Annotated in this window: 55 protein-coding genes (2 of these 55 only partly in view); 20 read left to right on the top strand and 35 right to left on the bottom strand. The window is 30.5% G+C overall.

Going from position 1 to position 57,671, the window contains the following annotated elements; genetic code table 11:
• The 10 genes in view from ABHQ57_RS09290 to ABHQ57_RS09245 are tightly spaced (at most 58 nt apart) and all read left to right on the top strand, a layout consistent with a single transcriptional unit that may run on beyond the window.
• On the top strand, positions 1 to 825 hold the 3' portion of the coding sequence (locus ABHQ57_RS09290; protein ID WP_167713856.1) for an acyl-CoA reductase. Its footprint begins 237 nt before the window's first position; only the last 825 of its 1,062 coding nucleotides appear in the window; its start codon lies beyond the left edge, outside the window; the stop codon is at positions 823 to 825.
• Positions 826 to 877: 52 nt separating this feature from the next.
• On the top strand, positions 878 to 1,942 hold the full coding sequence (gene serC, locus ABHQ57_RS09285) for a 3-phosphoserine/phosphohydroxythreonine transaminase (protein ID WP_389863422.1): 1,065 nt from the start codon (positions 878 to 880) through the stop codon (positions 1,940 to 1,942).
• 43 nt (positions 1,943 to 1,985) lie between these two features.
• On the top strand, positions 1,986 to 2,939 hold the full coding sequence (locus tag ABHQ57_RS09280) for a D-2-hydroxyacid dehydrogenase (protein WP_389863419.1): 954 nt from the start codon (positions 1,986 to 1,988) through the stop codon (positions 2,937 to 2,939).
• Between the two features lie 3 nt (positions 2,940 to 2,942).
• Complete coding sequence (locus ABHQ57_RS09275; protein ID WP_047788861.1) at positions 2,943 to 4,181, top strand: DUF1015 domain-containing protein; 1,239 nt, start codon at positions 2,943 to 2,945, stop codon at positions 4,179 to 4,181.
• A gap of 24 nt (positions 4,182 to 4,205) precedes the next feature.
• On the top strand, positions 4,206 to 4,874 hold the full coding sequence (locus tag ABHQ57_RS09270) for a YggS family pyridoxal phosphate-dependent enzyme (RefSeq protein ID WP_073184101.1): 669 nt from the start codon (positions 4,206 to 4,208) through the stop codon (positions 4,872 to 4,874).
• 33 nt (positions 4,875 to 4,907) lie between these two features.
• Positions 4,908 to 6,005 (top strand): exonuclease domain-containing protein, encoded by a 1,098-nt coding sequence (locus tag ABHQ57_RS09265; protein ID WP_167713858.1) that lies wholly within the window; start codon positions 4,908 to 4,910, stop codon positions 6,003 to 6,005.
• Between the two features lie 31 nt (positions 6,006 to 6,036).
• Entirely contained in the window at positions 6,037 to 6,852 is an 816-nt protein-coding gene (locus ABHQ57_RS09260) for an ion transporter (protein WP_082118625.1), read from the top strand.
• Positions 6,853 to 7,761 carry a tRNA (adenosine(37)-N6)-dimethylallyltransferase MiaA gene (gene miaA, locus ABHQ57_RS09255; protein ID WP_167713859.1) on the top strand — a complete coding sequence of 303 codons (909 nt, stop codon included), beginning with the start codon at positions 6,853 to 6,855 and terminating at the stop codon, positions 7,759 to 7,761.
• 58 nt (positions 7,762 to 7,819) lie between these two features.
• Positions 7,820 to 8,323: an OmpH family outer membrane protein gene (locus ABHQ57_RS09250; protein ID WP_047788866.1), complete on the top strand. Its 504-nt coding sequence runs from the start codon at positions 7,820 to 7,822 to the stop codon at positions 8,321 to 8,323.
• 7 nt (positions 8,324 to 8,330) lie between these two features.
• The gene (locus tag ABHQ57_RS09245) at positions 8,331 to 9,152 is read left to right on the top strand and encodes a DUF1853 family protein (RefSeq protein WP_167713860.1); all 822 of its coding nucleotides are present in this window, start codon (positions 8,331 to 8,333) and stop codon (positions 9,150 to 9,152) included.
• Positions 9,153 to 9,635: 483 nt separating this feature from the next.
• Here the strand turns inward: ABHQ57_RS09245 and typA are convergent, their stop codons facing one another.
• The 3 genes from typA to ABHQ57_RS09230 form a co-directional block, all read right to left on the bottom strand.
• Positions 9,636 to 11,408, bottom strand: coding sequence for a translational GTPase TypA (typA, locus tag ABHQ57_RS09240; RefSeq protein ID WP_389863413.1), 1,773 nt, complete (start codon positions 11,406 to 11,408; stop codon positions 9,636 to 9,638).
• A gap of 200 nt (positions 11,409 to 11,608) precedes the next feature.
• A complete protein-coding gene (locus ABHQ57_RS09235) occupies positions 11,609 to 11,917 on the bottom strand; it encodes an LETM1 domain-containing protein (protein ID WP_047788869.1) in 309 nt (102 codons plus the stop codon).
• Positions 11,917 to 13,083, bottom strand: a complete 1,167-nt coding sequence (locus ABHQ57_RS09230; RefSeq protein ID WP_047788870.1) for a proline dehydrogenase family protein — start codon at positions 13,081 to 13,083, stop codon at positions 11,917 to 11,919. Before ABHQ57_RS09230 ends, ABHQ57_RS09235 begins: the two co-directional genes overlap by 1 nt.
• A 102-nt stretch (positions 13,084 to 13,185) precedes the next feature.
• Between ABHQ57_RS09230 and aroB the strand changes: the two genes are divergently transcribed.
• Complete coding sequence (gene aroB / locus ABHQ57_RS09225; RefSeq protein WP_389863410.1) at positions 13,186 to 14,244, top strand: 3-dehydroquinate synthase; 1,059 nt, start codon at positions 13,186 to 13,188, stop codon at positions 14,242 to 14,244.
• Between the two features lie 27 nt (positions 14,245 to 14,271).
• Here aroB and ABHQ57_RS09220 read toward each other — a convergent pair whose 3' ends face one another.
• The 4 genes from ABHQ57_RS09220 to ABHQ57_RS09205 all read right to left on the bottom strand — a co-directional run bounded on the left by ABHQ57_RS09220 (position 14,272) and on the right by ABHQ57_RS09205 (position 16,838).
• Positions 14,272 to 15,159, bottom strand: coding sequence for a mechanosensitive ion channel family protein (locus tag ABHQ57_RS09220; RefSeq protein WP_047788872.1), 888 nt, complete (start codon positions 15,157 to 15,159; stop codon positions 14,272 to 14,274).
• 52 nt (positions 15,160 to 15,211) lie between these two features.
• Positions 15,212 to 15,715 carry a Dps family protein gene (locus ABHQ57_RS09215; RefSeq protein WP_047788873.1) on the bottom strand — a complete coding sequence of 168 codons (504 nt, stop codon included), beginning with the start codon at positions 15,713 to 15,715 and terminating at the stop codon, positions 15,212 to 15,214.
• 157 nt (positions 15,716 to 15,872) lie between these two features.
• The gene (locus tag ABHQ57_RS09210) at positions 15,873 to 16,421 is read right to left on the bottom strand and encodes a hypothetical protein (protein ID WP_125064368.1); all 549 of its coding nucleotides are present in this window, start codon (positions 16,419 to 16,421) and stop codon (positions 15,873 to 15,875) included.
• Positions 16,422 to 16,676: 255 nt separating this feature from the next.
• Positions 16,677 to 16,838, bottom strand: coding sequence for a DUF1328 family protein (locus tag ABHQ57_RS09205; protein ID WP_047788875.1), 162 nt, complete (start codon positions 16,836 to 16,838; stop codon positions 16,677 to 16,679).
• Positions 16,839 to 17,312: 474 nt separating this feature from the next.
• On the opposite strand from ABHQ57_RS09205, the gene ABHQ57_RS09200 reads away from it, so the two are divergent.
• The gene (locus tag ABHQ57_RS09200) at positions 17,313 to 17,957 is read left to right on the top strand and encodes an SOS response-associated peptidase family protein (protein WP_047788876.1); all 645 of its coding nucleotides are present in this window, start codon (positions 17,313 to 17,315) and stop codon (positions 17,955 to 17,957) included.
• A gap of 2 nt (positions 17,958 to 17,959) precedes the next feature.
• Here the strand turns inward: ABHQ57_RS09200 and ABHQ57_RS09195 are convergent, their stop codons facing one another.
• Positions 17,960 to 18,766 (bottom strand): patatin-like phospholipase family protein, encoded by an 807-nt coding sequence (locus ABHQ57_RS09195; RefSeq protein ID WP_167713863.1) that lies wholly within the window; start codon positions 18,764 to 18,766, stop codon positions 17,960 to 17,962.
• A gap of 684 nt (positions 18,767 to 19,450) precedes the next feature.
• Between ABHQ57_RS09195 and ABHQ57_RS09190 the strand changes: the two genes are divergently transcribed.
• Positions 19,451 to 19,903 (top strand): PA2169 family four-helix-bundle protein, encoded by a 453-nt coding sequence (locus ABHQ57_RS09190; protein WP_047788877.1) that lies wholly within the window; start codon positions 19,451 to 19,453, stop codon positions 19,901 to 19,903.
• 46 nt (positions 19,904 to 19,949) lie between these two features.
• On the opposite strand, the gene bshA is transcribed toward ABHQ57_RS09190, so the two are convergent.
• The 6 genes from bshA to dnaB all read right to left on the bottom strand — a co-directional run bounded on the left by bshA (position 19,950) and on the right by dnaB (position 27,559).
• Positions 19,950 to 21,080, bottom strand: a complete 1,131-nt coding sequence (bshA, locus tag ABHQ57_RS09185) for an N-acetyl-alpha-D-glucosaminyl L-malate synthase BshA (RefSeq protein WP_167713864.1) — start codon at positions 21,078 to 21,080, stop codon at positions 19,950 to 19,952.
• Between the two features lie 139 nt (positions 21,081 to 21,219).
• Complete coding sequence (locus tag ABHQ57_RS09180; protein WP_047788879.1) at positions 21,220 to 22,065, bottom strand: transketolase; 846 nt, start codon at positions 22,063 to 22,065, stop codon at positions 21,220 to 21,222.
• 283 nt (positions 22,066 to 22,348) lie between these two features.
• Complete coding sequence (locus ABHQ57_RS09175) at positions 22,349 to 23,260, bottom strand: hypothetical protein (RefSeq protein WP_167713865.1); 912 nt, start codon at positions 23,258 to 23,260, stop codon at positions 22,349 to 22,351.
• Positions 23,261 to 23,347: 87 nt separating this feature from the next.
• Positions 23,348 to 24,391 (bottom strand): hypothetical protein, encoded by a 1,044-nt coding sequence (locus ABHQ57_RS09170; RefSeq protein WP_073184125.1) that lies wholly within the window; start codon positions 24,389 to 24,391, stop codon positions 23,348 to 23,350.
• 321 nt (positions 24,392 to 24,712) lie between these two features.
• Positions 24,713 to 25,897 (bottom strand): hypothetical protein, encoded by a 1,185-nt coding sequence (locus tag ABHQ57_RS09165; protein ID WP_047788881.1) that lies wholly within the window; start codon positions 25,895 to 25,897, stop codon positions 24,713 to 24,715.
• A gap of 147 nt (positions 25,898 to 26,044) precedes the next feature.
• Entirely contained in the window at positions 26,045 to 27,559 is a 1,515-nt protein-coding gene (gene dnaB / locus ABHQ57_RS09160) for a replicative DNA helicase (protein ID WP_047788883.1), read from the bottom strand.
• 127 nt (positions 27,560 to 27,686) lie between these two features.
• Here dnaB and ABHQ57_RS09155 point away from each other — a divergent pair, with 127 nt between their 5' ends.
• The 3 genes from ABHQ57_RS09155 to lysA all read left to right on the top strand — a co-directional run bounded on the left by ABHQ57_RS09155 (position 27,687) and on the right by lysA (position 31,556).
• Entirely contained in the window at positions 27,687 to 28,760 is a 1,074-nt protein-coding gene (locus tag ABHQ57_RS09155) for a DUF3810 domain-containing protein (protein ID WP_389863400.1), read from the top strand.
• Between the two features lie 70 nt (positions 28,761 to 28,830).
• A complete protein-coding gene (gene pepT / locus ABHQ57_RS09150) occupies positions 28,831 to 30,069 on the top strand; it encodes a peptidase T (protein WP_389863398.1) in 1,239 nt (412 codons plus the stop codon).
• 281 nt (positions 30,070 to 30,350) lie between these two features.
• A complete protein-coding gene (lysA, locus tag ABHQ57_RS09145; protein ID WP_159616200.1) occupies positions 30,351 to 31,556 on the top strand; it encodes a diaminopimelate decarboxylase in 1,206 nt (401 codons plus the stop codon).
• 244 nt (positions 31,557 to 31,800) lie between these two features.
• Here the strand turns inward: lysA and ABHQ57_RS09140 are convergent, their stop codons facing one another.
• From ABHQ57_RS09140 to ABHQ57_RS09045, 20 genes are all read right to left on the bottom strand, one after another.
• On the bottom strand, positions 31,801 to 34,998 hold the full coding sequence (locus ABHQ57_RS09140) for a carboxypeptidase regulatory-like domain-containing protein (RefSeq protein WP_196781627.1): 3,198 nt from the start codon (positions 34,996 to 34,998) through the stop codon (positions 31,801 to 31,803).
• Positions 34,999 to 35,104: 106 nt separating this feature from the next.
• The gene (gene rplI, locus ABHQ57_RS09135; protein WP_047788887.1) at positions 35,105 to 35,551 is read right to left on the bottom strand and encodes a 50S ribosomal protein L9; all 447 of its coding nucleotides are present in this window, start codon (positions 35,549 to 35,551) and stop codon (positions 35,105 to 35,107) included.
• Positions 35,552 to 35,566: 15 nt separating this feature from the next.
• The gene (rpsR, locus tag ABHQ57_RS09130) at positions 35,567 to 35,863 is read right to left on the bottom strand and encodes a 30S ribosomal protein S18 (RefSeq protein ID WP_028892048.1); all 297 of its coding nucleotides are present in this window, start codon (positions 35,861 to 35,863) and stop codon (positions 35,567 to 35,569) included.
• Between the two features lie 3 nt (positions 35,864 to 35,866).
• Entirely contained in the window at positions 35,867 to 36,208 is a 342-nt protein-coding gene (gene rpsF, locus ABHQ57_RS09125) for a 30S ribosomal protein S6 (protein WP_047788888.1), read from the bottom strand.
• 511 nt (positions 36,209 to 36,719) lie between these two features.
• Entirely contained in the window at positions 36,720 to 38,186 is a 1,467-nt protein-coding gene (locus ABHQ57_RS09120; protein WP_159491183.1) for a hypothetical protein, read from the bottom strand.
• Between the two features lie 103 nt (positions 38,187 to 38,289).
• Positions 38,290 to 39,213, bottom strand: coding sequence for an EamA family transporter (locus tag ABHQ57_RS09115; protein WP_047788890.1), 924 nt, complete (start codon positions 39,211 to 39,213; stop codon positions 38,290 to 38,292).
• 117 nt (positions 39,214 to 39,330) lie between these two features.
• Positions 39,331 to 40,005: a type 1 glutamine amidotransferase domain-containing protein gene (locus tag ABHQ57_RS09110; RefSeq protein WP_167713866.1), complete on the bottom strand. Its 675-nt coding sequence runs from the start codon at positions 40,003 to 40,005 to the stop codon at positions 39,331 to 39,333.
• Between the two features lie 77 nt (positions 40,006 to 40,082).
• Positions 40,083 to 40,652 carry a Crp/Fnr family transcriptional regulator gene (locus tag ABHQ57_RS09105; RefSeq protein WP_047788892.1) on the bottom strand — a complete coding sequence of 190 codons (570 nt, stop codon included), beginning with the start codon at positions 40,650 to 40,652 and terminating at the stop codon, positions 40,083 to 40,085.
• Between the two features lie 9 nt (positions 40,653 to 40,661).
• Complete coding sequence (locus ABHQ57_RS09100) at positions 40,662 to 41,816, bottom strand: SAM-dependent methyltransferase (RefSeq protein WP_047788893.1); 1,155 nt, start codon at positions 41,814 to 41,816, stop codon at positions 40,662 to 40,664.
• A gap of 260 nt (positions 41,817 to 42,076) precedes the next feature.
• On the bottom strand, positions 42,077 to 42,661 hold the full coding sequence (hisIE, locus tag ABHQ57_RS09095) for a bifunctional phosphoribosyl-AMP cyclohydrolase/phosphoribosyl-ATP diphosphatase HisIE (protein ID WP_167713867.1): 585 nt from the start codon (positions 42,659 to 42,661) through the stop codon (positions 42,077 to 42,079).
• On the bottom strand, positions 42,658 to 43,410 hold the full coding sequence (gene hisF / locus ABHQ57_RS09090; RefSeq protein ID WP_167713868.1) for an imidazole glycerol phosphate synthase subunit HisF: 753 nt from the start codon (positions 43,408 to 43,410) through the stop codon (positions 42,658 to 42,660). The genes hisIE and hisF overlap by 4 nt, the downstream gene beginning before the upstream one ends.
• 2 nt (positions 43,411 to 43,412) lie before the next feature.
• Positions 43,413 to 44,129 (bottom strand): 1-(5-phosphoribosyl)-5-[(5-phosphoribosylamino)methylideneamino]imidazole-4-carboxamide isomerase, encoded by a 717-nt coding sequence (gene hisA / locus ABHQ57_RS09085; RefSeq protein ID WP_167713869.1) that lies wholly within the window; start codon positions 44,127 to 44,129, stop codon positions 43,413 to 43,415.
• Positions 44,130 to 44,141: 12 nt separating this feature from the next.
• Positions 44,142 to 44,723, bottom strand: coding sequence for an imidazole glycerol phosphate synthase subunit HisH (gene hisH / locus ABHQ57_RS09080; RefSeq protein ID WP_167713870.1), 582 nt, complete (start codon positions 44,721 to 44,723; stop codon positions 44,142 to 44,144).
• Between the two features lie 84 nt (positions 44,724 to 44,807).
• Positions 44,808 to 45,941 (bottom strand): bifunctional histidinol-phosphatase/imidazoleglycerol-phosphate dehydratase HisB, encoded by a 1,134-nt coding sequence (hisB, locus tag ABHQ57_RS09075; RefSeq protein ID WP_167713871.1) that lies wholly within the window; start codon positions 45,939 to 45,941, stop codon positions 44,808 to 44,810.
• A gap of 14 nt (positions 45,942 to 45,955) precedes the next feature.
• On the bottom strand, positions 45,956 to 47,020 hold the full coding sequence (hisC, locus tag ABHQ57_RS09070) for a histidinol-phosphate transaminase (protein WP_047788899.1): 1,065 nt from the start codon (positions 47,018 to 47,020) through the stop codon (positions 45,956 to 45,958).
• A 65-nt stretch (positions 47,021 to 47,085) separates the two neighbouring features.
• Positions 47,086 to 48,372 (bottom strand): histidinol dehydrogenase, encoded by a 1,287-nt coding sequence (gene hisD / locus ABHQ57_RS09065; RefSeq protein ID WP_167713872.1) that lies wholly within the window; start codon positions 48,370 to 48,372, stop codon positions 47,086 to 47,088.
• Positions 48,373 to 48,422: 50 nt separating this feature from the next.
• Positions 48,423 to 49,280 carry an ATP phosphoribosyltransferase gene (gene hisG, locus ABHQ57_RS09060; protein WP_159491203.1) on the bottom strand — a complete coding sequence of 286 codons (858 nt, stop codon included), beginning with the start codon at positions 49,278 to 49,280 and terminating at the stop codon, positions 48,423 to 48,425.
• A gap of 381 nt (positions 49,281 to 49,661) precedes the next feature.
• On the bottom strand, positions 49,662 to 50,723 hold the full coding sequence (locus tag ABHQ57_RS09055; RefSeq protein ID WP_196781628.1) for a hypothetical protein: 1,062 nt from the start codon (positions 50,721 to 50,723) through the stop codon (positions 49,662 to 49,664).
• 66 nt (positions 50,724 to 50,789) lie between these two features.
• Positions 50,790 to 51,569 (bottom strand): hypothetical protein, encoded by a 780-nt coding sequence (locus ABHQ57_RS09050; RefSeq protein ID WP_167713873.1) that lies wholly within the window; start codon positions 51,567 to 51,569, stop codon positions 50,790 to 50,792.
• Positions 51,556 to 52,116: an RNA polymerase sigma factor gene (locus tag ABHQ57_RS09045; protein WP_173360876.1), complete on the bottom strand. Its 561-nt coding sequence runs from the start codon at positions 52,114 to 52,116 to the stop codon at positions 51,556 to 51,558. Before ABHQ57_RS09045 ends, ABHQ57_RS09050 begins: the two co-directional genes overlap by 14 nt.
• Before the next feature lie 507 nt (positions 52,117 to 52,623).
• Here ABHQ57_RS09045 and ABHQ57_RS09040 point away from each other — a divergent pair.
• The 4 genes from ABHQ57_RS09040 to ABHQ57_RS09025 all read left to right on the top strand — a co-directional run bounded on the left by ABHQ57_RS09040 (position 52,624) and on the right by ABHQ57_RS09025 (position 57,229).
• Positions 52,624 to 54,840 carry a bifunctional (p)ppGpp synthetase/guanosine-3',5'-bis(diphosphate) 3'-pyrophosphohydrolase gene (locus tag ABHQ57_RS09040; protein WP_047788905.1) on the top strand — a complete coding sequence of 739 codons (2,217 nt, stop codon included), beginning with the start codon at positions 52,624 to 52,626 and terminating at the stop codon, positions 54,838 to 54,840.
• A gap of 75 nt (positions 54,841 to 54,915) precedes the next feature.
• Positions 54,916 to 55,365: a Fur family transcriptional regulator gene (locus tag ABHQ57_RS09035; RefSeq protein ID WP_047788906.1), complete on the top strand. Its 450-nt coding sequence runs from the start codon at positions 54,916 to 54,918 to the stop codon at positions 55,363 to 55,365.
• Positions 55,366 to 55,390: 25 nt separating this feature from the next.
• Positions 55,391 to 56,662, top strand: a complete 1,272-nt coding sequence (locus ABHQ57_RS09030; RefSeq protein WP_167713875.1) for an adenylosuccinate synthase — start codon at positions 55,391 to 55,393, stop codon at positions 56,660 to 56,662.
• A gap of 33 nt (positions 56,663 to 56,695) precedes the next feature.
• A complete protein-coding gene (locus ABHQ57_RS09025) occupies positions 56,696 to 57,229 on the top strand; it encodes a DUF1572 family protein (protein ID WP_231128415.1) in 534 nt (177 codons plus the stop codon).
• A gap of 57 nt (positions 57,230 to 57,286) precedes the next feature.
• Here the strand turns inward: ABHQ57_RS09025 and ABHQ57_RS09020 are convergent, their stop codons facing one another.
• Positions 57,287 to 57,671, bottom strand: partial view of an SCO family protein gene (locus tag ABHQ57_RS09020; RefSeq protein WP_167713876.1) — the 3' portion only. 335 nt of this gene lie beyond the right edge of the window; only the last 385 of its 720 coding nucleotides appear in the window; the start codon falls outside the window, past its right edge; its stop codon occupies positions 57,287 to 57,289.

Here is a 57,671-nt window from a genome sequence, read left to right as displayed (position 1 = left end):
TGGATTGCTAACGAAAACTTAGGTAACAACGAACCTAAATTAGTCGCTGTTATCATGGCTGGAAACATTCCGCTAGTAGGCTTTCATGACTTTTTATCAGTTCTAATTTCTGGGCACTCGGTATTAGTTAAACAATCTTCTAACGATAAACATTTATTGCCTTTTTTAGCAAAATATTTAGAATATATTGATCCTGAATTAAAAAGAAAAATCACGTTTACTGAAGAAAAACTAACAGGGTTTGATGCGGTAATAGCTACTGGTAGTAATAATACAGCACGTTATTTTGAATATTACTTTAAAGATAAACCTAGCATTATAAGAAAAAACAGAAACTCTGTTGCGGTTTTAACAGGAAATGAATCGGAAGAACAACTGCAAAATTTAAGCGAAGATGTTTTTCGTTATTTCGGATTAGGTTGTCGTTCTGTTTCAAAAGTATTTGTTCCTAAAGACTATAATTTCGACGCTTTTTTCAATGGAATGTATCAACAACATGAAATCATTAACAATGTTAAATACGCTAATAATTACGATTACAATAAGGCAGTGTATTTAATGAGTGAGTTTGATATTTTAGAAAATGGTTTTTTAATGATTAAAGAAGATGAAAGCTACGCCTCACCTATCGCTTCTGTTTTTTATGAATATTATAACAATACTGATGATTTAAAGATTAAACTGTGGGAAGACAGAGAGCAAATTCAATGTGTTGTAGCTAATAATTTTATTGAAAATGAAATAGCATTCGGACAGACACAACACCCAAAGTTATGGGACTATGCTGACGGTGTAAACACACTAGAATTTTTAGCTAAAATTTAAAAGAGTCTCTATATAAATTTGCACCTTTGTGTAGCAAAACACAACAACACAAATGAAAAAACATAACTTTAGTGCAGGGCCTTGTATTTTACCTGAAGAAGTGCTAAAAAAAGCATCAGAAGCTGTTATTGAATTTAATAGTGATAATCTTTCTTTAATCGAAATTTCACACAGAAGTCAACCTTTTGTAGATGTAATTGAAAAAGCGAGAAGCTTAGCATTAGAATTATTAGGTCTTGAAAATAAAGGCTACAAAGCATTATTTTTACAAGGTGGAGCCAGTATGCAGTTTTTAATGGTTGCATATAACTTACTAAATAAAAAAGCAGCTTACCTAAATACAGGGACTTGGAGTGATAAAGCAATTAAAGAAGCTAAATTATTTGGCGAATTAGTAGAAGTAGCTTCCTCAAAAGATAAGAACTTCAGTTATATTCCCAAAACATATGAAATTCCTACAGATGTAGACTATTTTCATTGCACAAGTAATAATACCATTTATGGAACACAAATGAAGAGTTTTCCTAAGACTTCTGTTCCAATGATATGTGATATGAGTTCTGATATTTTTTCTCGTCAAATGGATTTTTCAAAGTTTGATTTAATTTATGCAGGAGCTCAAAAAAATATGGGACCAGCTGGTACTACCCTTGTTGTAATAAAAGAAGACATTTTAGGGAAAGTAGAACGTCAAATTCCTTCAATGTTAAATTATCAAATAATTATTGATAAAGAAAGTATGTTTAATACACCTCCTGTATTTGCAGTATATACTTCCATGTTAACTTTGGAATGGTTAAAAGATTTAGGAGGAATTGAATTCATTGAAAAAGTGAATGAGAAAAAATCAACACTGCTATATAATGAAATAGATAGAAATCCTTTATTTAAAGGAGTCGCTGCCATAGAAGATCGTAGCCATATGAATGCAACTTTTAACCTAGTTGATCAAAATTTACAAGCTAAGTTTGATAAAATGTGGCAAGAAGCCAACATCAATGGATTAAGTGGTCATAGAAGTGTTGGAGGTTATCGTGCAAGTATGTACAACGCTTTGCCTTTATACAGTGTACAGGCTTTAGTAGATGTAATGCAAGAATTAGAAAGAATAAGTTAGACACAACGTCATTTTTTACAATGACATTTTAATATAAAGAACGATGAAGATATTAGTGACCGATGGAATTTCCACTAGCGGAATACAAGCTTTAGAAGACAAAGGCTTTGAAGTTATAAATACGAAAGTTGCACAAGAGCAATTAGAAAATTACATAAACGATCATGCTATTGATGCTATTACAGTAAGTAATACTACACAAGTGCGACAAGAGTTAATTGATGCTTGCCCAAGCATTAAACTTATTGCTTGTTTAGGAACCGAAATGGACAACATTGATGTTGATTATGCTATTGATAATGGAGTTCATATTGTGAATAGCGAAGATGCTTCTGCCACTTCAATTGCAGAACTAGTATTTGCGCATTTATTTGGAATGGTTCGTTTTTTACACCAGTCGAACCGTGAAATGCCTTTAGAAGGAGACATGCGTTTTAATGCTTTAAAAAAGCAATACTCGCAAGGAACTGAGTTAAGAGGTAAAACATTAGGTATTATTGGGTTTGATACTGTAGGACAAGAAGTGGCTAAAACTGCACTAGCTTTAGGTATGGAAGTGATAGCAACTGATGTAGAAATAGATAATGCAACTATCACAATTCCTTTTTTCGATGGTCAATCATTAGACTTCTTTATTGAAACGGAAAGTATAGATAAACTATTATCAAAATCAGACTTTATTACACTACATCTTCCTGCTCAAGAGGGATATGTTATAGAAACATCTTTGTTTGACAAGATGAAAAATGGTGTAGGAATTATAAACACTTCTCATGGAGGTATTCTAAATGAAGTTGATTTAGTTAATGCTATTGATAGTGGAAAGGTTAAATATGCAGGATTAGACGTTTTTGAAAGCCAACCAAGACCTGAAATTCAACTATTAATGAACCCTGAAATATCGATGACCCCTCATATCGGTGCTTCAACAGTTGAGGCACAAGATAGAGCTGGTATTGAACTTGCAAATAAAATCATCGAATTACTAAGCGAATAATCTATGGCAATTGTAAAACCTTTTAAAGCTGTTAGAGCCACCAGAGATAAAGTTGCTTTAGTATCTTCTAAATCGTATGAAATTTATACTCCTGCGGAAATTGGAGCTAAACTCGATTTTAATCCATACACTTTTTTGCATGTAATTAATCCTGGGTATAAATACCATAAACAAGATGTAACTGGAGAACAACGCTTTAAATTGGTACACAATCGTTACTTAGAATTCAAAGAAAATGAAGTCTTTAAGCAAGATGAAACTCCTGCTTATTACATATATCAAAAAATAACTCCAAATGATAATTTCTGTGGAATAATCGCAGCAACCTCTGTAGAAGATTATCATAATGAAGTAATAAAAAAGCACGAAGACACTTTAAAAGAACGTGAGTTACTATTTGAAAACTACTTAAAAAATACAGGTTTTAATGCAGAACCAGTACTACTCACCTACCCTGACAATGATGTAATTAATGTTATTATAAAAAAATATCAGGAAGAAAGAGCCGAATACGAGTTTTCTACATCTGATAGGGATTTACATTTTTTATGGGTAATAAACGAAGAGAAAGATGTAGAGCAAATAGCCAAAGCTTTTAAAGAAGTTAACACCCTATATATTGCTGATGGACATCATCGTTCAACATCTTCATGTTTATTGGCACAAAATTTAGCAGAAAATAATCCAAAACATACGGGTAAAGAAGACTATAATTTTTTCATGAGTTACCTATTACCTGAGAGCCAGGTTAAAATTTATGAATTCAATAGATTTATAAGAGATTTAAACGGGTTAACTCCAGAGGAGCTTTTAATAGAATTAGATACTCATTTTAGAATTGAGAATCGTGGACAGGAATTATATAAACCTAAAGAAAAACACCATTTTAGCATGTATTTAAATGGTGAATTTTATGCTTTGTATTTACGTAAATCAGCTTATGAATTTACTGACTGTTTAAGTGAATTAGATGCTTATATTTTATATACAACCGTATTAGAACCTATTTTAGGAATTGAGGATATTAGAAACGCTTCTAAAATTGTATATTCTCAAGACAAATCTGACGGGTTAGAATTAAAAACAAAGGTTGACAGTGGTGAGTTTAAAGTTTCTTTTGGAATGCTACCTACCAATATTCAAGAACTAAAAACTATTGTTGATGCTGGCTTAATGATGCCACCGAAAACAACCTACATAGAACCTAAGTTAAGAAGTGCTTTAACTATTTACGAGTTTTAGTATAAAGTCTGATAAACAATTATTATGATTACAGGAATTAAAGAAAATCTTCAAAAAATAAAATCAACACTACCAGAAAATGTAACGTTAGTTGCTGTTTCTAAAACCAAACCTATTGCAGATTTACAAGAAGCTTACGATGCTGGTCAGCGAATATTTGGTGAGAATAAAATACAAGAAATGGTAGCTAAGTATGATGAATTGCCTAAGGACATAAAATGGCATATGATTGGTCATTTACAACGTAATAAGGTAAAGTATATGGCTCATTTTGTTGATTTAATTCATGGTGTAGATAGTTTTAAAACACTGAAAGAAATAAACAAACAGGCTAAAAAACATAATAGAGTTATTAATTGTTTGTTACAAGCACGAATTGCTAAAGAAGATACTAAATTTGGGTTACCTTTTGAAGATATTGAAGCTATTTTAGCGTCAGATGAGTTAAAAGAGCTTGAAAATATAAAAATTGTTGGTTTAATGGGAATGGCTACGTTTACAGATAACCAAAAACAATTACAAGAAGAATTTTCTTCATTAGCTAATTTCTTTAATGGAAATAAAGAAAACTATCCTAATTTACAAACATTATCTATGGGAATGAGTGGAGATTATGAATTAGCCATAAAAAATGGTAGTACAATGGTACGAATAGGAAGCTCAATTTTTGGAGTTAGAAATTATATTGCTTAGATTTACATAAACTAGCTTAAAAAAGGGAGAGATTTGTACGCTATTTTAGACATTGAAACTACTGGAGGGAAATATAACGAAGAAGGGATTACAGAAATTGCCATCTATAAATATGATGGACATCAAATTGTAGATCAATTCATTAGTTTAGTTAATCCAGAAAGGGAAATTCAGGAATTTGTTGTAAAACTTACTGGTATTAATAATAAAATGCTACGAAATGCGCCCAAGTTTTATGAAATAGCAAAAAGAATTATTGAAATAACTCAAGATTGTTTTATTGTGGCTCATAATGCTAATTTTGATTATCGTATTCTTCGTACCGAATTTGACAGGTTAGGTTATAAATACAAACGAAATACACTATGTACAGTTAGTTTAAGCAAAAAACTAATTCCAGAGTCACCATCTCATAGTCTAGGAAAACTCTGTAAGTTTTTAGGAATTCCTATGTCTGATCGTCACAGAGCAACAGGTGACGCATTAGCTACGGTACAATTATTTAAACTATTAATAGATAAAGATGTTGAGAAAGGTATTATTCAACAATCTATAAAGTATTTTGACAACAGACATGAAAAGTTTCGTATTCAAAGAATATTAGATAGTTTACCTGAAAAAGAAGGTCTTTTTTATGTTCATAACCACGAAGGAACAATCATTTTTGTAGGGAGAGGTAAAAATATAAAGCAAGAAACTAATAAACTCTTTTTAAAAGAAACTAGAAAAGCATTAAAAGTAATAAAAAGAGTTAGTAAAGTTTCTTATGAAGAAACTGGGAATATGCTTTTTACCCGTTTAAAATATCATTTAGAACTTGAAAAGCTAAAACCTAAGTACAATATCATTAGAAAAAGAAAAATTACAGATAAAAACTTTAATCACGATAATATGCTTATTGTTGATAAAGGCAGAATTCCTGAAGAACACGCCGTAATTTTAATCGAAAAAAACGAAGTTATAGGATATACATATACCAATCTTGCTTTTCAGGAAAACCAGTTATCTATTCTAAAATCAATGCTTACTCCTATTGAATACAAAGAGTTAGCAAAAACCATCATTAAAAACTACTTACTAAAAAATAAAGTCTCTAAAATAGTACGATTACAAGTTGAAAATAATTTATAATATGCTATAAAGCATTCAAAAACCTAATCTTTTGGATAGTAAAAAACTTAATTGGAGAGAAAAATTACATGAAGTAATCTACGAAGCAGATACTCCTGCAGGACGATTATTTGACATCATCTTGTTATTTGCAATCTTAGCAAGTATTGTACTGGTTATGCTTGAAAGTATTGAAAGTTTTGATAACAAACATCATAATTTCCTATATATTTCAGAATGGATTATTACTATTTTTTTTTCCATTGAGTATATCCTAAGAATTATTTCAATAAACAAGCCAACAAAATACATTTTTAGCTTTTATGGTATTATAGATTTACTTTCTACTATTCCTATGTACCTAACGTTCTTTTTTGTAGGTACACATAGTAGTTTAATAGCTTTGAGAGCATTACGCCTATTAAGAGTTTTTAGGATTTTAAAAGTCTCTAGGTATATTGGAGAGTCAAATCAATTAATAAAAGCTTTAAATGCTAGTAAAGCTAAAATTGGAGTCTTTCTTTATTTTGTGTTGATTATCTGTATCATTTTAGGTTCCGTAATGTATTTTATTGAAGGGGCTGAAAACGGCTTTACAAGTATTCCTAGAAGCATTTATTGGTCAATAGTAACACTTACAACCGTTGGTTATGGAGATATTGCTCCGCAAACCGCTTTAGGACAATTTATTGCAAGTATTACAGTAATTATTGGTTATGCTATTATTGCGATACCTACAGGAATTGTAAGTTCCGAAATGACTAAAAAAAAGGTACACCTAAACACTCAATCTTGCCCAAATTGCTCCTATGAAGGACATAAAGATGATGCAGAATTTTGTTATCATTGCGGAACAAAACTGAACTAAATGTCTCAAAAAAACACATTAATTACGATTGTTGGTGCAACTGCTATTGGTAAAACAGCACTAAGCATTAAACTAGCTCAGCACTTTAATTGTGAAATTATTTCGTGTGACTCTCGTCAGTTTTATAAGGAAATGACTATAGGAACAGCGGTTCCTGACCCCGAAGAACTGGATGCTGCTTCACATCATTTTATTCAAAACAGAAGTGTTTTTGAAAATTATTCAGTAGGACAGTTTGAAAAAGATGCATTAAAAACTCTAAACGAACTATTTACTAAAAACCCTATTCAAATAATGGTAGGCGGAAGTGGTTTGTATGTAGATGCTGTTTTAAAAGGATTAGATTATTTTCCTGATGTAGACTCACAAATAAGAATAGATTTAACTACTGAGTTAGAAAACAAAGGTATAGAACATCTTCAAAAAAGATTAAAAAAACTTGATATTGAAGCTTACAATACGATTGCTATTGACAATCCACATCGATTAATCCGTTCTTTAGAGATTTGTATAGGAACTGGAGAAACATACAGTTCTTTTAAAAATAAACCTAAAGCACCTCGTAATTTTCAATCTATAAAAATTGGATTGACAGCCGATAGAGAAATTATGTATGATCGTATTAATCGTCGTGTAGCTATTATGATTGAAAAAGGTTTGATAGAAGAAGCTAAAAAACTACATCCTTATAAAAACCTAAACGCATTGCAAACAGTAGGGTACAGAGAGTTATTCGAATATTTTGAAGGTAACTTTACTAAAGAATTTGCTATTGAGGAAATTAAGAAGAACTCAAGAAGGTTTGCCAAACGACAAGGAACATGGTTTCGTAAAGATTCAAACATTTTATGGTTTGATTTCCAAGAAGATCTTCAAAATATCATAAAAACTATTGAAAATAAACTTTAACGCTTTTTAAGAGCACTAAAAAAATCACTTTTTTATATTTGTCAAAAAACAGAAATACATGAAACTAAAAATCACTTTTATACTAACTTTATTTTTTATAGGATTTTCAAATGCGCAAACCAAAGTAGGAACGGTAGATAGCGAATTAGTCATTAGTAAAATGCCTCAAATGAAAGGGGTCTTACAACGAGTAGAAAATTATGGTAAAAAACTAGATTCTAGTTTTCAAATAAAAGCTACAGAATATAAGACAAAAGTTGATTCTTTTAAAGCAGAAGAAAAACTAATGACCGATGATGATAAGAAAACTAGAATTCAAGAATTAAGAACTCTTGAACAAGAAATGGGTAAATTTCGTCAGAATGGATCAGCTATGATGCAAGTGCAAAGAGAGCAAAGTTTAAGACCACTATATAAAAAACTAAGCGAAGTAATAGCTGAAGTAGCAAAAGCTAATGGTTATACACAAATTTTAACTACTACTGGAAACGAATTTGGTTATATCGATGAACGTTTTGATATCACTAAATTGGTATTAGATAAACTAGGAATTAAAGAGTAAATCTTTTATGTCCCTAAAACAAAAAGACTTACAATTACAATACGAAGGATTTTTAAAAACACCTTTTCTATGGCATGGAAAAGGTGTTTTTAATTTAGAACAATTTTCCATATTAAAAATTAAAACAATCTCGTTTAATGAAGAAATCAAACAAAAACTACGTTTGGGTAAATTGGTTGAACGTTTTGTTTCATTTGAATTAAATCAAAATAGTTCTGTATCAATCCTTGCTGAGAACATTCAAATTCAAAATAAAAAAATTACTGTAGGAGAGTTAGATTGTTTATTGTTAAAGGATAAAGAATCAATTCATTTAGAAATTATATATAAGTTCTACTTATATGATGTTTCTGTTGGAAACTCTGAAATTGAACATTGGATTGGCCCAAATCGACGCGATTCTCTTATTCAAAAGCTAACAAAACTTCAAGAAAAACAATTACCACTACTCTATTCTAATCATACTAAAACTTATTTAGATAAATTAAAGTTGGTTATAGATGAAATAATACAACAAGTATATTTTAAAGCACAATTGTTTGTTCCTCTAAAGGATTTCGGAAAAAAAATCAAACAGCTAAATAATGAGTGTATCTATGGTTTTTATATTTACCCGAAAGAATTACCACAATTCTCAGATTGTAAATTCTATATTCCTAATAAACATAACTGGTTAGTAAATCCACATTCAAATATTGACTGGTTAACTTTTGAAACCTTTCAAGATAAACTTCAACAATTTTTAAATGAAGAAAATGCTCCTCTTTGTTGGCTAAAGAAACCAAACGGCGAACTTTTTAAGTTTTTTATAGTTTGGTGGAATAATTAGTGTATTTTAAATTATTCGTAAAAAATTTAAGTTCTCTTTTTTCTTCTATTCTCTTTACGTACTTAGGGTAAACAAGGCATAGTCTTTAAATATCTCACATCAATTAACTTGTTATGAATCACACAAGTTTTCTTCCCCTTTTAATTCTATTTTTTCTTTACTCTATACCTTTTTGTAGATAAATTTATACGCCGCGCTACTTCCCCAATTTTTTAATTTTAAACAATATATAAATACAATGTTTAAAACCTTTAATTAAAAGAGATTATGCTACTTCTTTTATAGCGTTTATGTATTTTTCCTATATCCTCAAAACACCTTGAAACTCCATCCTTAACAAACCCCTTATCATAATTATCATTAAGGTGCATTTTTTTTATATAAATAACTATCTTAAAGTTTATAACCAATTAATCGGTATTTCATATAATCAAAAACCACCTGTAATTCAGGTGGTTTTTGGTTTTATCTAAGCGTGTAATATTACTTTACAAAGTTAATTTTACGCATACGTAAACTTTCTGGGGTAACTTCTAAATACTCATCTGGTCTAATATACTCCATACATTCTTCTAATGAGAAATCAATTTTTGGAGCAATTTTCACGCCGTCATCTGAACCTGAAGCACGTACGTTAGTTAACTTCTTTCCTTTAATTAAGTTAACTGCCATATCATCTGCCTTGGCATTTTCACCTACCACCTGACCTTTGTAAATCTCTTGGTTTGGATCAATAAAGAAACGTCCTCTATCTTGTAAACGGTCAATTGCATAAGCAGTTGCTTTTCCTGTTTCAGAAGAAACAATAGCACCTTTTAACTCTTCTGCAAACTCTCCTTTATAAGGTCCATATTCGCTGAATCGGTGGTTTATAATTGCTTGACCAGCTGTTGCTGTTAATATTTTATTACGTAAACCAATTAATCCTCTTGATGGAATGGTAAATTCTAAATGTTGTAAATCTCCTTTTGGCTCCATTACTAATAAGTCTCCTTTACGTAAAGAAACTAAGTTAATTGCTTTAGAAGCTACATCTTCAGGAACATCAATTGATAATGTTTCGTATGGTTCACACTTAACTCCGTCAATCTCTTTTAAAATTACTTGAGGACGACCTACTTGTAATTCGTATCCTTCACGACGCATCGTTTCAATTAATACTGATAAGTGTAATACTCCACGTCCGAAAACGTTAAACTTATCCTCTGTATCTGTTTCATCAACACGTAACGCTAAGTTTTTCTCCATCTCTTTAAATAAGCGATCACGTAAGTGACGAGACGTTACAAACTTACCTTCTTTACCAAAGAATGGAGAGTTATTAATAGTAAATAACATACTCATAGTAGGTTGATCTACTTCAATTCTTGGTAAAGCTTCTGGATTATCTACATCAGCAATAGTATCTCCAATTTCAAAATCATCTAAACCTGTTACTGCACAAATATCTCCACTACGAACTTTTTCTGCTTCAGCCTTACCCATTCCTTCAAAAACGTGTAATTCTTTAATACGGACTTTTTTCGTACTTCCATCTGCTTTACAAAGTATGTAGTCTTTGTTCTTTTCTAAATCTCCACGGTAAACACGTCCAATAGCTATTCTTCCTTTAAATGAAGAATAATCTAACGATGTAATTTGCATTTGAGGAGATCCTTCACGATATGGTGCTTCTGGAATTGTTTCTAAAACAGCATCTAACAAAGGAACGATATCTTCAGTTGGTTTTTGCCAATCTGTACTCATCCAACCATTTTTAGCTGAACCGTAAATAGTTGTAAAATCTAATTGATCTTCATTTGCTTCTAAAGCAAACATTAAATCAAATACTTTTTCGTGTACTAAGTCTGGTGTACAGTTTTCTTTATCTACTTTGTTTACTACTACAATAGGAGTTAACCCTAATTCAATAGCTTTTCCTAATACGAAACGTGTTTGAGGCATTGGTCCTTCAAAAGCATCAACCAATAATAAAACTCCATCTGCCATTTTTAGTACACGTTCTACTTCTCCACCAAAATCGGCGTGACCAGGAGTATCAATTACATTAATCTTCACCCCTTTGTAGTTTACGGATACATTTTTAGATAAAATGGTAATACCACGTTCACGTTCTAAGTCGTTATTATCTAATAATAAATCAGTACGCTCTTTACGTTCATCTAAAATTTTGGCTTGATCTATAATTTTGTCTACCAAGGTTGTCTTACCGTGGTCAACGTGTGCTATAATAGCAATGTTTCTTATTGATTGCATTCGTGCTTATTTTGAAGCTGCAAAAGTAGTGTTTTATTGTTTACGATTAACGAAATTTTATTTATGAATTCGTAATATTTTATTTAAAGCTTTACAAAAAGTACTTTTTTATAACAATATACTACTATTTCTACTTTCATTTAAAGGAATTTTGTAGCTTTAATTAATGCCTAAAAAGGGAGTAATAGATAATTTTTGTGCTATTTTAACTTTCTATTTTCTAGCTCTTCATCATCTTCTCTAAAAGCACTAGGTAAAATATCAGGAATTAATTTTATAAGTAAAGGCAAAAGTAATGCTCCTCCTGGTAGCATAAACACTGTAAAGGCAGGAATTGCTTTACAAATATCAAGTGTTTGTTCTTTTACTTTTGCCTTTTCTTCGTCTGTTAATGAAGTTGTTAGTGATTTTCTAACAAGAAATATAAGCTCTCTGCTTTCTTGAAGCTCTTTTGCTAATCTTTTTTTATTTTTATAGATAGCTTCTTTTATTTCATCAACTGTATTCATTAAAGCTTTCTACGTGCTTTTTCAGTTTTAAGTAAATTCAATTCTCTTGAAGTTTGCCCTGCTACTGAAGTGTTTTCTTCTGCTCTTCGAATTAGGTATGGCATCACATCACGAACAGGTCCGAATGGAACATACTTCGCTACATTATATCCTTCTTTGGCTAAATTGAAACTAATATGATCACTCATACCATATAATTGACCAAACCACATGCGTTTATCATCTTTAGCAATATTATGTTCTTTAGCTAAATCCATTAATAAATATGAACTTTCTTCATTGTGAGTTCCTGCAAAAATTGCCATATTTTTATGGTCCATCATATACCGAACTGCTTCATTATAATTGTCATCCGTTGCTTGTTTGTCAACACAGATAGGAGACTCGTAACCATTTTCTTTAGCTCTTTCACGCTCTTTTTCCATATAAGCTCCACGAACAACTTTCATTCCAATATGATATCCCTTTTGGTGAGCTCTTTGGTGTAGCTTTCGTAGATATTCCATACGATCATGACGATACATTTGAAGCGTATTAAAAACAATGGCTTTTTCTTTATTGTAAATTTCCATTAACTCCTCAATTAAATCATCTGCAGCATCTTGCATCCAGCTTTCTTCTGCATCAATTAGTAATGGAACATCTTTTTCTTTTGCAGCCTTACACACGGTATGAAAACGCTCTACAACTCTATCCCACTCTACTTTTTCTTCTGAAGTAAACTCTTTTCCTTCAGTTAATTTTTGATATAAAGCGAAACGTCCGAAACCTGTAGGTTTAAAAACTGCATAAGGAATAGATTGCTTTTCTTCAGCAAAATTGATTGTTTTCAACGTCATTTTTAAAGCATCATCAAACTGGGCTTCATCTTCCTTCCCTTCTACTGAATAATCTAAAACACTGTGTACATTACCTTGTTCGTACATTTTTTCGATATTAGGTAAGCAATCATCTTCACTTACTCCTCCACAAAAATGATCAAAAACTGTTGAACGGATTAATCCTTCAACTGGTAAGTGTGCTTTTAAAGCAAAGTTTGTTACCGCTGTACCTATTCGAACCATCGGTTGGCTCTGAATCATTTTAAACAAAAAATATGCACGTTCTAACTCTGAGTCAGATTTTAATTTAAAAGCAGTTTCTGTATTATCAAAAAGTCTCATTATCGAGGTAATATTATTTCTTTATTTATTGAGACAAATATAATTGAGTAGACTGATATATTTTAATTTTTTCTATTTAATTTCGCCTTATATTTTTTTGTTATTATGACCACAATTAATGCAGCAACATACCCTATTCATTTTGAAGAAAAAGGCTATAATGAATTAACCTATTTAGTTTCTGAAAGAAACTATTCTTCAGTTTTTATTTTAGTGGATGACAACACTTTAGATTGTTGCTATCCTCGATTTATTCAGTTATTTGCTACAGATAAACCTATTGAAGTCATTCAAATTGATGCTGGTGAAGTTCATAAAAACATAGAAACTTGTATGGGAGTTTGGAATGTAATGACTGAATTAGGAGCTGATAGAAAAAGCTTATTAATTACCTTAGGTGGTGGTGTGATTACTGATTTAGGTGGTTTTGTTGCATCTACATTTAAACGTGGAATTGATTTTGTGAATATTCCTACAACCTTATTAAGCATGGTAGATGCTTCTGTTGGCGGAAAAACAGGTGTTGATTTAGGTGTATTAAAAAACCAGATTGGTGTATTTGCTAATCCAGAGTTAATTATTATTGATCCTGAATACTTACACACCGTAACTCCCAGAGAAATTCGTTCTGGTACTGCGGAAATTATTAAGTATGGAATGACCCACGACATCAAGTTATTTAATGAAATTAAAGATAACGATAAACTTAATATTGTTGATTTGATTCATCGTTCTATAGAAATTAAGAATGAAGTTGTTTTAGAAGACCCTAAAGAACAAGGTGTTCGTAAGGTTTTAAACTGGGGACATACTATTGGGCATGGTGTAGAGTCTTATTTTTTAGAGAACCCGAAAAAGGAAGCTCTAACACATGGTGAAGCTATTGCCATTGGAATGGTTTGTGAAGCTTACTTATCATCAAAAGTATTAGATTTTCCTGAAGATAAAGTCTCTGAAATAAAAGATGCTATTATTAAAATTTATGGTAAAGTAGCATTGGTAGAAGAAGACTTTCAGCCTATTCTTGAATTGATGAAACATGATAAAAAGAATATAGGAGGAGAAATTAACTTTGTGCTTCTTAACGATTATGAAGATTTTAAAATAAACAGTAAAGCTTCTGATGATTTAATTAGGGAGAGTCTTAGTTATTATAATTCATAAAAAAAAGCAACCCCGTGGGTTGTTTTTTTATTTTGTTACTGTAATTGGAATACTGTCTTGTGAACCGTATAGTTTTATCTCTGTAATATCTGCAGGCATGTTTAGCCCGTTTTTTATTATCACGTTTTTTACGTTTTTAATTACATCGCTTTTAACTTCGAGTGCGCCTCGTTTGTATTCTTTAGTTTTGGTCCAAAAAATAACTTTTAAGTTTACAGTACTTACTCCTAAACCGTCTACCGTAACAAAACATTGATGTTCATCTGTATCAATAACTCCTAAAGTATTAACTACCGCATTTATGATTACTTTTTTTGCTGTATCTATGTCATCATCATAATCAATCCCAACCACAAAGTCTGAACGGTAAAAACCATCTTCAGTATAGTTATATACAGCTTTCTTTACAATGTCACTATTGGGAATGTATACATCTCTTCCATCGAATGTTTTTAATTTGGTAAATCTAAATTCCATCATTTTTACTTTACCAAAAATATCTCCAATCATTACTGTATCATTAACATCGAAAGGGCGATTAAAGGATAGTATTACTCCTGAGATAAAATTCTCTCCCACATCTTTAAAAGCAAATCCAAAAATTATAGCTGAGGCTCCAGCTGCAGTTAATAATCCAGCAGCAATGCCTCCTAAACCTGCTATCTTTAAAGCAAGCATGATTACCAAAATACTAAAACTAATTTTTATTGTTTTGGCTAAAAAATTAGTCATTAAAGGATCATTTGTTTTCTTAGAAATTGTTTTTCTAAAAAAATTTGATATAAGATTAGCAATAATAATACCTACAGCCACTATAAGAATAGCTATAATTATTTTTGGAATTTGGTTTATAAACTCATTCCAGTATAATTGAACAGATTCTTTTAATTTGGCTATGGTGCTGCTAAAATTCATGTAGGAGAAAGTAGTTTTTGTTTTTAGTTATTAGATAAATTCAACAATAATTTTATGACAATACAATATCCTCATTTAATTGCTCTACGGTACTTTTGCTCCAAGCGTTCAACATCCAACTTGTTTTTTCTAAAGAAGCAATATATCCTCCCATTAAATCTATCGTTCCCTCATCTTCTGCTTCTTCCGCTTTTTTTATCACATTTGCCATTTGCTTTAATAATGTTTTATGATCATCTAATAAAATATAAATCATATCACTATCTGTTTGAAAAGGACTTTCTTCTGATATATTTGCTATTTTTAAATACTTACTATATCTACTAATTGGATGATACTGTAAAGTTAAAATACGTTCTGCGATCTCATCTATTTTAACTCTAGCATCACTATACATTTCTTCAAATTTTTCATGTAGTTCAAAAAAGTTTTTCCCCACAATATTCCAATGAAAATTTCTTAACTTTTGATAGTATATGTGATATTCAGCCAATAATTGGTTTAATTCTTTTGCTACTGGTAATACTTTTTCTGTTTGTATGTTTAAATAATTCATTTTACTGTGTGTGTTTTTTGTTAATAATTAATTATGTTACAAAACTACTTAAGAACTTAAGCTTAAGTTTGCTTATTTAATACGAATCTTTGCTCATTTCATTTTAACCTTTTAGTGATAAAAAAAGGATGAAATTATCACTTATTAGTTTTATAAATTACATTTTAAAGGTTTCAAAAATGGCTTGTTCCAAGTTATTAGATTCTTGATTTTTATATTCAATAATAAAATCACCATATTTATTAAAATAACCTACGCCATTAAAATCCTTACCTTCTACTACATAAAAGTTATTATTAATAGATTTTATAGCTCTTGCTGATGTTATATCTTCATTATTAAGCTTATATGTGATTAGTAAATTATTTTGATCAATTAAAAAGTCATACTTATTACCTTTATACTTAAAATATTTTACTTTTGCTTTTGAGTCATAAAAAATATCAGAATCATTATCTACCATAATGGTTTTATCTACTGTGATTGGAGACTCTACTACATCTTGATTAAGTTTATTCTTTTGATTGGGATTAAACTTAGTTTGTTTTTCTTTTTTTGTTACTACTTTTACTTTTGTATCATAAATTAAACCTTTTTCATTAATCTTTTTTGCTTTTTTTACTTCAGTCGTTTTTATTACTTCCGTTTGCGCGTTTAAAGAGGTAATACTTCCTGTAAGTAATAATCCCATTATTATTTTTTTCATTTTAATCTATTTTAAAATTACAAGTAACTTTATTTGAGATGTGTACTTTTTAACACCTGAAATATATTTTATATATTCCTATACATTTTCGCTATGAAACAACGATTTGTAATGTCTGTTACAAAATTAACGCAGGTTTATTTATGTGTTTTGCTCATTTAATTTTGTTTTTTGCTCACTTAATAAATAAAACTTATTCATAAATAAAAAAAAGCGTGAAAACTCACGCTTTTTAATACTCTATTCTTTATTTTTTTAAACTTTTCTTTTACCTGTAAATAAGGATATAATAAATAAAATTATAAAAATAAAGAATGCTATTTTAGCAAACCCTGCAGCTGCTCCTGCTATTCCTCCAAATCCTAAAATACCGGCTATGATTGCTATTATTATAAAAGTGACTGTCCAACGTAACATATTATTAAAATTTTAAATTAGTGTTTATAAAGTACATCTTTTGTACAGTTACAAAATTAACTAGATAGCTTGTTTTACATTTACTCATTTAGTTTTGTTCTTAACTCATATAAAAAATATACTCATTAAATTTAACAGACTTCAAACTAACTTTATTAGTTAACAAACTAAAATATAATCTCTTGTTAATTGTTACGCTTAACTTAATATGAAATGAGTCAATATCTATTTCTAAAGAACAAAGATTAACTCTTTTAACAATATAGTTTTGCAACAAACAAAATATAAATAATTAATAAGTATGAAAAAAAGTAATGAAGATTTTAAAATAATTAAAGAGAATCCTGACTCTAAGCATAAAAATTATATTTTTCAAAACAATAAAATAACTAGAATAGCCTTTTATATTATACTTTCTTGTTTATTAATAGGTATTACTCTCATTTTTATTTTTAATAATCAACAGTAGGCTTTATGATTTATAAGCTATCAAACATAGCAAGTATAGAACGTATTGAAACCTTTACAAAACTCCCTTTTAAGTATCCTTATTTACATAAACCTAAAAGAAAAATTAATGGTTTAAAAGAACAAACAGTTTGTATAATTAATATGGAAAATCCTAATCAAATTATGCAAGCCATTTGGGGGCTACTTCCTCAAAATTATGGAGATAATTGGAATAAGTTTCAACATATAAAACAAACACTACATATAAATAAGGAAGATATTAAAAATAATATACTTTTTAAAGAAGCTCTTTATTTACGAAGGTGTTTATTTATCGTAACTGGTTTTTATATTCATAAAGTTATTAATGGAGTTGTAGAGAATTATTTAGTAGAAAAAGACAATCAAGAACCCTTTTATTTAGCGGGTTTATATAACATTACCAACGATGGCTTTTATACATGTTCAGTTATTAACACCAAACTAATTGGAAAACTTAATGACTTTAATAATCTTTATCAGGTAATGCCCATACAAATTCCTGAAATTTTTAAAAATATGTGGTTAAATAAAAAATCAGAAATTATAGATATAAATTACCTTATGAGTACACCTTACATTACAAATTTAAAGGTACAGAGAATAGCTTCTAAAAAAGAAAATGTTTGAAATTAATTTATTCTTTCTTCTAGTTTTTTATCTATGTACTTTTTTGCTGTTTCATATATTGAATCTACTTCTTTAGTGCTAAAACCGCTAAACTCACCTAAAGGAAAACAAATAGTAGCATAAGTTTCAAAAAACTTATATTCTTCAGATGATAGCATTAAAAGTTTAGATGTATGTGCTAAAACTTTCAAAGTGGTATTTAGTTCCTCACTTGTTTTTTCAGAAGGATATACTACATAACTTCCCACTATTGGATATTCTGACTGTTTAAAGGGAGTTGTAGGAAAGTTATCTATAATTCCACCATCAGAATAAAGTGCATCTCCAATTTTTACAGGATTGAATAAACCTGGTAATGCACATGATGCTAAAACAGGTTTTAGTAAACTTCCTTCATTAAAGTACTCTGTAGTTCCTTTATTTAAATTAGTTGTAGAAACTATTAAAGGTATTTCTAGATCTTCAAAGGTTGGTTTTATTTTATCGTCAATTAATCTTGCATAATTGGATGAATTAAAAATTCCTGGTTTAGCAATTGTTATCCAAGAAAACTGAAATATTTCAGTATTTTTAAAAAAGTTTAATATTTCTTTTGGTTTCATTCCAGAAGCATACATTACTCCTACCAATGAACCAGCGCTACAAGCTGAAATTGAATTAATTTTAATATTTAACTCTTCTAACTTTTCTAATAAAGCAATATGAGCTACACCTTTTTCGGCTCCTCCACTTAATACTAAATTTATAGGCACTTTTGTGTCCAGGTTTTTTATTTTTTCAAAAGAACATTTATATTTTTCTTTAATCATTTTTTTAGCTCTTTTTTAGTTTTACTTATCTATTTTTTTAAAATTTTATTTTGGATAATTTTAATTTTTTCTACAAAACTGCTATCAATACTTAAAACTTATTTTTTACTTCTTTTCATCGAGTTAATCATAATATCTATAATCTTTTTGTTCTTGCTAAACTATTTCTAATATGTTTAAGACGCTATACCAATAACACATTCTTTTAATGATATAAAATTACATTTTTTTGCTTAATGTATTCTATCTTTTCTACAAACATTTGATTTTAACAAGAGTTTTGTATATGAGCAAAAAAAGAAAAGATATGAGCTAAACAGCATTTCAAGTAAATATTAATTTTGTAATGTAATTAATTAGTCATAAAAATATTAAGCGTTTTTATTTACACATTTATGACTTAAAATATTATGAATAGAATAATGATAAACACTGTTTATTCTTACTGATATCATATTAATAAGCTAGGATTTTTATAAAAAATCTTAACACTTTAGATTACATATTATTTAACATTTTTGAGTTTAACTCTCAAAATAATAACAATACTTATGTAAGCTTAGGAATTAGTACCATTATTTTAATTGGTTCTTTTTCTCAAAAAAGAGGGCGGTGTTCTAACTTGATGGTATTTGGGTAAACATCAATAAAAAATTACTCATTAATTTAAAAAACTTAAAATATATGTATAGTTACACAGAAGAAGTATCAAATAAGTTAAACGGATTATTAGAAAAAAATTATGATGCTGCAAAAGGGTATAAAACAGCTGCAGAAAATGTAAATAGTGAAACATTAACAAATCTTTTTGTTCGTAAAGCCAATGAACGTGAAATGTTTGGTAAACAGTTAAAATCAGAAATAAAATCTTTTGGTCAATCTCCTGAAAAAGGAGGTAGTTTAACGGGAACAGCACACAGGGCTTGGATGAATACCAAAGCTTTTTTCTCAAATGAAAGTGAAGAAGCTATATTAGAAGAGGCTTTAAGAGGTGAAAAAGCTTCACTTGAAGAATATAATGAAGTAATTAACTCTGAAGAACATTTACCAAACTCTACAACTAATTTATTAAAATCTCAAAGAGACATTATATTAAATGATGCTATATTAGTAAAAGAACTAGAAAAAATTAAATAGTGATAGTTTTTAATTAAAAAAAGGAGAGTTGATAACTCTCCTTTTTTTATGCTTCTACTGAACATTTTTTATAAAGTCTCTCATAAGCTGGGAGAATATTATTTAGTGAAAATAGCTTAATATGTTCTTTTGCATTTTCTTTAAACTCATTCAAAACTTTATCATCTTTTAAAATATTAATAGCATTATTAGCCATACCTTCAATATCACCTAATTTACTTAAAAAGCCTGTTACACCATGAATATTAACTTCTGGCAAACCTCCTGTATTTGTGGATATAACTACTGTGCTTGCAGCCATGGCTTCTAAAGCTGCTAACCCGAAGCTTTCTGTTTCAGATGGTAATAAAAACACATCGGTATAACATAATATTTTTGCCACTTCTGTACTATTCCCCATAAAAAGCACTTTGTCTTCGATTTCTAACTCTTTAGCTAAGTTCTCAGCTTTTAAACGCTCAGGGCCATCACCAACCATTAATAATTTTGATGGAACTTCTTCTTGAACCCTATTAAAAATTCGAATTACATCATCAGTACGCTTTACAGGCCTAAAGTTACTTATATGTGTTAAGATTTTTTCCTCCGGTTTAGCTAGCGCTTCTCTTTTACACTCTCCCTCATGAGCTCTATCATATTTTTCTCCATCAATAAAATTGTACACCACTTTAATATCTTTATCAATATTAAATAACCTAAGAGTATCTTCCTTTAAACTTTTAGACACTGCGGTAACTTCATCTGATTTATTTATACTAAATTCTACTGCGGTTTTGTAGGTTGGATGGCTTCCTACCAAAGTAATATCTGTACCATGCAATGTTGTTACTACTTTTATGTCAATTCCTTTATCTTCAAGCATTTTTTTTGCCATGTAAGCAGCATAGGCATGCGGAATAGCATAATGTACGTGTAACACTTCAAGTTCATATTTTTGAACTACTTCCACCATTTTACTTGATAAAGCTAATTCATAAGGTTGATATTGAAATAAAGGGTACTCTTCTAAAACAACTTCGTGGAAATGCAAACGATGAGAAAAGAAATCTAATCGAACAGGCTGATTGTACGTTATAAAATGTACCTCGTGCCCCTTATCTGCTAATGCCATTCCTAATTCGGTTGCTACTACTCCACTTCCTCCAAAGGTAGGATAACATACAATTCCTATTTTCATCTGTATCTATTTGGTTATTTTATATGATTACAGACGTAAATTTACGGTTTTACTTACTTCTTTTTGTAAAGTTTTTCATAAAATAAAAACGCCATTACAAAGTTGTAATGGCGCTTAAAATATTTAATTACTCTTTATTTTAGTAATCTCCTAAAGTTTCTGGGTTTTGAGCTAAAGCAACCTCTAACTGTTCATCATTAGGTGCTTTACCATGCCACGCATGGGTATGCATCATAAAATCAACTCCATTCCCCATTTCAGTACGTAATAATACACAAACTGGTTTACCTTTTCCTGTTCTAGATTTTGCTTCTGCCATTCCTGCTAAAATAGCTTCTACATTATTTCCTTCTGCAATTTCTACAACATCCCAACCAAAAGCTTCAAATTTAGCTTTTAAGCTTCCCATGGCTAAAACTTCATCAGTAGATCCATCAATTTGCTTTTCATTTACATCTACGGTAGAAATTAAGTTATCAACCTTTTTAGCAGAAGCATACATAGCTGCTTCCCAAATCTGACCTTCTTGTAACTCTCCATCACCATGTAATGAATATACAATTTTATCATCTCCGTTTAACTTTTTTGCTTCAGCAGTACCAATAGCAACACTCATACCTTGTCCTAAAGAACCTGAAGCAATACGAATACCTGGTAAATTTTCGTGCGTAGTTGGGTGACCTTGCAAACGAGAGTCTAACTTTCTAAAGGTTGCCAACTCAGCTACAGGGAAAAAACCGCTGTGAGCTAGTACACTGTAATATACTGGTGAAATATGTCCGTTTGACAAGAAAAATAAATCTTCATTTTTACCGTCCATAGAAAAATCGGTAGAATAATCCATAATTTCCTGATACAAACAGGTTAAAAATTCAGCACACCCTAAAGAACCTCCTGGATGACCTGAATTTACAGCATGTACCATTCGTACAATATCTCTACGAACTTGTTGTGTAAAATCTTGTAATTGTTGTGTTGTTGGCATTATTGTTTTGTTTTATACCCACAAATGTAATTGATTATGTAAAAATGAGCAATTACTTTTTTATTTAAGTAAAAAGAAAAAGGGTTCATCTAAATTAAGTTTTCTTTTTCGTTTAATTTTCCCGTTCTAAATGAATCGTTATTGAACTCTTTATTTACGTGATTTAAAAAACTTATTTATTTGATAAACTAACAATTACAAAAAACAAGAAAACCATGTTTTTTTGATACTTTTAGATTCTAGTAACGGTAAAAGACCATAAGTCCTTCTTAATCTTTAAGTATTAAGTTAACAATTCTTCTACATTTTGATATTGAACTCCAAAAAAATAGTATTCGTTATTTTTAGGAACTTTTAACGTTATTGTTAAGCTTTTGTCAATTCCTAAAGTGTACTCTGTTATAGCTCCATTTATTTGCTGATAAAAAGGGAATATTACTTGTTCTGGAATAGATGTTAGTAAACTTACTGTTTCTTCTGTATATGTTCCAGAAATATGAATTTTTATTGTCATATCTGAAACAGCAGATATATATGAGTTAATGTTTTTTAATATTCCTGTTTTGGGGTTAAAAACTTCATCCCAAGATATTACAGAGTCATCCCAATTGCTTGGAGTCTGATATGCGTATAAAAAAGCAGCAGATGAAAACCAATTTCCAAAGTTAATTTTCTGTGTAGTAGATTCACTAAAAGCTATGGTTACAGTTACAACTGATTTTGCCACTTCATTGGTAAAATTATCTAACGAGGTATTTACAACTAAAACAGGAAATTCTGGGTAAACAGGAATGCGTATAACTTGTTCGTTTGATTTTACAATAATTTTTGACTGTGAAGAGTTTCCTATTGCTCCTTTAAAAGTATTTAAACTAGGTGTATACTTTGGTATTGTATATGGGACTATCCAGTTTGTTGCGTTATTATAATCATTCAATCCTATTTGAATCGCTAAAGGTTGGTTTATTTGAGCATTTAAAATTCTCCCATACACCTTACTAAAATAATTTAGTGGAAGGGCGCTATCAAAAAACTCTGTTCCTACTGGAATAGTGTCTATTAAAACTGAAAAATCAGCTTCGTTTGTGGGTAAATTTGGTAAAAATGCATAGAATGTAAAATTACTTAATTGTGCGTTAAATAACTCTGCCAGTTCATTTAATACTAAATAATTAAAACTCTCGGGGGACTTCATTATTCATTATTTTAAGTTAATTATAATAAATTTATGTAAAAGGTTAAGTAGAGCACATGAAAATCATGTGCTCTCTTAACTATAAGATTAAATTAATCTTGAAGGTGCTTTTAAAACATGGTTTGTACTACCACCTGTTACAGCTCTATCTGTTGGAATTACTCCCATACCAAAAATTTGTAAATCTCCTGGCGCAGATGTAATTGTTACAGAAATCGTTTTATCATCATTAAATTTATAGCTAGATGTAGCTTTTGATGATGATCCTGATGTATAGAATGGCCATACATTGGTCTCTGTACTTTTTTGAATTTCTTCAAAATCAGATTGACTATAAGTTGCCCAAGATTTTACAGTAATTGTGTAACCAGAAACAAGTAAAGCTTGGTTGGTTACTCTTTGTAAAGAACCAGATGGACCAAATAAATTATTCCAATCATCTTGATTTTGAAATTGATCAGGATTTTGGTACATATCTGTAAAATAACCAGAGAAAAACCATCCTCCTGCTCTAACAGCTAGGAAAGCATACTTATTAAAATCCATATCTACAGTAATTCTACTTGCAGAAGCTTTTTCATTTAATGACTTTGAAACACTATTAGACTTCTTTCCCCAGAAACCAACTCCTGAAGAACCGTTGCTTTGTGCCCATGAGTTTTGAATATCATCATTAGACGTTTGAGAATCAAAATGAATTGTTGCTGAAGAACCTTTTTCAACTTGTAATTTTAACTCTTCAAAGGCTGGAATGTATATAGGGTTAGTTCCCATGTTGCCTCCAATCCAATTGTTAGAGTTTGTATAATTACTCATTGCTATTTTATACAAGAATGTACCTGTATCTTCTGTTTTACTTAGCATTGTAGCGTAATTACCGCTTAAAGTATTTAAAGGGTTACCTTCATACAATACTCCTACAGATTTTGGGGGAACACCATCAAAATAATTATATAGTTCTGACGCTGAACTTTGAACTGGTAATACACCTTGTATCATTTGAAAGCTTTTGTCACTTAAGTTTAATGATTGACAAAGGGTATTATACATTCCGTTAGTTGGAGTTTCCATATTTGCTCCAACTTGTTCTTTTACGACACCATTAGATGGTTCTGTAAGTTTTGTTGCCATGATAATTTAGTTTTAAGTTTAGTTTTTACCTACTCTATTTAGGCTTTTCAGTATACGCCTAAAAACCAAAACTATTTAACAGGTGATCAAACTATTAAACTAAAGAATGAAACATGAAGTTGCGCGCTAATCACAAACCATTCAATACATTACAAAACGAGTTTTGATTTTACTCTTACTAAATTATATAAATAACAAACGAATCACTTTAAAAAAACCTTAAACGTTGTTTATCAATACATTAAGTAGCATTAAATAGGTACAAGGTTTAACTAAAAAAACAACATAACACACTAAAAAACAAGTGATTACATATATCGGTTATGTTTTCTGTTTTTTCTTTTTAGCGGCAGGAAATAATACATTGTTTAATATTAAACGATATCCTGGTGAGGTTGGGTGTAAATCTAATTCTGTTTTAGGATCTCCTACTCTATGCTGATAATCTTCAGGATCGTGGCCTCCGTAAAAGGTAAACATTCCTTTTCCTTTAGTTCCGTGAATATAGCGTCCTTCTCCATTGGTTTTATTTCCTCCTAAAACAATAACTGTAGATTTTATAGTATTAGGATCAAACGATGTTGTTTGTCCCATAAAACCTTTCACTAACATGGTATGATTTTGGGTTAACATGGTCGGTACTTGATCCCATTTTGCAGAAAACTCTTTTAAAACAAAGTAATCTACTTCTTTTCTTATTCTTCGTTTACGAGTCATATCTATTGAAGAAAACTCATACGTAGTAGGGTTACGAATCAATTCAAAATCTTTAAAAGCAAAGGTTTTATTAAAGTTTATTTTTGATTGATAATTAGGTTCTGAGGCATCTCCATCAAACATTCCTTCACAAATATCTACGCCATCAGCAGCCAGCGCAATATCAAAACTATCGGTCGCAGAACACATCGCAAACATAAATCCACCACCAACTACATAATCACGTATTTTCTTGGCTACAGCTCCTTTTTCTTCTGACACTTTATTGTATCCTAGTTTCTTGGCTAAAGCTTCTGCATCTTTCTTTTGTTGAATGTACCAAGGCGCTGTTCTAAAAGCTCCATAAAAACGTCCATATTGTCCTGTAAAATCTTCATGGTGTAAGTGTAACCATTCGTACAACAATAGTTTATCATTTAATACTTCTTCATCATATACTACATCAAACGGAATTTCAGCATATGTCAGTACCATGGTTACTGCATCATCCCAAGGCATTTTATCTTTTGGAGAATATACTGCTATTTTAGGTGCTTTTTCTAACGTAACTGCTTCTTGATTTTTAGAAGGCGAAGAAATTTCTTCTAAGATTAATGCTGATTTAGCATCTGAAATTATTTGATAGGAAACACCTCGTATTTTACATTCTTTTTCTACCGCTTCATTATTTTCAATTAAAAAAGCACCTCCATCATAATTTAATAACCATTTAGCTTTCAAACCATTTTGCAAAGCATAATACACAATACCATATGCTTTTAAATGATTCTTTTGATTTTCGTTACTCATAGGTACATAAATAAAGGATGCCCATAGTGAGTTTGAAAAAAGGAAAAATGTTAGTATGTAGAGAAATTGTTTCATATCAAAAACTAAAATACACAATTACTTTTTAGCAATTGTGTATTCTATAATATTTTAAGTTTTATTTAAAGATTAAAACGGAACATCATCATCACTCGGTCCAAAAGCATCTTCTGGTGAAGCAAAATTACTTGATGCTACTTCATCGTTAAATCCTGAATTCATACTCGATTGGAATTCACTACTAAACCCTTCTTCTAAATCTGAGAATTTTGCTAAGTGTCCTGTAAACTTCAAGCGAATATTATCTAATCCACCATTACGGTGTTTTGCTACAATAAACTCTCCTTGTCCTTCACATGGCGAATGATCGTCGTCATCCCATTCTGTCATACCATAATATTCAGGACGATAAATAAATGATACAATATCGGCATCCTGCTCAATCGCTCCAGATTCACGAAGATCGGATAGTAACGGACGTTTACTTCCTCCACGCGTTTCAACCGCACGCGATAACTGAGAAAGTGCAATTACAGGTACATTCAATTCTTTACCTAGTGCTTTTAAGTTACGCGAAATCGTCGAAATTTCTTGTTCACGGTTACCTCCTGCTCCACCTGCTGTCATTAACTGTAAGTAATCAATAATTAAGATTTTAACTCCGTGTTGTGATACTAAACGACGTGCTTTTGCACGTAAATCAAAAATGGATAATGCAGGTGTATCATCAATAAAAATAGGGGCATCTGAAAGCTTTTTTACTTTTACATTCAATTGCTCCCATTCATGAGGTTCTAAGTTTCCTTTACGTAATTTTTCAGAAGTCAACCCTGTTTCTGAAGAAATCATACGAGTAATTAACTGTACCGAGGACATCTCCAGCGAGAATAATGCTACTGGATGTCCGAAATCGATTGCCATATTTTTCGCCATCGATATTACGAAAGCCGTTTTACCCATACCAGGACGTGCTGCAATAATGATTAAATCGGTAGGTTGCCAACCCGAGGTTAATGCATCTAGTTTGGTAAATCCTGTAGCCAAACCACTCATTCCTTCTTTGGTTGAAATTTCTTGAATCTTATTAATCGATTGCTGAACTAAAGAGTCAGCTCTTTCCGCTCCCTTTTTAAGGTTTCCTTGTGTTACTTCAAATAATTTTCCTTCAGCATCATCTAGCAAATCAAAAACATCAACAGTTTCATCGTACGCATTTTCTATAATTTCAGAAGAAATGGTAATTAGTTTACGTTGAATGAATTTTTCTAGAATAATTCTAGAGTGAAATTCAATATGTGCAGATGAGGCTACTTTTTGAGTTAACCCAATTAAGTAAAAGTCTCCCCCTGCTAAATCTAACTTTCCATTTTTCTTTAATTGATTTGATACAGAAAGTAAATCAATTGGCTCTGAGTTTTGGAAAAGCTCGTAAATAGCGGCATAAATTTCTTGGTGCCTTTTATCATAAAAAGCATCAGGATGTAAAATATCAATTACTTCATCAATCCCTTTTTTATCAATCATCATAGCCCCCAAAACAGCCTCTTCTAACTCTAAAGCCTGCGGTGGTAACTTTCCTTTTTCTAAGCTTATAATTCTAGCTTTATCTATTTTTGTTCCTTTGAGAGATTGGGTTCTTTCCATAATAGCAAAAGTAAATTTTTAAGATGATATTAGTAGAGACATTATTCAATTTTCTTTATGCACATTTTTTGTAAATAAACTGTTATTAACTTGTTGATAACGTTACAACTTTCTTATTTTTGGTGGCATGCATAACCTAAAAAAATATTTTTTTGTTGCTTTATTTCTGCCTATTCAAGTAATTTTTGTGCTTTTTATAAGCCAAAAACCACAATGGATTGAATTTTATTATAGTAATGGAATTTACCCGTATATTTCACAATTCTTTCGAATTATTCTAGGTTGGATTCCTTTTTCTGTTGGGGATATAATTGGTTTTGTTTTATTGTATCTTTTATTAAAATCTATCTATTTTTTAATTAAAAAAAGGTTTCAAAACTTCCTTCCTAAGTTAGTAAAATTTATTGCAATTTTATCTATTATTTATTTTTGTTTTTATGCTTTTTGGGGATTAAATTATTTTAGAGAGCCGTTAGCTAAAAATCTTGAGCTAAAACAATCCTCCTACACTACTGAAGAACTAATTTCAACAACTAAACAGATTGTAACAGAGCTAAACAAAGTCCATTTACAAATAACAAAAAATGATTCAGTCCCTGTAATAGTTCCATATTCTCAAAGAGAAATTTATAAGTTAGCTCCTAACGGGTTTCAGGAACTTTCGAAAACATATCCCCAACTTACTTATCAAACTTCCTCGATTAAAAGCTCATTAGTTAGTTTATTTCAATCATACAATGGAACATCAGGGTACTTAAATCCAATAACAGGAGAAGCACAAGTAAATAATATGATTCCTAAAACGGGTTATCCAGCAACTACATGTCATGAAATGGCGCATCAAATTGGTTGGGCAGCTGAAAATGATGCCAATTTTGTGAGTTTTTTAGCCTCCATAGCTAATGAAGACTTGTATTTTAAGTACTCTGGATACCGTATGGCTTATAACTATTGTATTGGTCAAGTTTACAAAAGAGATAAAGCATTAGGTAAAGAAATTGCTAAGACAGTAAACAAAGGTGTTTATAAAGACTACAAGGCTACTTATTTACATTGGAAACAGTTTAAAAACCCTATTGAACCTTATTTAAAGAAGGGATACAACTCTTACCTCAAAGCTAATAATCAATCAAAAGGGATTCAATCATATAGTTATGTTGTCGATTTATTGATTGCCTATTTTAAAAAGAAAAGTTCTTAAAAATTTCATCCTATTTCAATTGACAAAATACATTTGAAATGGCTATTTTTGATGCTTTAAAAATACTACGATGAACAAACAACATATAATCGACCGATTTGTAAAGTATGTAACTATTGATACTGAAAGTGATCCTAATAACCCAGCATTTCCTAGTACTGAAAAACAATGGAATTTAGCTAAAGTTCTTGAAAAAGAACTAAAGGAAATAGGAATGGCAGATGTTGAATTAGATGAGAATTGTTATTTAATGGCAACTTTACCTAGTAATTTAGATTATGAAGTACCTACTATTGGGTTTGTTGCTCATATTGATACAAGTCCAGATTTTACTGGAGCTAATGTAAAACCTCAAATTCATGAGAATTACGACGGAAAAGATATCTTATTAAACAAAGAAGAGAATATCGTTTTATCTCCTGATTATTTTGAAGATTTATTACAATATAAAGGTCAAACTATTATTACTACTGACGGTACTACATTATTAGGTGCTGATGATAAAGCTGGGGTTACTGAAATTGTTTCTGCAATGGAATACTTAATTCAACACCCAGAAATTAAACATGGTAAAATTCGTATTTGCTTTACTCCTGATGAAGAAGTTGGTAAAGGTGCTCATATGTTTGATGTTGAGAAATTTGGAGCTGAGTGGGCTTACACCATGGATGGAAGTCAAATTGGTGAGTTAGAATACGAAAACTTTAACGCTGCAGGTGCTACAGTTACTATTAACGGTAAAATTGTACACCCTGGGTATGCAAAAGGTAAAATGATTAACTCAATGCTTATTGCTAGTGAGTTTATCAATGCATTGCCTGAAGATGAAGTTCCTGAAAAAACAACAGGTTATGAAGGTTTCTTCCACTTACATCATATGGAGGGTAAAGTTGAGCAAACAACATTGAGCTATATTATTAGAGATCATGATATGGATCAATTCAACAACCGTAAAAAAGCAATGCTTGATTTGGCTGAAGTTTTAAACGCTAAGCGTGGACAAAAATTAGTTTCTGTTGAAATTAAAGATCAATATTTTAACATGAAAGAAAAAGTTACTCCTGTAATGCACATTGTTGATATTGCTGAAGAGGTGATGAAAGATATGAGAATTACTCCATTAATTAAGCCTATTCGTGGTGGTACTGATGGTTCTCAATTATCATATAAAGGGTTACCATGTCCTAACATTTTTGCTGGCGGACATAACTTCCATGGACGTTATGAATATGTTCCTGCTGAAAGTATAGTAAAAGCTAGTGAAGTAATTGTTGGAATTGCACAAAAAGTTGCGGTAAAATTTAAGTAATCTTATACTATCTTTTATAAAATCAAAAACTCTAGCTTTCGCTAGAGTTTTTTTATGATATTTTTACCCCTTAAAAAATATCATTCTGTTTGAAATAAATCCCCTTAATTTTATTTCATGGCAAATATGATTCTTTTTAAAAGATTATATTATAGGAAAATACCCTTTTGCCTAGACGTAAAACCCCTAATTTCACAAAAAAACACAAATTTGTGAATTTCTTTCATTTTATTTTTTGTAATCATTCACCTCTATACTTTTGCCTGTAAATATTAAAGTAAATGAATAGACAAGACCTTTTAAAGCTAGCTGACAAATATCAATCACCTTTGTATGTTTACGACACTGAAAAAATTATATCTCAGTATAAAAAAATAACATCTGCTTTTTCTAAAGTTAAAAATGTAAAAATTAATTACGCTGTTAAAGCATTATCAAACATTAATATTTTAAAGGTTTTTAATAAGCTTAACAGTGGTTTAGATACGGTTTCTATTCAAGAGGTTAAACTTGGTTTATTAGCAGGGTTTGAGCCTCATGAAATTATATATACGCCTAACGGAGTTTCTCTACAAGAAATAGAAGAAGTTGCTAAATTAGGTGTTCAAATTAATATTGATAACTTATCAATTTTAGAATTATTTGGGCAAAAGCATCCTAAAATCCCCGTTTGTATTCGTATCAATCCGCATGTAATGGCTGGTGGTAATAGCAAAATATCAGTAGGACATATTGATTCTAAGTTTGGAATTTCAATTCATCAAGTACCTCATATAAAAAGAGTTGTTGAAAATACTGGAATGCACATTAATGGAATACATATGCATACTGGTTCTGATATTTTAGATATTGATACTTTTTTAAGAGCTACCGAAATTTTATTTGATACGGCAAAACAATTTAAAGATATTGATTTTATTGATTTTGGTAGTGGATTTAAGGTTCCTTACAAAAAAGACGATATTTCAACTGATATAAATGAACTTGGTAAAAAGCTATCTAACCGATTTAATGAATTTTGTAAAAACTACGGAAAGGAAGTTACCTTAATGTTTGAGCCTGGAAAGTTTTTAGTTAGTGAAGCTGGATATTTTTTAGCAAAAGTAAATGTTATTAAACAAACAACTTCAACTGTTTTTGCAGGTATTGATAGTGGTTTAAATCACTTAATTCGTCCTATGTTTTACAACTCTTATCACTATATAGAAAACTTATCTAATCCTAAAGGAAGAGAGCGTTTTTATAGTGTTGTTGGATATATTTGTGAAAATGACACCTTTGGATCTAATAGAAGAATCAATGAAATATCTGAAGACGATATATTATGTTTCCATAATGCAGGTGCTTATTGTTTCTCTATGGCTTCTAATTATAATTCAAGATTTAGACCTGCAGAAGTTATGATTTACAAAGGAAAAGATTATTTGATTAGGAAGCGGGAAACTATGGAAGATATTATTAAAAATCAAGAAAACATTACATTATAATAAACACTTAAAAACTCTGGTCTTAATAAGGCCAGAGTTTTTTTAAAATATAATCAACCCCTCAAAGACTATATTTTAAAACGTTGTAATTAAAGTCCCCTATCTTTATTTACATCTACAAATATCACTTATTTATTTCAAATTTTTCACAGGAAAAGCACCCTTTATTACAAATAATTTTAACTAAAAAACAAATACCACTCAAAAAATGAGTGGTATTATTATTTTTTTATGTTATTTTTTATTAAAATATATAACGTAAACCTATTTGCATTTGCCAACGAGAAAGTAAACTAGAATCGAATCCAAATGTCTGTTCCTGATTGGTACTAAATGTATAAGTAGGTTCTTTAGAATAATCTGGCACATAATTAGATGGATTGGTGTTAGCTGGATTTACATCAGGAAACCTTACACCTAAAGGTTGTACGTTATTTGGTTGTTGCACTACTCCCCAGTCAGAATTTAGTAAATTTCCTACATTTAAGATATCAAGACTTAATTGTATTGTATTTTGTTTTTCTTCAGAAACGTTAAAATTAAAATCTTGTAATATTTTTAAATCCCATTTGCCTCTCCATGGTGCTAAAGCTCCATAACGCTCTACATACTGCCCTCTTCTTTCATTTAAATAATCATCTTGTTGTATATAACTTTCAAAGGCTGTTGCATGAGCTGGATCACTAAATTGCATTTGATTAAGCTCTGAACTAGTCGGAACATATAATAAATCATTTACAGCAGACCCATCATTATTAATGTCTCCTCCATAAGTATAATTAAACCTTCCTCCTTGGGCATACTCAAAAAATGTAGAAATAGTAGTAGCAAACTTATCTCCTCCATAAGTAAACTTCTTAGACGCTACACCAATAATTCTATGTGTATCTCCATATTTAGAATATGATAAAACATCATTATTAGCATTTCCTACCACTGGATTAAAAGCAAAAGCATCTCCAGTAATTTCTGCCTCAATAGAGTTTACATCTTTAGCATTTAAGTAATTATATGCAACACTTGTATATAATCCGTTATCAAAAGTTTTTTGAAGTTTTAAAGAAGCATTCCATACACGACCCTTGTCTGAATTCGTAAACACATAAGCATTATTTCCTTTATTACTTCCATTATATATATCTCTATTATCAAATGGTGTATTTAAAGTAGCACTAGGTTCTCTAAGCCCCCAGTTTTGTACATGGGCACCATTAATGTCTTTTGTATAAGAGATATCTGTAGTTGCTATAATTCCATTTTCAAATTTCCAGTCTAAACCTAAGTTTGTTCTCCATACTTGAGGAAATTTAAAATCTGGATCAACCAATTGGAAGAAACCATCATCAGCTCCACTTACTTGATTTCCAATCCATACAAAAGGTAAACGTCCTGTAAAAACCCCCGAACCTCCACGAAGTTGCATTGTATTATTTCCTTTTACATCCCAGTTAAAACCTACTCTTGGTGAAATTAACCATTGGTTTGTAGGCATTTTAGTTGAAAGTAACTGTTGTTCTTCTCCTGTATTTGGGTTGTAGTACAGTACAGAATTATCTCTGGTTGCTCCATTATCAGTATCTATAAACTTCTGAATTAAACTAGATGTATTGAAGTACAGCGGCTTATCAAAACGAACTCCATAAGTTAACTTAAAATTGTCATTCATTTCCCACTCTTCTTGCACATAAAAAGCTAGTTGACCTACATTTAACTCAGATAGTTTCCAACCACCATCATTACCATCTCCATTAGCATTAAATGAATTGTAAGCATTTTGAGTAGCTGCTAAATACTGCTCCACTACTCCACCTGGTTGTGCAGCTGATAAAAAAGTTGCTACATCTGGGTATGGGTTAAATAATCCATAATATGGGAAAATTCCAAAATTGAAAGATTCATAATTTGTTAAATTAAATGAGTTTTCAAACTCAAATTGTTCAAATGAAAAACCAACGGTATACGTATGATCTCCCTTATAAAAGTTCATATTATTTGTTAACTGAAAAACTCGTTGGTCTAACTTGTTATTGATAGAAAACGGTTCATGACCTGCTATAATATAATTACTACCATTACCATCTTGTATGGTAATTACCGGTGCTGGTGCAGATAACGGATTTCTAAAGTCATCAAAATGTGTATAACCTATTTGTAACTTGTTAGTAGTTGTTTCTGATAAGTTAGAGTTTAATTCTAACTGAAATGAATTTAAGTTATTATTAATTTCATACCCAGAATTTTCAAATTGTAATGTAGAAAAACTTGGTCCTCTAATACCTAGAGCTGTTGGATGTGCTGGTGTTTCTTTTGAAGCTCTTAGGAAATTATAAATTAATGCTAATCTATTTTTATCATTAATATTCCAATCTAATTTAAAAATTCCTTTAGTAGATTCCGAACCATAAGTGAACCCCTTATAAGCTCCTGTATCATATCCTAAGGCTGCTAAAGCATCACGAACAGCTATCATATCCGATTCTAGTACTCTTGATTCATTAACAGCTCCACTACCTGTGTTTGGTATCCAACCTGCTGTTCCTAAATCTTCTCTATCATCTTTTTCAAAATTTGCAAAAAAGAATAATTTATCCTTAATAATTGGACCTCCTAAGCTTGCTCCGTATTGGCTTTGACTTAACTTAGGTTTTACAACTTCTTGACCTTTAATTTTGCCTCCAGTCATGTCTTGGTTTCGATAAAACCCATAAACTGTACCTGTAAATTCGTTTGTACCACTTTTGGTTACGGCATCAACCGAAGCTCCTGTAAACCCAGACAAAGTTACATCGTATGGTGCAGTAGAAACCGAAATTTGTTCAATTGCATCTAACGAAATTGGCTGCGAACCTGTTTGACCTCCTGGTGTTGGTGAATCTAAACCAAAAGGGTTATTGAAAATAGATCCGTCTAAAGAAAAATTGTTGAACTGGTCATTTCTCCCTCCAAAAGAGTTTCCACTTGCAGTTGGTTCTAAACGAGTAAAATCTGCAGCGGAACGTGAAATAGTTGGTAAGGTTTTTAGCTGAACAGCACTTACACTAGTTTGTGCTCCTGTTCTGTCATTATTAAAAACTTTACTTCTGGTTGTTGATATAACTACTTCTTCTAATTGTTCACCATCCTCAGACAAAACACCATCTATATTGGTTGTCTTACCTAAAGTTAAGTAGATATTGGTTACTTCTTGTGATTGAAACCCAATATAACTAAATGTTACTTTATAAGGTCCTCCTACTCTTAAGTTAGGTATGGTATATCTTCCGTTGTCTTGAGCTACGGCTCCAGATATGGTACCTGTTGGCTCGTGTAAAACAACAATATTAGCACCAAACAAAGGTTCACCCTGGTTGTCTGTTACAGTTCCTTTTATTTTTGATGTGGTTACCTGGGAATAGATGGATAAACTCAAAAAAACAAAAGAAAAAATTATTAATTTCTTCATAATAGTTCTGATTTTGTTTATGTTATAACCCAAATTTAAGCATAAAAAAAATCCGCTCGACAGAGCGGATTTATACTTTATTAACATGTATTTAACAATTTAGTTACTATTCAGCAACTACTTCAAATACGATGTCAGCTACAACAGTTCTGTGTAAACGTACAGCAGCGTTGTATTTTCCTAATCTTTTTACGTTACCTCCAGTAACTTTGATAAATTTCTTATCTACTTCAGTACCAGCTTTAGCTAAAGCTGCAGCAACATCGATGTTGTTTACCGAACCAAATAATTTATCTCCTGAACCTACTTTAGAAGCTATTTTGATTTCATAACCTTTAATAGTTTCTGCTACTTTATTAGCATCTTCTATTAATTTAGCTTCTTTAAAAGCACGTTGCTTTAAGTTTTCTGCTAATACTTTTTTAGCTGAAGAAGTAGCTAAAATTGCATATCCTTGAGGTATTAGGTAGTTACGTCCGTAACCATTCTTAACGGTTACAACATCGTCTTTAAAACCTAAGTTTTCTACGTCTTGTTTTAATATCAATTCCATGTTTCTACTTCTTTATTATTTTAACATATCTCCAACGTAAGGCATTAAAGCTAAGTGACGAGCTCTTTTAATAGCTTGTGCCACTTTACGTTGATATTTTAATGATGTTCCTGTTAAACGTCTTGGTAAAATTTTACCTTGCTCGTTTACTAAATACATTAAGAAGTCTGCATCTTTGTAATCGATGTACTTAATACCGTTTTTCTTGAAACGACAGTATTTAGCTTCTTTTTTAGTTTCGATATCAAGCGGAGTTAAGTAACGTACTTCCCCTTGCTTATTTCCTTTTGCTTGTTGTTCTATAGATGCCATTTCTTACTTTTTTGCAGATTTAACACGGTTTCTTCTCTTTTCAGCCCAAGCTGCAGCATGCTTGTCTAACTTTACAGTTAAATAACGCATAACGCTATCGTCACGTCTAAACTCTAATTCAAACGGAGCAATTGCTTCACCTGCTACCTTGTACTCAAATAAGTGGTAAAATCCACTTTTTTTCTTTTCGATTGGATACGCTAATTTTTTTAAGCCCCAATCTTCTTTAGAAATCATTTCTGCACCTTTAGAAAGTAAATAGTCCTCAAACTTCTTTACTGTTTCCTTTATCTGAGTTTCAGATAAAACGGGATTCAAAATGAAAACAGTTTCGTAATGATTCATAATTAAATTGTTTAAAATTTATTTTTAAGCCTGCAAATATACTGCTTTTTAATCCATAAACAAATTTTGCTACTTAAATAATTTAATGATTTAGTGTAAGTTTGTAACTAAACACTCTTTTTTATATACTACTCTACATCTCTAGCATTTTTTTGTACATAAATTACAGCGTAAATACTTATGCAAAAGATGTAACATAAAACCGTCTTTTACCTAGCAATGAATTTGCATGTTATAGACAATATTTTTTGTAATTAACTTCCATTATTGGTTATACAAAACTTCAAAATTCATACTAAAAAGTTTAACTTTTAAATATTAGAAAATAGCTCTCTCTTTGAAATTTGAAGTTAAACTGCTTATACTTTTTATGGTTTTATGCTAACATTTTTAGATTTAAATATTCAAAAAAATATATTAATTATAAAAAAACAACACACTCAAAAACAAAGTTCCAAGTGTGCTTAATTCATAATGTATTTTGACTGAGTTAACCTAAACCTCTTTAGTTTTATTGTTTACAGTTTTCGTTTGCTAAATCAGTAACTGTAGGATTATATAAATTATTTTCTATTCTTGAACTACCTTCAATAGTTAGTGAACCAAGAGAACAAAAATTAGAAAGCTTATCATTATATTCAATATATAAAGACTTTACTTTTCTTAAATTATCTAATCCTTCCAAACTCTCTAGATTTGTTCTTTGTATATACAGGTGCTCTATTTCTTCTATATTACTCAATGCGGTTAAAGTAGTTATATCACTATCATTTATATAAACTTCTCCACTAATTTTTGTAAACCCTTTTTGTTTAAAATAATCTAAATCATAACGATCATCAATCCATGTTTGTACTCCATGGTATTCATTAAAAGGTACTTGTCTTTCACAATCTAACTCATCAACCCATGAAGGATTAAATCTATTACGTCTAGGGAGGTAAAAAGTACCTTCTAACCCACCTAATTTCATCAAATTAACTAATCCACAATAACTATATAAAGCATTATTTTCCTGAATGGAAATATTACCTCCAACCCTTTCTAAATTTGAAAATGAATCTAAGTTTGTTATAACATAATTTCCTGATATCTCTAAATCTCGTTTAATTTCTTTCAAATTTTCAAGCCCTGTTAAACTTTCTAATTTAGGGTTTCTATGAACTCTTAACCAGTCTATAATTTCAATACCGGCTAAAGCTTTTATGTCTATTAAATTTTCGTTTTGTACTATATTAATTAGAGCAGATGAATTATTTTTTGGAAAGCCATTTAAGCTTGTTAAGTTATTATTAAGAGCTATTTGAATTGTCTCTATTCCTTTGATATTTTCTAAACCTTCTAAAGAGGTAACTTGAGCTCCCCAGACACTTAATCTTTTAGCTGAATTTAAAGATTTCAATAATTTTAAATCTGTTACAGGGTGATTCGCACCATCGTAAGGACTTCCTATACCAAGTGTTCCATTAATGTTTTTATATCCTTTACCCATAAAATCGATTAACTCTTTCTGAGTTTTAAAATCAACATCACCCTCAAAAGTATCATTAACTCCTAATCCCTCAAGAATTGTATTGTTATAAGGTTCCGTTACATTACTAGTAAATGTGATATTTCCTGAATATTTCTTTTCTTCAGTAGGTTTGAAAAGTATATCTAATTCAAAAAAATCACTTGGAGGTATTTTAATAGTTTCTAAATTCACTGAAAAGCCTTCGGGAAGAATTACCTCTGTAATTTCTAAGGTCAAATTTCCTTCATTAAATATAGATATAGGTAATGTCTTTTCGTTTCCTATAACAAGGTCTTTAAAATTTAAAGTCTCGTAATCATCAGGTAATTTAATAGATAGTTTAACTTCTTTTAACTCTTCTGGTTCTGGATCTACTTCTACTTCAGGAACTGGTTCATTACTACTACATTGAATTAAAAGTTTAGATAAAATAAACAAGGCTATAACTAACTTCGTCTTTTTCATAGTTCTTTGATTTTTTTAAAATTTAAACAAAAGTAAAAAGTTCGTGATAATATCAAAAATTATTCACTCTTTTAAATATTAAACAAGTTAAACCTACAACTACTTATACTTTTTGTGGTTTAGAAGTTACTTTAAGTTTTGATATTCGTTTTCTTGACGTAATAAAATAAACTCCTGATAATAATACAATAGACGCTATTACCGATTGTGTTGTTAAGGTTTCATCTAAAAAATACCATCCTAAAAACAAGGCTACGACAGGATTTACATACGCTGATGTTGATACTTTTTCTGTTGGAACAATTTTTAACAAGTAGTTAAAAGATGTAAAAGCTACAATACTTCCAAAAACTATTAATAAAAACATAGCTCCTTGCGCTTTAAAAGACCAATCCAAGGGAGAAGACCAGTTTTCACCTAATAATAAAGATGCAGTAAAAAGTAAGCCACCTGCAAAAAGCATTTGGTAACCTGTACTTACAAAAAAGTTTTTAGGAAGTTTGGCTTTAGAAACAAATACACTACCATAACTCCAACTTAAAACACAAGAAAAAATCATAAAAATTCCTATTAGCATATCTTTTGAAGTTGTTATTTCATTTTGACTAACCAATAAATACATTCCTATAATCCCTAAAACTACTCCTATAATTGATTGTCGTTGCATCTTTTTTCCATCAATTAAACGTAGTAGTAATAATACAAATAATGGCTGTGTTGCCGCTAATAACGCTCCAAAACCGCTATCAACAAACTTTAATGCCCAAACAAACATTCCATTTCCATATACTAAAAAAAGGAAGCCTGCTATCGCAGAGTTTAAAAGTTGCTTTTTGGTTACTGTAATAGGTACTTTTAAAAACTTAGCTATTAACATAATTAATGCTCCCGATATAGAAAAACGAATGGCCGCTAATAATAACGGAGATACTTCTGTAACAACAATTTTATTCAATAAATAAGTGGATCCCCAAATGACATAAATAGCAATAAAAGCCGCTATAATTAGTGGTTTAGATTCTTTCATTTTTTTATTCTTAGGCGTTAAATGTACAATAAAACCTTTTTACTTATACCTAAAAAATAAAAATCGGCTAAAAATATTTTTAACCGATTTTTATTTTAATATTCTCCCTTAGAATAACTATAATTTTGCCAGTAATTTTTCAGCTACTAACTCTGATGAAGCTGGGTTTTGTCCTGTAATTAAATTTCCGTCTTCAATAACATATTCTTGCCAATCTCCTGCTTTACTATAAATTCCGCCTTTGTTTTTTAGCTCATCTTCCACTAAAAATGGCACAATTGAAGTTAATTGCATTATCTCTTCTTCTGTATTAGAAAAACCAGTTACTTTTTTATTTTTAACTAAAGGCTCTCCATTTACTTGTGCATCTTTTAATACTATAGGCGCATGACAAACAGCACCAACTGGCTTATCGTTTGTATAAAAAGCTTCTATTAAAGCTATAGAATGTTTATCTTCAGCTAAATCCCATAAAGGTCCATGTCCTCCTGGATAAAAAATAGCATCATAATCAGCCTCACTAATCTCACTTAACTTTGCAGTGTTCGCCATGACATTTTGAAGTTCTTCATCTTTATTAAAACGAAGTGTTGCTGGTGTTTGAAAATCTGGTTCATTACTTTTAGGGTCAATTGGTGGTTGTCCTCCTTTTGGAGATGCTAGAGTCACTTCTACTCCTTTATCTTTTAATAGATAATAAGGTGCTGCAAATTCTTCAATCCAAAAACCTGTTTTTTCTCCTGTATTTCCTAGCTCTTCATGACTAGTTAGTACAAATACTACTTTTTTCATGTTATTTATATTTTTAAGTTACTCCAAAATTAGAACATGAAGGTTAAAAAAAAATTGATGTATGGTAATAAAGAGGCTTATAATGTATCTTTTCGTATTCTACTTAAACTTTCGGTTGTTATTCCTAAATAAGATGCTAAATGATAGTTTTTAATTTGTTGCTCTATGTTTGGATAGGTTTGTAAAAACAAATGATACCTCTCTTTAGCTGATAACACCAAATTATTTAAGATTCTTTTTTGAAATCGCACTGTTGAACGCTCTAACTTTTTTCTAAAAAAATGTTCTATTTTAGGAACTTTTTCATAAATATTATCTAAATCATTCTTGGCTACTTTTAATACAATAGCATCGGTAATACATTCAATGGCAAGTATCGATTCTGATTCAGAAAAGTAACCTATATAATCACTAATCCACCAATCGTGAATTGCAAATTGTATGGTATGTTCTTTTCCTTTAGTATCCATAAAAAAAGTTCGTAAACAACCTTTTATTACATAATATTGATAGTATACTTTCTCGTTAGTATGTAATATCATATCACCTTTTTTATAAGTTACTTCTGAAAAAATATCCTCAACTACCTTTAATTCTTCACTTTCTAACTGAAGATCTTTAAACACATTACTAACAGATGTACTCATTATAAAAAGTTATAGTAAGCCCTCTAAATAGTGTTGTTCTATTTGATAAGCTCCTTTTAATTCTGAAATTTTAGCTTCAATACGTTTTTCATCTACCTTTTTAGATGATTTAGCACCTATCAGCATTACATTTTTACGTGTATGTTCGTTGCTTATAAATTCAAAAACTTTCGTAGTATAATTATTCTTCTCTAAAATTAAAGCGCGTATGGTGTCAGTAACCATTTCAAACTGACGTTCTTTAAAAATACCATATTTTAACAAAGGACTCTCCTGCTCTTTTCCTTTTACTTGTTGACGGATTTGTTTATGACAACACGGTGCACAAATGATTAACTCTGCTTTAGAAACCAACCCTTTGTATATAGCATCATCTGTAGCTGTATCACAAGCATGTAAAGCTATTAAAATATCTATTTTATCATTGTCATACTCCTGAATAGGTTGTGCTACAAATAATAAACCTTTGAACCCACATTTTTTAGCAATATTATTACAATAATTTACCAAACTTTCACGCAATTCAATACCTGTAACACTAGCTGTATACCCTTTTTGATTTACCAAATAATCATATAAAGCAAAGGTTAAATACCCCTTTCCTGACCCCATGTCAACAATATTGATATGATTAGGTAACTTAACCGATTGTATTTGCGCTTCTATAATTTCTAAATACTTATTAATTTGACGGTATTTATCCGCCATTTTGGGGATTACCTTTCCCTCTTTATCAGTTATTCCCAAATGATATAAATACTCGCTGTTTTTGGCTCTTTTCTCTTTGGGTTTGTCATGGGTTTCTGGTAACTTATTTTTAAAACTAGGTTGTGTGGTTTTATAGCTTACTTTCTTCTTCTTAGAAAGAAACACTAATAAATCATTTTCCAACGTAAATAATGTCGCCGCTCTAAACTTTTCTGAAAGTAAAAGAGTTAATTCTTCTATACTCTCTTCAAATGAATAATTTTTTGCCTGGTCGTTTGTTTTATATCGATATAAAAACTGAAAACACACGTCTCCTTTTAGCGTTATTTGACGAACGTATACATTCGACAAGTCATCACTTTTACGAATTGGTTTACTTAAAGTCAATTTTACAAAATCGTTTTTTTGTATACTATTTTGGAACTCTGTAAATAGTTGGTGTAAGTCTTCTTTCATACCGTAAAAATAGACAATCGATTATTAATATTTCTCATATTTCTTATCATCCTTAACATTTTTTATTCAAAATCGTCTTTAAAAAAACTAAACTGTATTAAATATCTAAAAGTTAATAATTTATTATCTACATCTTTCTTCTTACTTAACTTTAAAAAGAATAATTATAGTTTTATAATTAATATTAGCACATAACCTTCCCTAATAGTTGACTTTATAAACTTTCTATAAAGGAGGTTGTAACATGTTAACTAACTTTTTTAATTTCTATTTTTCAAAACACTTTCAATATCTGTTAGCTTAAAACCTTTAGCCTTTAATAAAATTAAATAATGATATAGTAAATCAGCAGCCTCATTTTTAAATAGTTCATCGTTATTATCTTTTGCTTCGATGACTACTTCTACAGCCTCCTCTCCTACTTTTTGAGCTACTTTATTAATACCTCTTTTAAAAAGTTTATTAGTGTAAGAGGTTTCTACATCATTATCTATTCGATCAGCAATAATGCTCTCTAACGAGTATAAAAAACCTTTAGAGGTCTCTTCTGCAAAGCAAGAAGTAGTTCCTTTGTGGCATGTAGGTCCTTTTGGAGTTACTTTAATTAACAAAGTGTCATTGTCACAGTCTAATTGAATGTCTTTTACCCATAAAAAGTTTCCTGATTCTTCACCTTTTGTCCAAAGTCTATTTTTACTTCGGCTATAAAAAGTAACTTTTCCTTCTTTTTGTGTTTTGGTAAAGGCTTCTTTGTTCATATAACCTAGCATTAACACCTGCAAAGTAGTATTGTTTTGAATAACAACAGGAACTAACCCGTTTCCTTTTGAAAAATCTATATTCATCGTATAGCTATGTTTTGTTTTTTTAATTCGTTTTTTAGTACGGGTACTGGTATTTCACCAAAGTGAAAGATACTAGCAGCTAATCCTGCACTAGCTTGGGTTTTGGTAAAGACTTCAGTAAAGTGCTCTACTTTTCCAGCACCACCAGAAGCAATCACAGGAATATTAACAGCTTTACTCACTGCATTGGTTACTTCAATGTCAAATCCGTTTTTAGTACCATCACTATTCATAGAAGTTAATAGAATTTCACCAGCGCCTAATTTTTCAACCCTTGTAGCCCAACTCAAAGTTTCTAATTCGGTTTCAAAAGTACCTCCTTTGGTGAACACTTTCCATTCCCCATTTACATTTTTCGTATCAATAGCTACAGCTACAAACTGACTCCCAAACCGATTTTTTAAATCCGTAATTAATTGTGGATTTTTTACTGCGGAAGAATTGATGCTCACTTTATCTGCTCCAGCTTGTATTAACGCCACTGCATCTTCAACAGTACTAATACCTCCACCAACAGTAAAAGGAATATTAATCTCTCGTGCAATTGTTTTTACTAATGTAACTAAGGTTTTTCTATTTTCTAAAGTAGCTGTAATATCTAAAAATACTAATTCATCCGCTCCTTGTTTTACATATTGTTTTGCTAATTCTACTGGATCTCCAGCATCTTTGATATCTATAAAATTGACCCCTTTAACCGTTCTTCCATTTTTTATATCCAAACATGGAATAATTCTTTTTTTTAACATAATTAGCTTATAAATTCTTGTAATTCTTTTAAACTTATATTTCCTTCATAAATGGCTTTTCCTACAATGGCTCCTTCACAACCAATTTCTTTTAATCGATGTAAGTCATTGATATTGGCTACTCCTCCACTCGCTATTAAGTTGACTGAGGTTTTACTCAAAATTTCTAAATATAAATCTAAAGAAGCTCCTTGTAACATTCCGTCTTTAGCTACATCGGTACAAATTGTGTTTACAACACCTATTTCTTGATATTCACTTATAAATTCAACAACATCAACTTCTGAGGTTTGTAACCAACCATTAGTCGCAATTTTTCTATCTTTACAATCAGCTCCCAAAATTATTTTATCCTTTCCGTATTTAGTAAGCCATCCAATAAATGTATCTGGATTTTTTACCGCTATGCTTCCTCCTGTTATTTGGTTTGCACCACTTTCAAATGCAGTTCGAGCATCTTCATCTGACTTTAGACCTCCTCCAAAATCAATTTTTAAATTCGTTTTCGTTGCTATTTGCTCTAATACTTTGTGGTTTATAATTCGACTAGATTTTGCGCCATCTAAATCAACAACATGTAAGTATTCTATTCCGTTTGCCTCAAATTCTTTTGCTACTTCTAACGGACTTTCATTATATATTTTTTTGGTATCATAATCGCCCTTAGTCAAGCGGACACATTTTCCTTCTATAATATCTATTGCGGGTATAATTCTCATTTTAATTTCTTTTTATAACTCTAAAAAATTCTTCAACAACTGCTCTCCAACATCAGCTGATTTTTCTGGATGAAACTGCATCGCATAAAAATTATCTTGCTGCATAACGGTACTGAACGGAAGAATATAATCGCAGATTGCCAGTGTGTTTTTAGATACTTCTGCATAATACCCATGAACATAGTATACATCGTCTTCTAAAGCTATGTTTGTAAGCAGTTTAGATGATTTTAATTCAGAAAAGTTATTCCACCCCATATGTGGGACTTTTTCTTTTGGTGGAAACTGTTTTGTGCACGCATCAAAAATGCCCAAACATTTGGTATCCCCTTCTTCTGAGTATGTGCACATTAACTGTAATCCTAGACAAATTCCTAGTACAGGTTGTTTTAGAGAAACAATTAACTCATCAAGATTTCTTTCTTTTAAGTATTGCATTGCTGAACTTGCTTCTCCAACCCCAGGAAATATTACTTTATCTGCTAATTGTATTTCTTCTGGATTATCAGTTATAATACTTTCGTGCCCCAAGCGAGTTAGCGCATTTTGTACCGATCGTATATTTCCAGCATTATATTTTATAATAGCTATCATATTTTTCAATTATCATTTATCAATCATCAGTTACCTATTATTCTCTTTAACCATTGTCTACCGATAATTGATTATTGTTCATTGTTATAAAACTCCTTTTGTTGATGGTAAAATCATCTTATCTACATCTCTTTTTACTGCTACTTTTATAGCCTTAGCAAAAGCTTTAAAAATGGCTTCTATTTTATGATGTTCGTTCGTTCCTTCTGCTTTGATGTTCAAATTACACTTAGCACCATCGGTAAACGACTTAAAGAAGTGATAAAACATTTCCGTAGGCATTTTTCCTATCATTTCTCGTTTAAAGTCTGCTTCCCAAACCAACCAGTTTCTTCCACCAAAGTCAATGGCTACTTGAGCTAAGCAATCATCCATTGGTAAACAAAATCCGTAACGTTCAATCCCTAGTTTATTTCCCAATGCTTTATAAAATACTTCTCCTAAAGCAATTGCAGTATCTTCAATGGTGTGGTGTTCATCTACGTCTAAATCACCTGTTACTTGGATGTTCAAATCCATTTGACCGTGACGCGCTATTTGATCTAACATATGATCGAAAAAAGCAATACCAGTATTTATTGTACTTTTTCCCGTTCCATCTAAATTCAAATCAATTTTAATTTGAGTTTCATTTGTATTACGTTCAATAGTTGCTGAACGTTCTTCTAATTTTAAAAACTCATAAATAGTGTTCCAATCGTTACTCTCTAAAGCTATAAAATCATCTAGTTCCTCTCTTTTTACAGTAATTTCATCAGTTCCTAAATTTGTTTCATCATTTATGTAAATTCCTTGAGCTCCCAAGTTTTTAGCAAGTTCTATATCGGTTAAACGGTCACCAATCACAAAAGAGTTTTTCAAATCATATTCTTTAGAGAAATATTTTGTTAATAAGCCTGTGTTTGGTTTTCTTGTAGGTTGGTTGTCTTTAGCAAAGGTTCTGTCAATGATTTCTTCTACGAACTCAATACCTTCTTCTTTTAAGGTGTTCATCACAAAGTTATGTACTGGCCAAAACGTATTTTCTGGATATGCTTCTGTTCCTAATCCGTCTTGATTAGTAACTAACACTAATTCAAAGTCAAGCTCTTTGGCTATTTTACTCAATCCTTGAAAAACCTTTGGATAGAATTGTAATTTCTCAAACGAATCTGTTTGTTCATCTGCTGGTTCTTTAATTAAGGTACCATCTCTATCTATAAATAATATTTTTTTCATCGTTTTTTTAAAATTTAAAATGAATTTTCAACTTCATCAGGTGTAACACTCAATTCCTTTAATGCAGTCATTAATTTCTTGTTTTCTTTCTCGCTTCCTACCGTAATTCGTATGCAATTATTTACTAAACTATTCCTGTTTCTAGTTATAATTTTTTGAGCTACTAATGAGTTATACAATTCATTAGCGTTTGTAACTTCAATTAGTATAAAATTAGCTTCAGAAGGATATATCTTTTTTACCAATTCAATTTCTTGTAGCTGTTTTTCTAGTTTTTCCTTTTCATTGAGAATGATATTTTTCTCAATCTCAAACTGTGCTAAGTTATCTAACTTATTAAGTACAGCTTCTTGATTTAAAGCACTGATATTATAAGGAGGCTTCACCTTGTTGTATATATCAATGATTTCTTTACTAGCATAGGCTGCTCCTACTCTAACACCTGCCAATCCCCATGCTTTACTAAAGGTTTGACTTATAATTAAATTAGGGTAATTTTTTAATTGATTTATAAAAGATTCTTTAGAACTAAAATCAATATAAGCTTCATCAATAATTACAATTCCTTTAAATTTACTAAGAATAAACTCAATTGTTTCATCTTCAAAACAGTTACCTGTTGGGTTATTTGGTGAACAAATGAATATTATTTTTAAATTTTCATCTTCTAAATAACATTCTAAAACATCTGTATTTATCTGAAATTCTTGATTTAAAGCTAATTCAATCAATTCAACATCATTAATAGCTGCGGAAACATTATACATTCCATAAGAGGGTGTAAAAGTTAAGGCTTTGTCTTTCCCCGGATTACAAAATATTCTAAATGCTAAATCGATTACTTCATCACTTCCATTTCCTATAAAAATTTGATTCTCATTTACATCTTTAATCTCAGACAATCGTTTTTTAATTGCTATTTGTTGCGGATCTGGATAGCGATTCAAAGTACCAAACGGATTCTCATTAGCGTCTAAATACACTTCAGCAACGCCTTTAAATTCATCTCTAGCAGAAGAATAAGCTTTTAATTGCTGAATGTTTGTGCGTACTATCTTGTTTAAGTTTATTTTTTTCATTGTTAACTATTTTGAGGTGTTACTCAATAAGGTTAAGATTTCTCCATATTCATTCGAAATGACGCTTAGCCATTTAACTCTTTTAATCTAACTGTAATGGCATTTTTGTGCGCTTGTAAGCCTTCTGCTTCTGCCATTAATTCTATGGCTTCACCAATATTTTCAATTCCTTCTTTAGTTACTTCTTGAAAAGTAATTTTCTTTACAAAACTGTCTAACGAAACTCCGCTATAGTTTTTTGCATAACCGTTAGTTGGCAAGGTGTGATTGGTGCCACTAGCATAATCACCTGCACTTTCACAACTGTAATTTCCTAAGAATACTGAACCAGCATTTACAATTCCTTCGATATATTCAGAAGCTTTTTCTGATGCTATAATTAAGTGCTCTGGAGCATATTCATTACTAAACTGAATACATTCTTCAGAAGAATTTAAAACAACTGCAAAACTATTCCCTATTGCTTTTTTAGCTAATTCTTTTCTAGGTAATTCTTCTATTTGTTTGTTTAGTTCTGTTATAACATTTTGAGCAATTTTTTCAGAAGTAGTGGCTAAAATAGCTTGACTATCTGCTCCGTGTTCTGCTTGTGATAATAAATCGGAAGCTACAAAAACAGGGTTTGATGTTTCATCTGCAATTACAAGTACTTCACTAGGGCCTGCAGGCATATCAATAGCTACCCCTTGTTGTTGTACCAATTCTTTGGCTTTAGTCACAAACTGATTCCCTGGCCCTAATATTTTATATACTTGAGGAACGGTTTCTGTTCCGTACGCCATCGCTCCAATAGCCTGAGCTCCTCCAACTTTAAAAATTTTAGTTACTCCTACCATAGAAGCAGTGTATAGAATAGCTGGGTTAATCTTACCTTCTTTATTCGTTGGAGTACACAATACTATTTCTTTACAACCCGCTATTTTTGCTGGAACTCCTAACATTAAAATAGTAGAAAATAATGGAGCAGAACCTCCAGGAATATACAAGCCTACTTTTTCTACTGCTACACTTTTTCTCCAACAAGTTACTCCTTTTGTTGTTGTTATTTTTTTAGGTGTTTCTTTTTGGCTGTTGTGAAAAGCTTCAATATTATTTTTTGCTAATTGTATAGCTAATTTTAATTCTTCTGAAACTAAGTTTTGTGCTTCTTCTAACTCTTTTTTAGAAACTTCTAACTCGGTTAATAACACTCCATCAAATAACTGTGTATATTTTTTTAAAGCTCTATCTTTATTAAGCTTTACATCATTTAATATTGTTTGTACTGTTTCCTGTAAACTGTTTTCACTTAAAGTAACTCTTTTACACAGTAACTCCCAAGTTTTTTTCCCTGGATTTTTTATAATTTTCATCTGTTTATTTTTATTGTTTTTAGCTATAATTATTGGCTACTTTTCTGTTATTAAACAACCATTTTTTCTATTGGACACACCAAAATACCTTCTGCTCCATTACTTTTTAATTCGTCTATAATTTCCCAAAATTGATTTTTATTCAATACAGAGTGCACAGAACTCCATCCTTCTTCAGCCAAAGGAAGTACCGTTGGACTACGCATTCCTGGTAAAATATTAATAATTGTTTCTAGTTTTTCGTTCGGAGCGTTTAATAGCACATACCTTGATTGTCTTGCTTTTAATACTGATTGAATTCTAAACTGTAATTTGTTAAGTATTACTTGTTGTTGCTCTTTTATTTGAGGAGAAACTGCTAATACTGCTTCTGATTTTAATAAAACTTCTACCTCCTTTAAATTGTTTTTAAATAAAGTTGAACCACTAGAAACAATATCACAAATACCATCGGCTAATCCAATATTTGGAGCTATTTCTACTGAACCATTAATAATATGTAATTGTGATTTTATGTTCTCTTTTTCTAGAAATTTTAAAACTGTATTCGGGTATGAGGTTGCTATTTTTTTATTCTGAAAATAGTTTATTCCTGTATATTTCTCATTTTTAGGAATTGCTAAGGATACTTTACATTTTGAAAAACCTAATTTTTCTATAAATTGAATCTCCTCTCCTTTTTCTATTAATAAATTCTCGCCAATGATGGCTATATCTACAACTCCATCTTTTAAATATTGCGGAATATCACCATTTCTTAGATAAAAAACCTCTAAAGGAAAATTGTTTGCAGAAGCTTTTAATTGATCTTTACCGTTATCAATAGAAACTCCACAATCTTTTAAAATTTGTAAGGAATCTTGGTTGAGTCTTCCTGATTTTTGTATGGCTATTTTTAATTTACTCATTTTAGTTTTGAATGGGTTTGAGCAAATCTTTTGAGAAGTATTTTCGTGGCGCCTTGTTGAAAATAAAAACCCGTTTGATTTACTCAAACGGGTTTAAAATATATCTTGATTTTATTCAATACATTTTCAGCTCGCCTGAGTGCAAGTATGAAAATGATGATGATGTAATTGAATAAAATTCATTTCTTCGTTTTTGTTGTTACAAATATTTGAAATAAAAATTGAATTATGCAAGTTTTTTTATTTTTTTTAATAGAACAAACTCAAAAAAACAACTTATAGGAAATATATTTTCAAGCTTTAAACATTTATTTTACAATAATTTTTCTTTTGAGATTTAATTTATTCTGATGATATTTTTAGAGTAATCTTGTAATCTGATTAATTAATATCAAATCGAACTCCTAATGAAATATTTCTTGTATCTGTATTTTTAAATAGTGGATTTAAGTCATATTTAGCATATAATCCAATTCCTTGGTAAGCAACATAAGCACTTAACCCATAGTTATATTTATTCATATTAAAATTATTCTTCTGAACTTCTTCAACTGTAACTCCTTGTGCATTTTTATACTCTAAATATTGACGAGTTCCTAGTTTAAAACCCAAGAAACCACCTACTCCTATCTGAAAGCTTTGATGTGTTCTATCTACAATTTCTCCATCAGAATATTTTTTGTTTTTTGAAAAATCAAACTCTAAGTGCATTGGAAATGTCATTTGTACATGTCGTAACCTACTTTCTGAAAGTTGCTCTGGATGAATACTTAAGTTTGTTTCATTTCCATTTACAATATGATATTGATTGCTTTTAGCTCTTAAATTATTCCATAGAAAAGAGAAACCATATTTAAAATATGCTTTTGAAGGTTCTTTTGACAAACGTGTTTTCCAAGTAAACCCTAACTCGTAAAAATGTGATTGCCAAAATTTATAGTCTGAATCATCTAAAGAACTTAACTTGTTATTTGTTAATGTATTATTTACACCTAAGGCAAAAACAAACTGTGTTGTAGTTCTTTTTTTTCTTCTTTTCTTTTCTTTTTCTATGTCTTCTTTAGAAAAATCTAATTTAAACTTAGTTCCTGCTATACTAAAAGTACTTTCGGTTGAATTTTCTTCACTACTAAATATTTTACCATCAATTTTGTCTTGGACAAGTTGTTGTAGTTTTTGTTCTTCAAAACTAACTTTTTTCTCTATTTGAGCTGCGTGATAAGCCGCTGCTTCTTTTTTTAATGCTGTTGCTTCATCAAACGATATTGTATTCTTTTCTAATTTTGTGTTAATCTCTTTTACTCTAATCTTTAAAGAGTCTTTTTGCTGCTTAGTAATACTATCAATGCTCATTGATATTTTCTTTACTTCTTTTTCAAATACTTTTTCTTGAGATTGGGCAATAGTCGTTACAAACAACACTAATAATAGTATTCTTTTCATTTCTGTAATTTTAAATTAAACTGATAATAATTTTGAATGGTTAATTATCGATAATTAATAAGCGCTTTATTTATTTCTATCAACAATCGCTACCGCAATGTCGGATATTCTTGATTTTAGTTTTTGCATAAAGTCTCCCTTAAACTCTTCATCATCAATCGTTCTCTCAACTTTTGCTAAAATGATGCTAGGATCTATTTTTAAGTTTGATTCTTTTAATTCATCTTCAATAGCTTTTAACACATCTTCTCTTTTCAACTTATGCTTTGCATAATATTCTTTAACTTCATTTGGAGTATGTGTTACTGAAAATAATAAATCATCACTATTTACTTTAACTCTTGAATTAAATTCTTTCTTTTTTGTTACTATTGGTTTATCCATCTTTGCTACTACCTCCTCTTCTCTTGGTAATTCTTGATTTTGGATGCTTTTAAAGACTTTTTCTTCTTCTCTTAAGGTAGAACTCCTAATTACTGTAATCTTTTTCTTCTTTCTTATCTGTTCCTCTTGCTTCTTTTCTTCTAACTCCACCACAGCTTCATCTGTGTTCTTAATAAATTTCTCTATACCTTTATTATTAATTTTTAGTGTATCTATTGAAGTATTAACTATAACTTCTTCTATTAGCGTTTTTGAATCTGAACCTGTAAAGTAGAGAGCTACAAAGCTTATTAATAAAGCTAAACCAGCTGCATAACCTATATATAAAAACCAGTTTCTTTTCTTTGTTGCCTCCTGATTATCTAAACGAGTCTCTAACCTTTCCCATGCTGAGTTGGATGGCTTAAGCTCTCTGTTCTTTAGCTTTTCTGCTATATGTTTATCAATATTATTGCTTGACATTTCTTACTTGATTAATTTTCTCGTAACTAGCTTGTAAATATTTACGAGCTTTAAATAATTGTGACTTAGAGGTACTTTCAGAAATTTGTAATTTTTCTGCTATTTCTGAATGCTTATATCCTTCAATAGCATATAAGTTAAAAACTAACTTATACCCTTCAGGTAACTCATCTATTAACTTTTGTATATCTTCTGCCGATGTGTTTTCAAGGCTTTCCGTTGCAGCATCATTAAAAACAAAGTCTTCATCTGATACTTGAACTGGATTCTTTTTTCGTAAATAACTAATACTAGTATTTACCATAATTCTACGAATCCAACCTTCAAAACTTCCCTCTCCTTTAAATTTTTCAATATTCGTAAAAACTTTAAAAAAACCTTGTAGCATTAAATCTTCCGCATGATGTAAATCTTTAACATACTGTCTACAAACTCCTAACATTTTTGGAGAATACTGCTCAAATATTTGTTGTTGAGCTTCTCTGCTTTGTCTTTTTACTTGTTTTATAAGTGATACTTCTTTGTTATGTAATGAAATAATTTTCAAATCAATAGTTACTTTTTTGTAGCCTTACAAATATAAAGACTACCTGATTTGAAAAAAGGTTGCCCGAAGAATAAAAAAACCTCCGAACTTTATTAACCGGAGGTCAAATATCATCTTATAATGATATTTCGGGGGGACTTGTTATGTAGTTACTTAATTTTAAATAAAGTATAAAGTTATGTTATAAATCTATATGTTTTTACAGGAAAAACCCTAAATATTTTTAGGCCATGTCTGTCTATTATATGTTAACATCTGCTCCGCCTTTTTCCAGATTATTATCATAAGGGTTTGAAAAAGAAAGCTATTAGAAAAACCATCAGACACCTCTATGACTACTTGGTTAGTCGTTATTTTTTTAACCAGTGAATTATCATTATTTCTTTCGTTTTTATAATTTATATAAAAGTAACGAGCTCATATAAAACATTTGTATATAAAACTTGCTCAATATAATTCTTTATATTATTTTTATTTTAATCCAGTTAAGTAAAAGAGTTTTATTGTATGAGTTATAATGTGACGATAGAAGAAGAAAATAAAGAAATAGCCAGTAGATATAAAAATTTGTTAAAAGGTACATATCAAACATTATCAGAAGACGATAAAAAACTGATACGTAAAGCTTTTGATATTGCTGTAGAAGCACATTCTGAACAACGTAGAAAATCAGGAGAACCTTATATTTATCACCCTATAGCTGTAGCAAAAATAGTTGCAGATGAAATTGGTTTAGGTGCAACATCTATTGCTGCTGCTCTACTTCATGATGTTGTTGAGGACACGCATTATACTTTGGATGATATGGAGCGCTTATTTGGAGAAAACATTGCTCGTATTGTAAGCGGATTAACTAAAATATCAAACTTAAAACAAGAGCAAGACTACTCTATCCAAGCAGAGAATTTTAGAAAAATGTTACTCACATTACATGATGACGTTAGGGTAATACTTATTAAAATTGCTGATAGGTTACATAATATGCAAACTATGGATTCTATGCCGCCTCATAAGCAGGTAAAAATAGCCTCTGAAACCTTGTATATTTATGCTCCTCTTGCACATCGTTTAGGTCTTTATAATATTAAAACTGAACTTGAAGACCTTGGCTTAAAGTACACAGAGCCTGATGTATATAGAGATATTGCTAACAAGATAAAAGAAAGTAAAGAAGATCAACAGAGATATATTGATAGTTTTACTAGTGTTTTAAAAGAAGCTTTAAACAAAGAAGGATTTACTTATGAAATAAAGGGACGTTTTAAATCTATTTTTTCTATCCGTAGAAAAATGCGTAAACAAAACGTAACTTTTGATGAAGTGTACGACAAATTTGCTATTCGTATTATATACAAACCAACTTCTGACGATGAAAAGTTTGATGCTTGGAAAATATACTCAATCGTTACAGACTTTTTTAAACCAAATCCTGCCAGATTAAGAGATTGGATTTCTCAGCCAAAATCAACTGGATACGAAGCATTGCATATAACTGTAATTGGCCCCCAAGCTAAATGGGTAGAAGTTCAAATCCGTTCTGAAAGAATGGATGAAATAGCCGAAAAAGGTTATGCAGCCCACTTTAAATATAAACAAGGAGCTGTTAAAGAAAATGGTTTAGAAGGATGGTTAAATCGTTTAAAAGAAAGTTTAGAAAATCAAAGTTTAGATGCTGTAGATTTTGTCGAAGATTTTAAACTTAATCTTTATGCTAAAGAAATTTATGTATTTACTCCTAAAGGAGATTTAAAATCACTTCCAAAAGGAGCCTCTGCATTAGATTTTGCCTTTTCCGTACATACCGATGTTGGTTTAAAATGTCGTGGGGCAAAAGTAAACGGGAAACTGGTTCCTTTAAGTCACGAGTTAAAAAGTGGAGATCAGGTAGAAGTACTCACCGCTTCTAACAATAAACCCAATGTACGCTGGTTAGATTTTGTTATTACTGCAAGAGCACGAGCTAAAATTAAATCAGCTTTAAAAGCAGAAGAAAAGAAAATAGCAGAAGAAGGAAAAGCTATTTTACAACGAAAACTGCGTCATTTAAAAATCAACTCCAGTGAAAAGGTTATTCATGAATTAGCAAGTTATTTTGGGCTAAAAACTAGCTTCGATTTATTCTATCGAGTTGGTAATGGAGCCATAGATAACACACAACTTAAAGACTTTGTTGCTCAGAGAAGTAATCGCTTCATGGGCTTTATTAAAAGTACATTTAGGCGTTCTCCATCAAAAGAAATATCCGAAAAAGAAGAAGTTACAAACAAATACGATGCACTTGTTTTTGGTAAAGAAGAACAAACATTAGATTATACTTTGGCTAAATGCTGCTCTCCAATTCCTGGTGATAAAGTTTTTGGTTTTGTAACTATTAATGAAGGTATTAAAGTGCACAAAAACGATTGCCCAAATGCTATTTCATTACAATCAAACTATGCTTACAGAATTATGCCTGCAAAGTGGATTGATTCCACCAAGCAAGAATTTACAGCCATTTTACACCTTTCGGGAATTGATAATAAAGGAATAGTAAATAATATTACTAAAATTATTTCCAATAGTATGGATGTATTTATACATAGTATTAATATATCTGGAGATAATGGTGTATTTGACGGAAAACTATCATTAAGTGTAAAAAATAAGACACAACTCGATAAATTAATTAACAACATGAAACAAGTAGAAGGCGTTCAAAAAGTTGAACGTGTGAATACTTTGTAAATTTCGTTTTTAACATCCTTGTTTTTTATCAAGAAATAAACGTAAATTTGTCCTTTCGTAAAATTTAAAAAATAAATGAGTAATTCAGCCGAAAATCAAGAAATTGTAAAAAAAGTATTCACTTCTTTTTTAGAAGAGAACAAGCATCGTAAAACACCAGAACGCTATGCTATTTTGCAAGAAATTTATGACGCTGAAGAACATTTTGATATTGAATCTCTATACATTAAAATGAAAAACAAAAACTATCGTGTTAGTAGAGCTACTCTTTATAATACGATGGATTTGTTGCTAGACTGTGGTTTGGTTCGTAAACATCAGTTTGAAGGTCAATCAATGGCTCGTTACGAAAAAAGTTACTTCGATAAAAATCACGACCACGTAATACTTACAGATAGTGGTGAAGTAAAAGAGTTTTGTGACCCAAGAATTCAAATCATTAAAAAAACAATTGAAGATGTTTTCGATATAGACATTCACAACCATTCACTTTATTTCTACGGAACAAAAAGAAACAACAAATAAAACACAACACTTAACAACACACTAAATGGCAGTAGATTTATTACTCGGACTACAATGGGGAGATGAAGGAAAAGGTAAGATTGTAGACGTTTTAACAAAAAACTACGATATAATCGCGCGTTTTCAAGGAGGTCCAAATGCTGGTCACACACTAATTTTTGATGGAAACAAACATGTATTACACACCATTCCTTCAGGAATTTTTCATAAAACAGCTTTAAATGTAGTAGGTAACGGAGTGGTTATTGACCCTGTTATCTTTAAAAAAGAATTAGAAAACTTAGATAAGCATAATATTGATTATACTTCTAAATTATTAATTTCTCGTAAAGCACATTTAATTTTACCTACTCACCGATTATTAGACGCAGCTTCTGAAACTTCAAAAGGAAAAGCAAAAATCGGTTCTACTTTAAAAGGAATTGGACCTACTTATATGGACAAAACTGGTAGAAACGGAATGCGTGTTGGTGATTTAGAATTAGATAACTGGAAAGAGAAATATAGAGCTTTAACTGAAAAGCATTTAAGTATGTTAGCATACTTTGATGTTCAAATCGATTACGATTTAGACGAGTTAGAAGCTGAATTTTCTAGAGGAATTGAAAAATTAAAAACATTACATTTTATTGATTCTGAAGAGTTTTTAAACAATGCTATTAAAGAAGGTAAAACTATTTTAGCTGAAGGAGCTCAAGGGTCATTATTAGATATTGATTTTGGAACATATCCTTTCGTAACCTCTTCAAACACCACTGCTGCTGGTGCTTGTACTGGTTTAGGAGTTGCTCCTAATAGAATTGGTGAGGTTTTCGGTATTTTTAAAGCATACACTACTCGTGTAGGCTCTGGACCTTTCCCTACTGAATTATTTGATGAAGATGGAGCTACTATGGCGAAAGTTGGTCATGAATTTGGAGCTACAACAGGACGTGCTCGTCGTTGTGGATGGTTAGATCTAGTTGCTTTAAAGTATGCTGTTGATGTAAACGGTGTTACGCAATTAATGATGATGAAAGGTGATGTATTATCTGGTTTCGATACCTTAAAAGTTTGTACTTCATACAACTATAAAGGAGAAGAAATTTCTCACTTACCTTATAATATTGAACCTGAAAATGTAAGTGTTAACTATACAGAATTCAAAGGTTGGGAAGATGATTTAACAAAAATGACTTCTGCCGATGATTTACCTCAAAACTTATTAGACTACATCGCGTTTATTGAAAAAGAAACGGGTGTACCTGTAAAAATAGTTTCAGTAGGACCTGATAGGAAACAAACAATTAATAGATAAAAATTTAGAGGAGCTCAATTGAGCTCCTTTTTTATGATGGTAAAAGAATACTTAGAGAATATAACTACCCAGTTTAAATCGTATAAAGAAGTTGCTGATAAAACGATTGCTCAATTAGAAGAAAAAGACTTACACTGGAAATACAATGAAGAAAGTAACAGTATAGCTGCTATTATTGTTCATGTATCTGAAAATATGTTGTCGCGTTGGACGGATTTTTTTACTTCTGATGGAGAAAAAGAATGGAGAGATAGAGATGCTGAGTTTGAAACTCATAATTTATCAAAAAAAGAATTGATTTCTCAATGGGAAAAGGGTTGGAACTGTCTTTTTGCTGCTTTAGATTCATTAAATGAGGAAAACTTCAATCAACCGATTCTTATCAGAAATAAACAAGTTAAGTTAATTGAAAGTATTACGAGGCAAATAGCTCATTTTCCATATCACATTGGTCAAATAGCTTATGTAGGTAAAATGATTTTAAATGATAAATGGCAAACAGCTTCTATTGCCAAAGGAAAATCTAAAGAGTTTATACAAGCTCAATTTGAAAAAAACAACTCATAAAAAAACGTCTTTTAAATTTTTAAAAGACGTTTTTAATAGGAAACATGTTTATGGCAACTAATTTTTTACTGTTTCCAAAATACTCGCTATAGTTTCTTTATTATCTACACCTAAACCTTCTTGTTGGTGCACTAACTCCCCTTCCGGATTAAATACACTGATGATATTTGAGTGTGAAAAATCTAATGGAGAAATTTGTTTGTATTTCACAGCTAGTACATTGGCAAATTCTCTAACAGATTCTTCTGTACCTTGTAAAAAAGTCCAATGCTCATCATCCATAAAGTTTTCTTTCGCAAAAGCCTTTAATCGTTCTGGAGTATCATTTTTAGGGTCAATACTAATTAAAACGTATTGTAAGTCTTCGTTATATTCTTTAGGTATTTTAGCTTCAATATTACGCATATCAGCAACCAATCTAGGGCAAGCAGCTTTACACGTA

Source organism: Tenacibaculum sp. ZH5_bin.1, assembly GCF_042865525.1.
Taxonomy (GTDB): domain Bacteria; phylum Bacteroidota; class Bacteroidia; order Flavobacteriales; family Flavobacteriaceae; genus Polaribacter; species Polaribacter mesophilus.
The sequence above is the reverse complement of the archived record's forward strand: the minus strand, read 5'-3'. Positions and strand labels throughout refer to the sequence as shown.

Excerpts from the sequence above, each read along its gene's own strand:
- ABHQ57_RS09235 (WP_047788869.1), bottom strand. The coding sequence starts at position 11,917 with ATGAATACAGTTGATGAAATAAAAGAAGCTATCTATAAAAATAAAAAA.
- ABHQ57_RS09250 (WP_047788866.1), top strand. The coding sequence starts at position 7,820 with ATGAAACTAAAAATCACTTTTATACTAACTTTATTTTTTATAGGATTT.
- serC (WP_389863422.1), top strand. The coding sequence starts at position 878 with ATGAAAAAACATAACTTTAGTGCAGGGCCTTGTATTTTACCTGAAGAA.
- dnaB (WP_047788883.1), bottom strand. The coding sequence starts at position 27,559 with ATGGAAAGAACCCAATCTCTCAAAGGAACAAAAATAGATAAAGCTAGA.
- hisC (WP_047788899.1), bottom strand. The coding sequence starts at position 47,020 with ATGAAAAAAATAAACTTAAACAAGATAGTACGCACAAACATTCAGCAA.
- ABHQ57_RS09205 (WP_047788875.1), bottom strand. The coding sequence starts at position 16,838 with ATGTTACGTTGGACAGTCACTTTTATAATAATAGCAATCATAGCCGGT.
- ABHQ57_RS09025 (WP_231128415.1), top strand. The coding sequence starts at position 56,696 with ATGATGGTAAAAGAATACTTAGAGAATATAACTACCCAGTTTAAATCG.
- ABHQ57_RS09165 (WP_047788881.1), bottom strand. The coding sequence starts at position 25,897 with ATGAGTAACGAAAATCAAAAGAATCATTTAAAAGCATATGGTATTGTG.
- ABHQ57_RS09275 (WP_047788861.1), top strand. The coding sequence starts at position 2,943 with ATGGCAATTGTAAAACCTTTTAAAGCTGTTAGAGCCACCAGAGATAAA.
- hisG (WP_159491203.1), bottom strand. The coding sequence starts at position 49,280 with ATGAGTAAATTAAAAATAGCCATACAAAAATCAGGAAGACTCAACCAA.
- ABHQ57_RS09030 (WP_167713875.1), top strand. The coding sequence starts at position 55,391 with ATGGCAGTAGATTTATTACTCGGACTACAATGGGGAGATGAAGGAAAA.
- ABHQ57_RS09170 (WP_073184125.1), bottom strand. The coding sequence starts at position 24,391 with ATGGCAACAAAACTTACAGAACCATCTAATGGTGTCGTAAAAGAACAA.
- aroB (WP_389863410.1), top strand. The coding sequence starts at position 13,186 with ATGACCACAATTAATGCAGCAACATACCCTATTCATTTTGAAGAAAAA.
- ABHQ57_RS09270 (WP_073184101.1), top strand. The coding sequence starts at position 4,206 with ATGATTACAGGAATTAAAGAAAATCTTCAAAAAATAAAATCAACACTA.
- ABHQ57_RS09215 (WP_047788873.1), bottom strand. The coding sequence starts at position 15,715 with ATGAATTATTTAAACATACAAACAGAAAAAGTATTACCAGTAGCAAAA.
- hisA (WP_167713869.1), bottom strand. The coding sequence starts at position 44,129 with ATGAGAATTATACCCGCAATAGATATTATAGAAGGAAAATGTGTCCGC.
- ABHQ57_RS09155 (WP_389863400.1), top strand. The coding sequence starts at position 27,687 with ATGCATAACCTAAAAAAATATTTTTTTGTTGCTTTATTTCTGCCTATT.
- ABHQ57_RS09100 (WP_047788893.1), bottom strand. The coding sequence starts at position 41,816 with ATGAAAGAAGACTTACACCAACTATTTACAGAGTTCCAAAATAGTATA.
- ABHQ57_RS09220 (WP_047788872.1), bottom strand. The coding sequence starts at position 15,159 with ATGAATTTTAGCAGCACCATAGCCAAATTAAAAGAATCTGTTCAATTA.
- ABHQ57_RS09120 (WP_159491183.1), bottom strand. The coding sequence starts at position 38,186 with ATGAAAAAGACGAAGTTAGTTATAGCCTTGTTTATTTTATCTAAACTT.
- ABHQ57_RS09040 (WP_047788905.1), top strand. The coding sequence starts at position 52,624 with ATGAGTTATAATGTGACGATAGAAGAAGAAAATAAAGAAATAGCCAGT.
- bshA (WP_167713864.1), bottom strand. The coding sequence starts at position 21,080 with ATGAAAATAGGAATTGTATGTTATCCTACCTTTGGAGGAAGTGGAGTA.
- ABHQ57_RS09190 (WP_047788877.1), top strand. The coding sequence starts at position 19,451 with ATGTATAGTTACACAGAAGAAGTATCAAATAAGTTAAACGGATTATTA.
- ABHQ57_RS09210 (WP_125064368.1), bottom strand. The coding sequence starts at position 16,421 with ATGAAAAAAATAATAATGGGATTATTACTTACAGGAAGTATTACCTCT.
- ABHQ57_RS09200 (WP_047788876.1), top strand. The coding sequence starts at position 17,313 with ATGATTTATAAGCTATCAAACATAGCAAGTATAGAACGTATTGAAACC.
- lysA (WP_159616200.1), top strand. The coding sequence starts at position 30,351 with ATGAATAGACAAGACCTTTTAAAGCTAGCTGACAAATATCAATCACCT.
- ABHQ57_RS09035 (WP_047788906.1), top strand. The coding sequence starts at position 54,916 with ATGAGTAATTCAGCCGAAAATCAAGAAATTGTAAAAAAAGTATTCACT.
- miaA (WP_167713859.1), top strand. The coding sequence starts at position 6,853 with ATGTCTCAAAAAAACACATTAATTACGATTGTTGGTGCAACTGCTATT.
- hisIE (WP_167713867.1), bottom strand. The coding sequence starts at position 42,661 with ATGAATATAGATTTTTCAAAAGGAAACGGGTTAGTTCCTGTTGTTATT.
- ABHQ57_RS09055 (WP_196781628.1), bottom strand. The coding sequence starts at position 50,723 with ATGAAAAGAATACTATTATTAGTGTTGTTTGTAACGACTATTGCCCAA.
- ABHQ57_RS09280 (WP_389863419.1), top strand. The coding sequence starts at position 1,986 with ATGAAGATATTAGTGACCGATGGAATTTCCACTAGCGGAATACAAGCT.
- ABHQ57_RS09115 (WP_047788890.1), bottom strand. The coding sequence starts at position 39,213 with ATGAAAGAATCTAAACCACTAATTATAGCGGCTTTTATTGCTATTTAT.
- ABHQ57_RS09175 (WP_167713865.1), bottom strand. The coding sequence starts at position 23,260 with ATGAAGTCCCCCGAGAGTTTTAATTATTTAGTATTAAATGAACTGGCA.
- hisD (WP_167713872.1), bottom strand. The coding sequence starts at position 48,372 with ATGAAAATTATAAAAAATCCAGGGAAAAAAACTTGGGAGTTACTGTGT.
- hisB (WP_167713871.1), bottom strand. The coding sequence starts at position 45,941 with ATGAAAAAAATATTATTTATAGATAGAGATGGTACCTTAATTAAAGAA.
- ABHQ57_RS09245 (WP_167713860.1), top strand. The coding sequence starts at position 8,331 with ATGTCCCTAAAACAAAAAGACTTACAATTACAATACGAAGGATTTTTA.
- rplI (WP_047788887.1), bottom strand. The coding sequence starts at position 35,551 with ATGGAATTGATATTAAAACAAGACGTAGAAAACTTAGGTTTTAAAGAC.
- hisF (WP_167713868.1), bottom strand. The coding sequence starts at position 43,410 with ATGTTAAAAAAAAGAATTATTCCATGTTTGGATATAAAAAATGGAAGA.
- ABHQ57_RS09105 (WP_047788892.1), bottom strand. The coding sequence starts at position 40,652 with ATGAGTACATCTGTTAGTAATGTGTTTAAAGATCTTCAGTTAGAAAGT.
- hisH (WP_167713870.1), bottom strand. The coding sequence starts at position 44,723 with ATGATAGCTATTATAAAATATAATGCTGGAAATATACGATCGGTACAA.
- rpsR (WP_028892048.1), bottom strand. The coding sequence starts at position 35,863 with ATGGCATCTATAGAACAACAAGCAAAAGGAAATAAGCAAGGGGAAGTA.
- ABHQ57_RS09140 (WP_196781627.1), bottom strand. The coding sequence starts at position 34,998 with ATGAAGAAATTAATAATTTTTTCTTTTGTTTTTTTGAGTTTATCCATC.
- ABHQ57_RS09110 (WP_167713866.1), bottom strand. The coding sequence starts at position 40,005 with ATGAAAAAAGTAGTATTTGTACTAACTAGTCATGAAGAGCTAGGAAAT.
- typA (WP_389863413.1), bottom strand. The coding sequence starts at position 11,408 with ATGCAATCAATAAGAAACATTGCTATTATAGCACACGTTGACCACGGT.
- ABHQ57_RS09050 (WP_167713873.1), bottom strand. The coding sequence starts at position 51,569 with ATGTCAAGCAATAATATTGATAAACATATAGCAGAAAAGCTAAAGAAC.
- rpsF (WP_047788888.1), bottom strand. The coding sequence starts at position 36,208 with ATGAATCATTACGAAACTGTTTTCATTTTGAATCCCGTTTTATCTGAA.
- ABHQ57_RS09195 (WP_167713863.1), bottom strand. The coding sequence starts at position 18,766 with ATGATTAAAGAAAAATATAAATGTTCTTTTGAAAAAATAAAAAACCTG.
- pepT (WP_389863398.1), top strand. The coding sequence starts at position 28,831 with ATGAACAAACAACATATAATCGACCGATTTGTAAAGTATGTAACTATT.
- ABHQ57_RS09180 (WP_047788879.1), bottom strand. The coding sequence starts at position 22,065 with ATGCCAACAACACAACAATTACAAGATTTTACACAACAAGTTCGTAGA.